Annotated in this window: 56 protein-coding genes (1 of these 56 cut by a window edge); 38 read left to right on the top strand and 18 right to left on the bottom strand. The window is 68.8% G+C overall.

What is annotated here, in order from left to right:
* Together E6J58_04630 and E6J58_04625 are read right to left on the bottom strand one after the other, a co-directional pair.
* Positions 1 to 2,420 carry the 5' portion of a tetratricopeptide repeat protein gene (locus tag E6J58_04630; protein ID TMB40989.1) on the bottom strand. Its footprint begins 112 nt before the window's first position, so 2,420 of the gene's 2,532 nt are visible here — the first part of the coding sequence; its start codon is at positions 2,418 to 2,420; its stop codon lies off the left edge, out of view.
* A 448-nt stretch (positions 2,421 to 2,868) separates the two neighbouring features.
* On the bottom strand, positions 2,869 to 3,789 hold the full coding sequence (locus E6J58_04625; GenBank protein ID TMB40988.1) for a histone deacetylase family protein: 921 nt from the start codon (positions 3,787 to 3,789) through the stop codon (positions 2,869 to 2,871).
* A 176-nt stretch (positions 3,790 to 3,965) separates the two neighbouring features.
* On the opposite strand from E6J58_04625, the gene E6J58_04620 reads away from it, so the two are divergent.
* Entirely contained in the window at positions 3,966 to 4,547 is a 582-nt protein-coding gene (locus tag E6J58_04620; protein ID TMB40987.1) for a porin family protein, read from the top strand.
* A gap of 43 nt (positions 4,548 to 4,590) precedes the next feature.
* On the opposite strand, the gene E6J58_04615 is transcribed toward E6J58_04620, so the two are convergent.
* Positions 4,591 to 5,739: a DNA/RNA non-specific endonuclease gene (locus tag E6J58_04615; protein ID TMB40986.1), complete on the bottom strand. Its 1,149-nt coding sequence runs from the start codon at positions 5,737 to 5,739 to the stop codon at positions 4,591 to 4,593.
* Positions 5,740 to 5,854: 115 nt separating this feature from the next.
* Here E6J58_04615 and E6J58_04610 point away from each other — a divergent pair, with 115 nt between their 5' ends.
* The 11 genes from E6J58_04610 (at position 5,855) to E6J58_04560 (ending at position 16,179) form a co-directional block, all read left to right on the top strand.
* On the top strand, positions 5,855 to 6,538 hold the full coding sequence (locus tag E6J58_04610) for a DUF2807 domain-containing protein (protein ID TMB40985.1): 684 nt from the start codon (positions 5,855 to 5,857) through the stop codon (positions 6,536 to 6,538).
* A gap of 165 nt (positions 6,539 to 6,703) precedes the next feature.
* Positions 6,704 to 7,636, top strand: coding sequence for a hypothetical protein (locus tag E6J58_04605; GenBank protein ID TMB40984.1), 933 nt, complete (start codon positions 6,704 to 6,706; stop codon positions 7,634 to 7,636).
* Positions 7,633 to 8,211, top strand: a complete 579-nt coding sequence (locus E6J58_04600; protein ID TMB40983.1) for a hypothetical protein — start codon at positions 7,633 to 7,635, stop codon at positions 8,209 to 8,211. Before E6J58_04605 ends, E6J58_04600 begins: the two co-directional genes overlap by 4 nt.
* Positions 8,208 to 9,716, top strand: a complete 1,509-nt coding sequence (locus E6J58_04595; protein TMB40982.1) for a hypothetical protein — start codon at positions 8,208 to 8,210, stop codon at positions 9,714 to 9,716. Before E6J58_04600 ends, E6J58_04595 begins: the two co-directional genes overlap by 4 nt.
* Positions 9,713 to 10,825, top strand: a complete 1,113-nt coding sequence (locus tag E6J58_04590) for a hypothetical protein (protein TMB40981.1) — start codon at positions 9,713 to 9,715, stop codon at positions 10,823 to 10,825. Before E6J58_04595 ends, E6J58_04590 begins: the two co-directional genes overlap by 4 nt.
* A 47-nt stretch (positions 10,826 to 10,872) precedes the next feature.
* A complete protein-coding gene (locus E6J58_04585; GenBank protein ID TMB40980.1) occupies positions 10,873 to 11,550 on the top strand; it encodes a hypothetical protein in 678 nt (225 codons plus the stop codon).
* Complete coding sequence (locus E6J58_04580) at positions 11,550 to 12,326, top strand: hypothetical protein (protein ID TMB40979.1); 777 nt, start codon at positions 11,550 to 11,552, stop codon at positions 12,324 to 12,326. The genes E6J58_04585 and E6J58_04580 overlap by 1 nt, the downstream gene beginning before the upstream one ends.
* 3 nt (positions 12,327 to 12,329) lie before the next feature.
* Positions 12,330 to 12,962, top strand: a complete 633-nt coding sequence (locus E6J58_04575) for a hypothetical protein (protein TMB40978.1) — start codon at positions 12,330 to 12,332, stop codon at positions 12,960 to 12,962.
* A gap of 3 nt (positions 12,963 to 12,965) precedes the next feature.
* The gene (locus E6J58_04570) at positions 12,966 to 14,612 is read left to right on the top strand and encodes a hypothetical protein (protein TMB40977.1); all 1,647 of its coding nucleotides are present in this window, start codon (positions 12,966 to 12,968) and stop codon (positions 14,610 to 14,612) included.
* Positions 14,613 to 14,848: 236 nt separating this feature from the next.
* Complete coding sequence (locus E6J58_04565; GenBank protein ID TMB40976.1) at positions 14,849 to 15,580, top strand: hypothetical protein; 732 nt, start codon at positions 14,849 to 14,851, stop codon at positions 15,578 to 15,580.
* Between the two features lie 419 nt (positions 15,581 to 15,999).
* A complete protein-coding gene (locus E6J58_04560; GenBank protein ID TMB40975.1) occupies positions 16,000 to 16,179 on the top strand; it encodes a hypothetical protein in 180 nt (59 codons plus the stop codon).
* An 18-nt stretch (positions 16,180 to 16,197) separates the two neighbouring features.
* On the opposite strand, the gene E6J58_04555 is transcribed toward E6J58_04560, so the two are convergent.
* The 7 genes from E6J58_04555 to E6J58_04525 all read right to left on the bottom strand — a co-directional run bounded on the left by E6J58_04555 (position 16,198) and on the right by E6J58_04525 (position 24,670).
* Positions 16,198 to 17,319, bottom strand: a complete 1,122-nt coding sequence (locus E6J58_04555; GenBank protein ID TMB40974.1) for an efflux RND transporter periplasmic adaptor subunit — start codon at positions 17,317 to 17,319, stop codon at positions 16,198 to 16,200.
* Entirely contained in the window at positions 17,312 to 20,563 is a 3,252-nt protein-coding gene (locus E6J58_04550; GenBank protein ID TMB40973.1) for an efflux RND transporter permease subunit, read from the bottom strand. Before E6J58_04550 ends, E6J58_04555 begins: the two co-directional genes overlap by 8 nt.
* A 70-nt stretch (positions 20,564 to 20,633) precedes the next feature.
* The gene (locus E6J58_04545; GenBank protein TMB40972.1) at positions 20,634 to 21,560 is read right to left on the bottom strand and encodes an ornithine cyclodeaminase family protein; all 927 of its coding nucleotides are present in this window, start codon (positions 21,558 to 21,560) and stop codon (positions 20,634 to 20,636) included.
* Positions 21,557 to 22,525: a quinone oxidoreductase gene (locus E6J58_04540; protein ID TMB40971.1), complete on the bottom strand. Its 969-nt coding sequence runs from the start codon at positions 22,523 to 22,525 to the stop codon at positions 21,557 to 21,559. The genes E6J58_04545 and E6J58_04540 overlap by 4 nt, the downstream gene beginning before the upstream one ends.
* Before the next feature lie 112 nt (positions 22,526 to 22,637).
* A complete protein-coding gene (locus E6J58_04535) occupies positions 22,638 to 22,907 on the bottom strand; it encodes a hypothetical protein (protein ID TMB40970.1) in 270 nt (89 codons plus the stop codon).
* Positions 22,908 to 22,955: 48 nt separating this feature from the next.
* A complete protein-coding gene (locus E6J58_04530) occupies positions 22,956 to 24,155 on the bottom strand; it encodes a PLP-dependent aminotransferase family protein (GenBank protein TMB41074.1) in 1,200 nt (399 codons plus the stop codon).
* Between the two features lie 17 nt (positions 24,156 to 24,172).
* Positions 24,173 to 24,670, bottom strand: a complete 498-nt coding sequence (locus E6J58_04525) for an Lrp/AsnC family transcriptional regulator (GenBank protein TMB40969.1) — start codon at positions 24,668 to 24,670, stop codon at positions 24,173 to 24,175.
* Between the two features lie 14 nt (positions 24,671 to 24,684).
* Here E6J58_04525 and E6J58_04520 point away from each other — a divergent pair, with 14 nt between their 5' ends.
* Positions 24,685 to 25,245 (top strand): ATP-binding protein, encoded by a 561-nt coding sequence (locus E6J58_04520; GenBank protein ID TMB40968.1) that lies wholly within the window; start codon positions 24,685 to 24,687, stop codon positions 25,243 to 25,245.
* Here E6J58_04520 and E6J58_04515 read toward each other — a convergent pair.
* Entirely contained in the window at positions 25,220 to 26,455 is a 1,236-nt protein-coding gene (locus E6J58_04515) for a TIGR04013 family B12-binding domain/radical SAM domain-containing protein (GenBank protein TMB40967.1), read from the bottom strand. The genes E6J58_04520 and E6J58_04515 overlap by 26 nt on opposite strands.
* On the opposite strand from E6J58_04515, the gene E6J58_04510 reads away from it, so the two are divergent.
* The 7 genes from E6J58_04510 (at position 26,429) to E6J58_04480 (ending at position 34,339) form a co-directional block, all read left to right on the top strand.
* Positions 26,429 to 27,403 carry an alpha/beta fold hydrolase gene (locus tag E6J58_04510; protein ID TMB40966.1) on the top strand — a complete coding sequence of 325 codons (975 nt, stop codon included), beginning with the start codon at positions 26,429 to 26,431 and terminating at the stop codon, positions 27,401 to 27,403. The two genes, E6J58_04515 and E6J58_04510, sit on opposite strands and share 27 nt — an antisense overlap.
* Positions 27,385 to 28,293 carry an SAM-dependent methyltransferase gene (locus tag E6J58_04505; protein ID TMB40965.1) on the top strand — a complete coding sequence of 303 codons (909 nt, stop codon included), beginning with the start codon at positions 27,385 to 27,387 and terminating at the stop codon, positions 28,291 to 28,293. The genes E6J58_04510 and E6J58_04505 overlap by 19 nt, the downstream gene beginning before the upstream one ends.
* 210 nt (positions 28,294 to 28,503) lie before the next feature.
* Positions 28,504 to 31,122 (top strand): response regulator, encoded by a 2,619-nt coding sequence (locus tag E6J58_04500; GenBank protein TMB40964.1) that lies wholly within the window; start codon positions 28,504 to 28,506, stop codon positions 31,120 to 31,122.
* A gap of 42 nt (positions 31,123 to 31,164) precedes the next feature.
* On the top strand, positions 31,165 to 32,139 hold the full coding sequence (locus E6J58_04495) for a chromosome partitioning protein ParB (protein ID TMB40963.1): 975 nt from the start codon (positions 31,165 to 31,167) through the stop codon (positions 32,137 to 32,139).
* A 47-nt stretch (positions 32,140 to 32,186) separates the two neighbouring features.
* Positions 32,187 to 32,564 (top strand): thioredoxin, encoded by a 378-nt coding sequence (gene trxA / locus E6J58_04490; GenBank protein ID TMB40962.1) that lies wholly within the window; start codon positions 32,187 to 32,189, stop codon positions 32,562 to 32,564.
* Positions 32,565 to 32,860: 296 nt separating this feature from the next.
* Positions 32,861 to 33,559 carry a pirin family protein gene (locus E6J58_04485; protein ID TMB40961.1) on the top strand — a complete coding sequence of 233 codons (699 nt, stop codon included), beginning with the start codon at positions 32,861 to 32,863 and terminating at the stop codon, positions 33,557 to 33,559.
* Between the two features lie 18 nt (positions 33,560 to 33,577).
* The gene (locus E6J58_04480; protein ID TMB40960.1) at positions 33,578 to 34,339 is read left to right on the top strand and encodes a hypothetical protein; all 762 of its coding nucleotides are present in this window, start codon (positions 33,578 to 33,580) and stop codon (positions 34,337 to 34,339) included.
* 4 nt (positions 34,340 to 34,343) lie between these two features.
* On the opposite strand, the gene E6J58_04475 is transcribed toward E6J58_04480, so the two are convergent.
* Together E6J58_04475 and E6J58_04470 are read right to left on the bottom strand one after the other, a co-directional pair.
* Positions 34,344 to 35,465, bottom strand: a complete 1,122-nt coding sequence (locus E6J58_04475) for a methylated-DNA--[protein]-cysteine S-methyltransferase (GenBank protein ID TMB40959.1) — start codon at positions 35,463 to 35,465, stop codon at positions 34,344 to 34,346.
* Positions 35,419 to 36,192 carry a DUF72 domain-containing protein gene (locus E6J58_04470; GenBank protein TMB40958.1) on the bottom strand — a complete coding sequence of 258 codons (774 nt, stop codon included), beginning with the start codon at positions 36,190 to 36,192 and terminating at the stop codon, positions 35,419 to 35,421. The genes E6J58_04475 and E6J58_04470 overlap by 47 nt, the downstream gene beginning before the upstream one ends.
* 26 nt (positions 36,193 to 36,218) lie before the next feature.
* Here E6J58_04470 and E6J58_04465 point away from each other — a divergent pair, with 26 nt between their 5' ends.
* Positions 36,219 to 36,854 carry a UdgX family uracil-DNA binding protein gene (locus E6J58_04465; GenBank protein ID TMB40957.1) on the top strand — a complete coding sequence of 212 codons (636 nt, stop codon included), beginning with the start codon at positions 36,219 to 36,221 and terminating at the stop codon, positions 36,852 to 36,854.
* 74 nt (positions 36,855 to 36,928) lie between these two features.
* Here E6J58_04465 and E6J58_04460 read toward each other — a convergent pair whose 3' ends face one another.
* Complete coding sequence (locus E6J58_04460; protein TMB40956.1) at positions 36,929 to 37,351, bottom strand: low affinity iron permease family protein; 423 nt, start codon at positions 37,349 to 37,351, stop codon at positions 36,929 to 36,931.
* A gap of 36 nt (positions 37,352 to 37,387) precedes the next feature.
* Positions 37,388 to 38,083 (bottom strand): DUF2071 domain-containing protein, encoded by a 696-nt coding sequence (locus E6J58_04455; protein ID TMB40955.1) that lies wholly within the window; start codon positions 38,081 to 38,083, stop codon positions 37,388 to 37,390.
* 132 nt (positions 38,084 to 38,215) lie between these two features.
* Between E6J58_04455 and E6J58_04450 the strand changes: the two genes are divergently transcribed.
* Genes E6J58_04450 through E6J58_04400 form a run of 11 tightly spaced genes read left to right on the top strand, consistent with a single transcriptional unit; the run spans position 38,216 to position 46,533 of the window.
* On the top strand, positions 38,216 to 38,557 hold the full coding sequence (locus E6J58_04450; protein ID TMB40954.1) for a gas vesicle protein: 342 nt from the start codon (positions 38,216 to 38,218) through the stop codon (positions 38,555 to 38,557).
* An 18-nt stretch (positions 38,558 to 38,575) separates the two neighbouring features.
* Positions 38,576 to 38,896, top strand: coding sequence for a gas vesicle structural protein GvpA (gene gvpA, locus E6J58_04445; GenBank protein ID TMB40953.1), 321 nt, complete (start codon positions 38,576 to 38,578; stop codon positions 38,894 to 38,896).
* Between the two features lie 3 nt (positions 38,897 to 38,899).
* On the top strand, positions 38,900 to 41,044 hold the full coding sequence (locus tag E6J58_04440; protein ID TMB40952.1) for a PAS domain-containing sensor histidine kinase: 2,145 nt from the start codon (positions 38,900 to 38,902) through the stop codon (positions 41,042 to 41,044).
* Entirely contained in the window at positions 41,041 to 41,469 is a 429-nt protein-coding gene (locus tag E6J58_04435; protein TMB40951.1) for a response regulator, read from the top strand. The genes E6J58_04440 and E6J58_04435 overlap by 4 nt, the downstream gene beginning before the upstream one ends.
* A 3-nt stretch (positions 41,470 to 41,472) precedes the next feature.
* Positions 41,473 to 42,381 (top strand): GvpL/GvpF family gas vesicle protein, encoded by a 909-nt coding sequence (locus E6J58_04430; GenBank protein ID TMB40950.1) that lies wholly within the window; start codon positions 41,473 to 41,475, stop codon positions 42,379 to 42,381.
* Positions 42,382 to 42,386: 5 nt separating this feature from the next.
* Entirely contained in the window at positions 42,387 to 42,686 is a 300-nt protein-coding gene (locus E6J58_04425; GenBank protein ID TMB40949.1) for a hypothetical protein, read from the top strand.
* Positions 42,686 to 44,584 (top strand): ArsA family ATPase, encoded by a 1,899-nt coding sequence (locus tag E6J58_04420; GenBank protein TMB40948.1) that lies wholly within the window; start codon positions 42,686 to 42,688, stop codon positions 44,582 to 44,584. Before E6J58_04425 ends, E6J58_04420 begins: the two co-directional genes overlap by 1 nt.
* The gene (locus E6J58_04415; GenBank protein TMB40947.1) at positions 44,581 to 45,366 is read left to right on the top strand and encodes a GvpL/GvpF family gas vesicle protein; all 786 of its coding nucleotides are present in this window, start codon (positions 44,581 to 44,583) and stop codon (positions 45,364 to 45,366) included. Before E6J58_04420 ends, E6J58_04415 begins: the two co-directional genes overlap by 4 nt.
* A complete protein-coding gene (locus tag E6J58_04410) occupies positions 45,363 to 45,572 on the top strand; it encodes a gas vesicle protein (GenBank protein TMB40946.1) in 210 nt (69 codons plus the stop codon). Before E6J58_04415 ends, E6J58_04410 begins: the two co-directional genes overlap by 4 nt.
* The gene (locus E6J58_04405) at positions 45,569 to 46,195 is read left to right on the top strand and encodes a hypothetical protein (protein ID TMB40945.1); all 627 of its coding nucleotides are present in this window, start codon (positions 45,569 to 45,571) and stop codon (positions 46,193 to 46,195) included. The genes E6J58_04410 and E6J58_04405 overlap by 4 nt, the downstream gene beginning before the upstream one ends.
* A gap of 17 nt (positions 46,196 to 46,212) precedes the next feature.
* Positions 46,213 to 46,533 (top strand): gas vesicle protein K, encoded by a 321-nt coding sequence (locus E6J58_04400; protein TMB41073.1) that lies wholly within the window; start codon positions 46,213 to 46,215, stop codon positions 46,531 to 46,533.
* Between the two features lie 3 nt (positions 46,534 to 46,536).
* Here the strand turns inward: E6J58_04400 and E6J58_04395 are convergent, their stop codons facing one another.
* From E6J58_04395 to E6J58_04385, 3 genes are read right to left on the bottom strand one after another with little or no spacing between them, the layout of a single operon-like run.
* Positions 46,537 to 48,141, bottom strand: a complete 1,605-nt coding sequence (locus E6J58_04395; GenBank protein ID TMB40944.1) for an ATP-dependent DNA ligase — start codon at positions 48,139 to 48,141, stop codon at positions 46,537 to 46,539.
* A 5-nt stretch (positions 48,142 to 48,146) separates the two neighbouring features.
* Positions 48,147 to 49,121 carry a ligase-associated DNA damage response exonuclease gene (locus tag E6J58_04390; GenBank protein TMB41072.1) on the bottom strand — a complete coding sequence of 325 codons (975 nt, stop codon included), beginning with the start codon at positions 49,119 to 49,121 and terminating at the stop codon, positions 48,147 to 48,149.
* 15 nt (positions 49,122 to 49,136) lie between these two features.
* Complete coding sequence (locus E6J58_04385; protein TMB40943.1) at positions 49,137 to 49,622, bottom strand: hemerythrin domain-containing protein; 486 nt, start codon at positions 49,620 to 49,622, stop codon at positions 49,137 to 49,139.
* A 129-nt stretch (positions 49,623 to 49,751) separates the two neighbouring features.
* Between E6J58_04385 and E6J58_04380 the strand changes: the two genes are divergently transcribed.
* The 6 genes from E6J58_04380 to E6J58_04355 all read left to right on the top strand — a co-directional run.
* Entirely contained in the window at positions 49,752 to 52,124 is a 2,373-nt protein-coding gene (locus tag E6J58_04380; protein ID TMB40942.1) for a DUF3536 domain-containing protein, read from the top strand.
* Positions 52,121 to 53,965, top strand: a complete 1,845-nt coding sequence (locus E6J58_04375) for a glycoside hydrolase family 15 protein (protein ID TMB40941.1) — start codon at positions 52,121 to 52,123, stop codon at positions 53,963 to 53,965. Before E6J58_04380 ends, E6J58_04375 begins: the two co-directional genes overlap by 4 nt.
* Positions 53,962 to 54,435, top strand: a complete 474-nt coding sequence (locus E6J58_04370; protein ID TMB40940.1) for a hypothetical protein — start codon at positions 53,962 to 53,964, stop codon at positions 54,433 to 54,435. The genes E6J58_04375 and E6J58_04370 overlap by 4 nt, the downstream gene beginning before the upstream one ends.
* A gap of 51 nt (positions 54,436 to 54,486) precedes the next feature.
* Entirely contained in the window at positions 54,487 to 55,473 is a 987-nt protein-coding gene (locus E6J58_04365) for a YihY/virulence factor BrkB family protein (protein TMB40939.1), read from the top strand.
* 176 nt (positions 55,474 to 55,649) lie between these two features.
* Positions 55,650 to 55,979, top strand: coding sequence for a hypothetical protein (locus tag E6J58_04360; protein TMB40938.1), 330 nt, complete (start codon positions 55,650 to 55,652; stop codon positions 55,977 to 55,979).
* A gap of 2 nt (positions 55,980 to 55,981) precedes the next feature.
* Positions 55,982 to 56,739: Ku protein (locus E6J58_04355; GenBank protein ID TMB41071.1), on the top strand; the 758-nt coding region annotated here is incomplete at its 3' end.

The raw sequence follows: 56,739 nt of genomic DNA, 5'->3' as shown, positions 1-56,739 counted from the left end.
ACGGACTGCAGGGCCCTTTCGCGCATTCCGTTCTCCTCGAAGACGAGCGCCGACCGGAACAACACCAATCCTTCCTCGCGTCCGTCCCGCAGTGCCTCCTCGATCTCTGCGAGCGCCTCTTTCTTCTCACCCGCGAAGACCTCGTACATTGCGAGCCGCGAACGGAGCTCGGCGTCGCGCGAGTTGACGCCCAGTTGCCTGCGAGCGTGTGCCGCGGCCTCGCGATAGCCGCGAGCCGCGTCGGCGGCCTTGCCAGGCACGTAGCGCAGCGCGTCCGCATAGTTTCCCCAGACGCGGTCATCCGCGGGATCGAGCTCCACCGCCTTGAGGAACATCTCCGCGGCGTCGCCGTATCGCTTCTGGAAATAATACGTCATTCCCAGATTGGAATACGCAGGAGCGGTGCGGTTCAGCGCAAGCGATCGCTCGAGGAGGGCCGCGGCATCGGAGTAGTGCCCAAGCCGCAAGTGCATGGCGGCAAGGTTGGCGTAGCCGTTGTAGTTGTCCGGCGTCAGCTCGATGACGTGTCGAAGGGGCGGAATGGCGTCCGCGATGCGGCCATGGCGGTTGTAGAAGAGTCCCAGGTCCTTGTATGCCGCCCAGTAATCCGGCCGGACCTCGATCGCGCGCTTGAACGTCGCCTCGGCATCCTGCACGCGGCCGGCGTCGTCGTAGGCTCGCGCAAGCTCGCGGGTTGCATCCGGACTGCGCGGCTCCAGGTCGAGCGCGCGCTGGAAACTGGCGATCGCCTGAGGGCGTTCGCCGGCGACGCGGTGAAGCAGACCCATGGTCACGTGCGCCACCGCCAGGCGATCGTCGAGCTCCACCGCGCGGCTGGCGCTGAAGCGCGCGGTTGGAATGAGGGTGGAATCCTTCAAGCGCTCGAACTTGCGCAGGAGCGCCTCGGCGCGACCTGCCCAGGCTGCCGCGTAGCGTTCGTCGCGCGCCAATGCCTTGTCGAACAGTGCGAGGGCCGCTTCTACGCTGTCCATCCGATCGAAGCGCTGCAGGTACCCCCTTCCCTGAAGATAGAATTCAAAGGCGCCGGGAACCGGGTCGCCACCTGGGCCGATCGCGCGGTTCGCCTCCGGCCGCAGCTCCAGCTCCAGCATCTCCGAAGCGCGCCGGAGGAGGATTGTCGCGAGGGCTCCGGCCTCCTTCCGTTCGACGTCGGCGTCACGCGCCGACAGAACCAGCTGCGTGCCCGTGTCCACCAGCTCCGACGTCACCGTCAGCCGCTCGCCCGACCAGCGCAGCGTGCCGGTGAGCGCGAGAGTGGCGCCAAAGACCCGCCGCGCTTCGCGCGCAGTCGAGATCCCTTCTCTTACGACCTCATTCCCGGAAACTACGCGTAGGGTTCCCTGGAACTGCTCCAGCTGGCGGAGTTTGTTGTTCAGCACCTCTGCCATTCCTGCTGCGAAGGCTTCGCCGTCCGGTCCGCCGCCGACGGATCGGAAGGGGAGCACCGCAAGCTGCTTCAGCGGCCGCTCCGCCGCGGCACTTCCGCGCAGGCGCGCGACCGAGTCGCGCAGCGCGGGAGAGGTGGAAAGCGCGAGCGTGATCCCGATCGCGAGCAGGAGCAAGCCGACGTCCAGCAACAGACGCCGGCGGCGACGAGGCACTGCGGCCACCAGCGCCCCTTCCAGCTCGGCACCGGACGCGTATCGCGCCGCGGGATCCTTCGCGAGGCAACGCCGGACGATCCTTTCGATCGACCTGGGAACTGCCGGCGGGAGCGGCGCGGGCTCCTCGTTGAGGACGGCGAACGCGGTCTCAATCCGCGAGGCGCGCGAGAACGCGCGCTGGCCCGAGAGCATCTCGTAGAGAATGGCGCCAAATGCGAACACGTCCGCGCGGGGGTCCGCTTCGCGCCCGCGCACCTGCTCGGGCGCCATGTATCCGATGGTGCCGATGACGGCTCCGGTCTCGGTGATTCCCTGCTTCGGCTCGGGACGGACGGCGAGCTTGGCGATGCCGAAGTCGAGAATCTTCAACACGCCCTGCCCCGTGATGAAGAGGTTCTCCGGCTTCAGGTCGCGGTGGATCACCCCCTTGGCGTGAGCGGCCGCGAGTCCGTGCGCGAGCTGGCGGGCGTGGTCGAGCGCGACCTCGGCGGGAAGAGGTCCGCTGCCGAGCGCGTCCCGCAGGGTCCGGCCGTCGAGCAGCTCGGAGATGATGTACGGGGCCCCGTCGTGCGTGCCGATGTCATGGACCGCGACGACGTTGGGATGATCCAGGGCTCCGGCGGCGCGCGCCTCCTGCTCGAAGCGGAGCACGTCGCGGGCGTCGTGGTCGCCCGGCGGCAGCACCTTGAGCGCGACGTCCCGATCGAGCTTCAGGTCGTGCGCCACGAAGACGCGGCCCATTCCGCCGCGACCCAACTCGCGCTCGACCCGGTACCGATCGCCGAGCAGCTGCATCGTTGCTCCCGCCGGCAGGCTGCTCCGGCGGAAGGCGTGCGTCAATGGGCTCGTCCAAAGTCGGAAGGCGCGGACCAGGTCTCCTTCCGCGCCCCCCAGGCCCCCCTTGAGCTCCGCGGACACGGCGCCGCCGGATGTCCGCGAGGAGAACGGCGCGAGCGGCTCAGGAGACAGGCTTCGCGGTTTCCGCGACCGCGGGTCCGTTCCCGTCGATGGGCGTCGCCTTGTCGGGCGGTGCGATCAAAAGCGAAACCGTATACGCGGCCGCGACCATCCAGGCAGCGATCAACATGACCGGGAACCCCCACTCGCGCAGCTTCTGCATTTTCGTACCCTCCTTGCGCGCTTCCTGGAGCACCGAACGTGCCAATGCGGGTTGGGCGCTGGACGGCCGGAGGGCCATTTGCGCCGGCGAAACACGGTGGCGCCACAGAGGCGCCACGCCGGCCTACCCGATCAATTCCTGAAGGTGCACGGCGACGCACCGGCCGAGCACGTCGAGATCGTACCCGCCTTCCAGCAGCGAGACGATCCGCCCGCCGGCGCAAGCCTCGGCGACACGCCTGAGATGGGCGGTGACCCAGGAGTAGTCCGGCTCGACGAAGCGCAAGAACGCCATACCGTCGTCGCGATGCGCGTCGAAGCCGGCCGAGACGAACAGCATCTGCGGCTGGAAGCTTTCCAGCGCAGGAAGCCACTCCTGCTCGACGGCGGCGCGAAACTCGCGGCTGCCGGCGCCCGCCGGCAACGGCACGTTGACCATCCGCTCCGAGCGGCCCTCGAGTCCGCTCCCTGGATAGAACGGGTGCTCGAAGGTCGAGACCATGAGCACGCGCGGATCGTCGCGGAACATGTCCTCGGTGCCGTTGCCGTGATGGACGTCGAAGTCGGCGATGGCGACGCGGGAGAGACCGTGCGATTCCAGCGCGTGCGCCGCGCCGACGGCCACGTTGTTGAAGAAGCAGAACCCCATCGCACGGGCGCGCTCCGCGTGGTGACCCGGAGGGCGCACCGCACAGAAGGCGGCTTCCGCTGCGCCGGAGATCACCAGGTCCGTGGCCAGGACGGCGGCTCCCGCGGCGCGCAGCGCAGCTCGCAGCGTGTGCGGATTCATTGCGGTGTCGGGATCGATCTGCACCATTCCCGCGAACGGAGCGATCTGCTCGAGCGAATCCAGATAGGCGCGGTCGTGCACGCGCAGGAGCTGCTCGCGCGTCGCGAGCGGCGCCTCGTGGCGCGAGATGACGTAATCCAGACGTGACGTAATCAGTTTGTCCTCGATCGCCGCGAGACGCTCCGGCCGCTCGGGGTGTCCCTCGCCCATCTCGTGCAGGAGACAGTCGGAATGCGTGACGAACGCGAGGGCCACCGCGAAGACGATATCGCGACGCGCGGATCAGGTGTGAGAGCAGGCGAAAAACGCTCCGCGCGGAGCACTTGCACGCGTTGAAACCCCCTATCCATGTGCCCGTACTCTCTCGACAACCAACCGAGCGATCGCACGGGCGCACGGTGCGCCGGGTCTCGCTCCAGGAGAGCATGGAAATGAAGAAACTGATCACGATTGCAGCAGCCCTCGTTCTTTGTCTGTCCGTCTCGGCGCGTGCGGAGAGCTCGCGTCGCTCGACGTCCGTCTCCGGCAGCCACGCCGACAAGTTGCTCCTCGGCATCGATGGTTCGTTTGGTCTTCCCATCGGCAACTACGCTGACGTGAACGGCGTTGGCGGCGGCGTGCTGCTGACCGCGGAGTACCCGATCATCGAGCAACTGGCCGCCACGGCCCGCATCGGGTTCAACTACCAGCTCGACAAGAGCCCGGTTGCTGGCACGGACGTGCACGTGCACTCGGTCCCCGTCCTGCTCGGGGCGAAGTACTACCTGATGCCGGATCACCAGGGCATCTTCGGGGCCGCCGAGATTGGCATGTTCGACCTGATGTCGAGCGTCTCCAGCGGCGGCACGTCCGGCAGCTCGAACGACGTCAAGTTCGGCGGCGGCATCGGCCTCGGCTGGCAGATGAAGCAGTGGAACGCGCGCGTGAACCTGCACTCGCACGACTTCGGCAACTTCGGCGACCTGATGATGGTCTCCGCTGGTGTCGGGTACCAGTTCGCGGGCCTGTTCTAAATGCATTGCCCGCGCAGGGGCACGCCGCGGTGGCGTGCCCCTGCTAGGGTTCCCGGTCGATCCGATCGAGCAGCACCTCGCGGACCTCGTGCGGCACGTCCGCGAACAGCGTGAACCCGGTGGCGTTCTCCACGTCCCGGGCGCTCACGCGGAAGGAACGCCAGTCGGCTGACCTCGAGACTGTCGCGTCGTTCGGAACCAGCACGGAGATCACGCGCGTCTGCTCGCTCACCTCGGCGATGCCCTGCCCCGGTCTGTCCAGCACCACCGCCACCTTGAACGTCGCCGATGGAACGGCGACGGCGCCGGCGCCGATGGTCCTCTGCGGCTGGCCGAACAGCCCGCCGGCCACGACGGCGATCTCCTTTCCCGACTCCGCGAGCTGACGCAGGTACGCTTCGAGGCGCGCCCAGGGCCCTCCGTTCGCGGCGTCGGCCTGTGGGACGACGTTCGTCAGATAGAACGTGCTGCGGTTGTCGGACACCGTGGCCGTCCGGTCTTCCGACGGACAGACATGGCCGCGGTCCCACCCGCTTCCTGCATAGTCCCAGAGCTGCGCCTGCGGAATCTCTTCCGGAAACGTATCGTCCGTTCGGAAGTCGTTCTGCCGCGCGACCGATCCGAGCCACTGCGCGTTCAGCTCCCAGCTCACCCAGTTCGGGACCCTGCGTGAGCCGTCGTAGGAGACGACGTACTGCGGCTTGACCGAGAGATAAGCGGTTACGCTCTCCACGCTGCTGGACGCGGCGCCGGGAAGGCCGAGCGCGGTATGGGCGCTGACGGAGGCACCCACCGCGTTGAGGACGGTGATTGCGACGGGAGCCGAGGCGCCCGAGTTGCCCTCCCCGTCGTAGGCAATGGCCGTAAGCGTGTGCGCGCCGTTATCGGCGGCGAAGGAGCTCCAGGTCACGCTCCAGGGCGGCTGCCGGGCCGTGGCGAAGGCCCGGCCGTCGACCGCGAAATCGACGGAGACGACTCCGACGTCGTCGTCCGCGTCCGCGCTCAGCGCGATGGTGCCGCCGATGCGTCCGCCGGGCGCCACGCCGTGCAAGGCGGCCGTCGGTGACGCGGCGCCGCGGTGGGGTCCGCCGCAAGCATCGTTCCGGCATCCCGGATCGCAGCGGAGACTTGGAAGACCGGCAGCGAAGGCGGCGATGGCCAGGATGGGGCGCACGAGATCGGCAGATATCAGCGCGTCCCGCTCGCCGGCATCGGCCGCGTGACCGAATCAGGGCGACGAAATACGGTCTTGGAGGTGCCGTTGAAACCGGATCGCGCCCAGGATCACCACTGCGACGGAGGCCCCCATGCCGCGCTGCGCTCTCGCTCTCGCTGTCGTCTCGCTCTCTTCCACCGCCGCTCTCGCCCGCGCGGAGGAACGCAATGTCCCCGATTTCAACGCCGTCAACGTGGCTTCGGGAATCCGGGCGACCGTCGAGATCGGTCCGCGCAGGCCGGTCCGCGTCGAGGCCAAGGACGACGTCCTCGACCTGGTGGAGACGCGCGTGGAGGACGGGGCGCTGCACATCGGATTCAAGCCGCACTCCCGCTGGAAGGGTGAGAGCCGGGTGACCGTGACCATCCAGACGCCGGACCTCCGCGCCATCGGCGCCAGCGGCGGCGCGATCGTCCGCGCCACCTTCACCCGTGCCGACGAGAGCGCGATCGAGGTCAGCGGCGGAAGCGAGATCCGCGCGCGCGGAATCGACACAGCCCGTCTGTCGGTGCACGGATCCGGCGGCGCGCAGCTGGACGTCCAGGGCCGCGCGGACAGCCTGGATTTGCAGATATCCGGCGGCACGCGTCTGCATGGACGGGATCTCTCCGTGAAGGACGTCGACCTGCAGGCCAGCGGCGGTTCGGAGGGCGACCTGCGGGCGAACGGCCGCATCCGCGGGAGCCTCTCCGGCGGATCGGAGCTGCACGTGCGTGGCGGAGCGAAGGCAAGGGTCGCGACGTCGGGGGGCTCGTCGGTCGAGATCGAGGATTGACGGAGGCGGTCGAAATCGCGCAATGCGTGATGATTTGATTTGATATCGTTCGCGGCATTCGCTGATAAGTATTGAACAGGACAGCCGCGCGGAACAGTCGAGCCGTGGTCGATCGTAGTCCTGTGGCCGGCAATGGGGGGCCGACGTCCGACTAGCGTGTTCGGCATGCGCGCCGCTTTCTTCGCGCTCCTGCTTGCAGGATGCGGCGAGGTTCATTTCGTCGACCCGAATCCGCCACGACTGTTCACGACGTCGGCGACGTACACATCCGCGGCCATCGAAGAACCCGTGGTCTGGATCGCCATTCTCGATCTCTTCTTCGAGGACACTACCGGCTGCGATTGGGCCAGGCAGGCGACGCTGCTGGCGGTGCGGCAAGGATTCGCTTCCTCCGGAACGCGCCAGCTCGAGCTGGCGGGGCAGGATCTCTCACCCGATTGCCGGGAGCGGGGGCGGGTGCCTCTCGATCTCGATCGGGTGCGGGCGGGATTCGATTCGGCGTTGACCACTTTTCCCGGCGCGCACGTCCGTCCGGTGATCGTCTACGTCGATGACGTCGACCTGCCGACTTCCGCAGAGACGTTGGCCGCGCTGCACGCGGCGCGGTCGCTGTCCGATCCACCCGCCCTGATCTGGACGATTTCGCATCCGCCGGTGGCGGGCCAGCTCGCCGCCGACCGCGCAGTGGCCTGGAGTTACGCGGGCGACGCCGACCTGGTGAAGCGGGTCGGCACGGCGGTGAGGACGGATCTGCCGCTGCAGACCACCGCGGCGCTCAGCAGCGGGCCGGTCCCGCTCTTGACTGCTTCCCAGCTGGAGAGCACGCGGGAGTTCAAGCTGTGCAAGAACCCTGACCCAGCAGCTTCCAATTATCCGCCGGTGGGACCGGCGCACGTCCTCGATCGCGCCCATCCTCCCACGATCACGTTTACCGTTCCGCAGCTGGTCGCAACGCCGAAGTCGCTCTTCGAGACTTCCACCTTTGACATGACCGTCGAGGGCTGCACGGCGAACTGCGATCGCTACTATGTCGACGAACCGGGCGCGGATCCCGCCCGGTGGGACGAAGCCCGGCGCTGCCTGGTGAGGAACGGATGAAAGCCTTTCTCCTTGCAGCGCTGATCGCGCCTGCGGCATTCGCGCAGCAGATCCGCATCGAGCCGCGGCTGTTCGTCAAGGACCACCACTACTTCCTTTCCGGCGGCCTGACCTGGCTCGAGCGCGGCGATTACTACAACAGCCCGGGCGCGGTCTTCTCGGGCGCCTACTATCTGCGGGAGAGCGACGCCATCGAGATTCGCGCCGCCCTGTTCGCCTCCTGGCTCGGGTCTTCGGGGTCGCAAGTCGTGAACAGTACCGGGCTCGTCCCTGACGCCCACAAGCCGGTGTCGCTGGTCGCAGCGGGCTGGCGGCACTCGTTCACCTACGGAAAGGTCGCCCTGGGCGGCTCCGTCGTGCACTTCGACGTGCAGGGCGGCGGCGATCTGGGAACGCTTCTCACCGACCGGGCCCTCACCCCGGCCGCTTGCGGGTTCGTCGGATTGGTCGCGCGCCTGCGCGACCGCCTCTACGGCCAGCTCGATCTGACCGTGGTCGGCTCGCTCGAGCATCGCAGCTCGTCGGTGTTCGCGGTTGGATTCTTGCCGGTACTCACGGTCGGAGGTTGGCTGTGATCGCGGTCCTCCTCCTTCTCACCCCATTTCTCGACGCCTTCTGGGAACGGGACCTCGGCGCGCTCCACCGCGAGCTGCAGGAGAACCGGACCGGCGAGCAGCGCGAGCTCTTCGCGGACCTCCTGCGGCTCGTCAGCTGCGATCCGCTGGACAAGCTCGCCGAGCCGGACCCGCTCCGCGCGATGGTGCGCGTGGAAGAGGCGCGCCGCGGAGCGCCCGACACGATCTGGTCGGACGTGCTCCGTGACGACTTCTTCCGGCGGACGGTCTGGAATCCGGACGCACGGAACGCGCTGCTCTGGCCCGACGAGGAAGAGCGCTGGCCCGGCGAAGTGCTGCGCGTCGGTCCCGTGCCATCGAACTGCAGGAAGGCCGCCAAGGGCGCAGGGCCCTTGCCCCTGCTCACTCCGGAGCTGGTCAAGGCGCTGCCTCCCGAGCCCGCCGCGCGGGCTGCCTACGAGCGCGCAATCCTGCTCTGGCGCAAGGGGTCGACGGAGGGTGCCGCCGCCGTCGAGGTCCAGCGGCTGCACCCGAGCTTGCGGCGCGCGACGCAATTCCTGCGCCTGGAAGCGAAGCTCGATCCACCGGAGGGCTGGCTCCCGCTCGTTGCGGAGTGGCCGCAATTGGCGGTGGTGACGCGGGCATCGGCGGAGCTCTTGCGACAGCGTCGATACGAGGAAGTCGTCGACCTCACCGCATCCATCGAGCTCCCGGCGGACGCCACCCGCGCGGAGATGGTCCGCGCAATCCTCTGGGCGCGGGCCGTCGCGCTGCAAAGCATGGGGCGCGACAAGGAGATGCTGGAGGTGCTCGCCCGCGCCCGATCGCTGCCCGGCAAGGGCAAGGGGCAGGAGGCGATCCGCGCGCTGGCGATGTCCGCCCTCGCCCGTCAGCCGGCGGATCCGGCGCGGCTCGAGCCCTTCATCGGCGTCGCCGGGCGGGACGCCGCCTGGACGGAGCTGGCCCAACGAGCGCTCGCCGCCGGAAACCTCCAGACCGCGCGCGATGCGGCGCTCCAGCTGCAAACGGCAAGCGACCCGCGCTGGCGCGCGCAAGGATTGGCGCTCGCCGGCGAGATCGGCTGGGCCTCCGGAGAGGTGAAGGAAACGCAGGCGGCGCTCGAGCGGCTCTTCACGCAGCGGCTGCGGGTCGCCGAGCGCGAGTCGCGCGACTCGGCCGCGCTGCAGCTGGCGCACGCGATCGTGCTGAGGGAAGCCGAGGGCGGTACCCACCGCGACGCGCTGAAGTCGCAGCTCGCCTGGCTGCGCGAGCGGCTGCCCACGAGGGATGCGGCGCAGATCGAAGCGCTCGTCACCTCGCTGCAGCCGGCGCCGGACGAGGGCGAGCAAAGGCTCGCGCTCGGCCGGATCGACGTCGTGCGCACACCCGAGCCTCCGCCGGAGCCCGCCGTGCTCCTCGATCTCCCGGAGCCGGCCTCGCTGCTTGCCATTCCCGGTCCGGATGGAGCTCTCCACGACTGGTTCGAAGCCCGAGGTCCACCATGATCGCGCTCGCATTTCTCTTCGCGCAGGCGGTGGCGCCATCGCAGGAACCGCAGGGCGAATTGCCCGCGGCGGCGGCGATCCATGCGCGCAAGAAGGCAGAAGCGGCCCACCCGAACCGCGTCGAGGGGACGATGGTCACTCCCGGCCACGACGTGAGGGCCGACGACATCGTCGACGAGATGCTCGACGAGTTCTCCGTCGACATCGCGCGTCTGGGAGCGGCGAAGATCAGTCCGGTACTGCTCGATCGCGTGCGCGTCTCCGCCAACATGAACCCGGAATATGCGCACATCTTCGAGGCCCGGCTGGCCGCGGCCGTGTTCAAGGCCGCGAACCTGGCGCTGGTGCGCTGCGCGGAATGCGATGCGACGCGCAGCCGCGTGGAGGGGGGCGAATGGGTGGTGAGCCGCGGCGTCACCACGCGCGAGCAGGCGCGCGACGTCGCGAAGAAGTATGGCGCGCGCACGTTCCTCGACGTCGCCCTGACCATGCGCGAGGAGCCCGCGTCCCTTTCCATGGACGTGGAGGTGGTGCGCGCCGAGGACTCGTCGATTGCGTTCGCCGAGGGATACCGCATGGATGCGGATCGGGCGATGCTCTACCGGGGCGCCGACCGCGCGCAAACGCGCGAGGAACGGCTGAAGGAGCTGGAGGACAAGCTCAACCAGCGACCGCGCTACACGGCTGCCATCGAGCTCGGAATGATGATGGTCGACGCGAAGAGCGGCGCATTCTGGGGCGGCATCGGCCGGTACCGCCTGACGGAGCGATTCGGCGGCGACAAGGAATGGGAAGCCGGCCTGACGGCGGCGGGTTTCTTCAGTCCCAACCACCTCGGAGCGGGCATCCTCGGGATGATGTTCCAGGGCCGTGCCGGGCGGGGCAACGTGTATCTGTCCGAGTTCTGGTTTGGCGTCGACGGGGGCGTCTTCGTGACCGGCAACGGGGCGAATACCGCCCTGCTCGGCGCAACCATGCGCTGGCAGGTCGGGACGCGGATCGGGCTGCACGGGGCGCTCCGCTACATGGTGCCGTTCACGGTCGGCAGTGCGGCCGAGCAGTACGGCGGCTTCAGCCCCGAAGTGGGATTGGGGTTCCTATGGAACTGAGACTCGCCGCGTCCGCCTGTCTTCTGCTCGGCTGCGCTTCGGAGCCGATGAAGCGGCTCGTGATTCCGGAGGAGATGCGGCGGCCGCTCGCCACCGGGCAATCCGTCGGCGAAGCGTCTGCCGGCAATGCCCAGGGATCGAAGATCACCGGCGTGGATCGCTATGCCGTCGGCTCCGACGACCCGGCGAAGGTCGCCCCGCGGCCTGCGGCGGCAGCGCCCACCACCGTCGCCGGCGCCGCCACACCGAAGCCCGTGCCGCCGCCGCAGAAGCTCGTTTCCCCTGCCGTGCCGACCCAGTCCTCCCAGCGCTACATGCTGCGGCTGGTGGACCGTGGCCGCGTCTGGGAAGTCGAGCTGCCCGAGAGCACCGGTGGCTACGAGGTCCGCATTCCGCTCGGCCAGGGAATCGAGACGCCGACCGCTGCGGACCAGGAGATGCTCGCGGGCAAGACGCCGCCCGAGGGCCGATCGAGGAGCTATCTGGCGACTCTCGCCAAGCTCTCCGAGATGTATTCCGCCCACCGCTACGAGCTGGCGCTGATCGAGGTGGTCGATCTCGAGCAGCAATACCCGAAGGACGCGCGCCTGTTGGCGATGAAGGGATCGCTCTACCAGAAACTGGGGAAGGCGGCCCTCGCGCGCGAGGCCTGGAAGAAGTCGCTGGAGATCGATCCGTCCGACACCACGGTTGCCGAAGCGCTCCGCGCGCTGAAGGAGGAGTGATGCACGTCGCGGTCGGAATGTTGGGGTTTGCCGCGGTGCTCGCCGCCACGGTCCTTCTGGAGCAGCGGGAGGCGGCCTTCTCGGGACTGATCTACCGTCCCGCGCTCCTCCTGCTCTGCGTCGGTCCGCTGTTCATCTCGCTCATCTCGCACAAGCTGGAGGAGATGGCGGTCTGCACGCGCACGATCTGGAAGGCGATGCGCTTTTCCGCGGTCCGCTCCCGGGCCATCCTCCACGACGAGCTCTCACGGTTCGCGGCGGGAGTGCGGCGTGGCCGGCCGGCGGAGGCGCTGGCCATCGCCGAGGGCGCACAGCACGAGCTCTTGCGTCAGCTCGCGCCGCTCGTCGTCAAGCAATACTCGCCCGACGACATCGAGCGCACCGCGGCGACGGCCAGCACGGTACTTGCTTCGGTGATGAAGCGGAGCGAGGACGTGCTGACTTCCCTGGCCCGCGTCTCCCCTGCGGTCGGCCTCGTCGGTACCACCCTGGGGCTGATCACGCTGCTCAAGGATCTGCGCAACTTCGACCATCTCGGTCCTTCGATGGCTCTCGCCCTGCTCTGCACCTTGTACGGGTTGGTGCTGGCGAATGGCGTGTATCAGCCTCTCGCGCGGCTCGTGCACGTGCACGCGGTGGTCACGCTGGAGGAGGCACGGCTGCTGTCGCGCGCGCTGATTCTCGTCGGAGAAGGAAAGCCATTGGCTGACGTGCGGGCCCTGTTCGGCGACGACGGCTCCGGCAGCGCCCCGCGCGTCGAAGTGGCCCTCGGGTAGCGCATGGCAATCGATACCCGCGAGCTGCAGGAAGAGAGCGCGCAGGACGAGCTGTGGCTGATCAGCTACGCCGACATGCTCACCCTCCTGGTCGGATTCTTCGTCCTCATCATTGCCTCCGTTCCGATGAAGCGGGCGCAGTTCGAGCGGATTGCCGCGGCGCTCACCGGAACCCACCAGGCGCCGCTCGAGGACCTGCGCGACAAGGTCGATGCGCTCATTGCCCGGACCCCGGAGCTGAAAGACAAGGTGCGAACCCGCGACGACGCGGAAGGCCTCGGGATCGAGTTCCGCGACGCGCTGTTCTTCGACTCCGGCAGCGCCAGGCTGCGCGAAGAGGCGCAGCCGGCGATCGGCGAGATTGCGCGTCTCTTGCGCGAGCTGCCCGGACGGCCAGTCACCATCGAGGGCCACACCGACGACGTGCCGATCAACACCTCGTCGTTCCATTCGAACTGGGAGCTGTCGTCGCAGCGCGCGATCAACGTGCTGCAGGCGCTGCAAACGAGCGGAGTCGCGCGCGACCGGATGAGCGCGCGCGCTTACGCCGACACGCGGCCGCTCTCCCCGGCGGCCGAGCAGGACGTGGAGCAGCGCAGGGCCTCGAACCGGCGTGTCCTCATCCGGGTGGAGTAGATCATGTTCCTCCTGATTGCAGCGGCGATCGCGGCTGCGCCCCTTGCTGGCGCGACACTGCAGCACGAGGCCGAGGAGCGCGCTCGGGCGGACGCCACCGACCTGCTCCGGACGCTCTGTCCGGAGCAATGCGTGGTGCTGTCCGTCGCCGCGCGCGTCGACGAAGAGGACGCGGGCGGTGAGCGCACTCCCGGATTCGACACCCCGGGCGCGCGGACGGTCCCGGTTCTGCGCTCGGTGAGCGCGAACATCCTCGTCGACCAGCGGCTCCCCTCCGCCTTCCGGTCGCGCATGCGCGCGCTGATCGGGCAGAAGCTGTCGGCCGCGGGGGTGCCGGCGACGGTGCAGGTCTCGCAGGTGAGCTTCCCGCCGCGGAACCCGCCACCCTACGTGGACCCGCAGCCGCAGACCCCGCCGGAGAAGGCGTCCGAGCCGGAGCAGAAGCCAGAGCTCGCCGCGGCGGCGCCGACATCCTCGCGCATTCTCGACAAGTTGATCGACTCGGCGCCCGTCCTCGCCATCGCGATCTTGCTCGGCGGCGTGCTGCTGGTGCTGGGTGGCCTCTTCTACTTCGCCGCGCGCAGGCCGCCGGAGCCGGCGTATGCGGATCTGCCCCTCCTCGAGGGGGCGCCGGAATCCTCGCCCGAGGCGCAACGCGACGACGCATTCCCCGCCATGCGGGCGCGGAAGCTGGAGAAGCAGCTCGTCGACGATCGAGCGCTCCGCAACGCCGTGGTCCGGGAAGCGTTGGGCAAGGGAGAGCACGCCCTGGTCGCGCGCTGGGTCCGCGAGCTGGGCGAGTTCCTGCTCGAGGACCTCCGCGGCGACGGCGCCCTCGCGCCGGCGCTGAAGGCGCTCGCATCCGAGGTCGCAAAGCCGCTGGATCCCGCCCTGCGCGCCACCACCTTGCAGGCGCTGGAAGGACGCACGCTCGCCACGCGGCTTTCGCGAGCCGGCGAAGCGGACGCGTTCGCGTTCCTCGAGGGCGTGCGCCCCGAGGCATTCCTGGCGGCCTGGCGAGGATTGTCGCCCGGCGCGCAGGAGGTCGCGCTCAGGCTCGCGCCGGCGCACCTGCGGGCCGCTGCGCTGCGGGAGCTTCCCGCCGCGCAGCGGCAGGAGATCGCGCTCACCTGGGCACGAAAGCCGGAGGTCAGCGCCGGGTACGCGCTCGCGGCGGCCGACGAGCTGCGTGCACGGATCGCCGACCTGCACGCCGGACCGAGCGCCGCGGATCGCGCTCTCGCGGACATGCTGGATTCGCTCTCGCGCGAGGAGCAGGACGCCTTGTTGGAGAAGCTGCGCCGGGAAGGCGACAGCCGCGCGTTGCCGGGCCTGATGACCGAGTCCTCCCTGGCTTCGGCGCCGCTCGATCTGCTCTCCACGGCGGCGCTGGCCATCGGGCCGGCGAACCTCGTCGCCTATCTCGCCGGCGCAGACGAGACCGTGCGGACACATGTGCTCAAGGCCTGCCCGCAGCGGTTGCGCGCGGAAGTGGAGGAGGAGCTGTCGATGCGCAATGGCGTCTCGCGAGAGGCGTTCCTCGGCGCCCGCCGCGACATCCTGCGCAAGCTCCGCGAAGAAGCGGACCGCATCGGGCTGCAGCCCGCCGACGTGCGCTCATGGCGTCCGCGCGTGGTGGCCGCGCCATGAACCGCTGCCTCCTGGCAGCGCTGGTTCTGGCGTGCACCTGCGCGTGCATGTACCAGATCGATCTTCCTTTGGTGCCCGACGGCGGGGGCGGGGGTGGAGGTGGTGAAGGCGGAGGCGGAGGCGGAGGCGGTGGCGGAGGCGGTGGCGGTGGCGGAGGAGGAGGCGGTATCGACGCAGGTCCGGGACCTATTCCGGGAACGGGGAAGAACGGCGACACCGGCACCGCGGTCCTGGTGATGCTCCGCATCGACCAGGGCACCGCGAATCTCGCTACGCCCCTGCAGGTCCTCTTGAAACAGATTACGACCTCGCTGACGCAGCAGGGACTGCTCGTGACCTCGGTTGCGGTTTCCGAACTGTACGCCGAGGAGACGGTCTGGGCTTTGAGGGATGTCCCGAACAATCCGGTTCCCGATACGCTCGCCGTAGTGTTGCGCGACGTGTCCGCTTCGCGGGCCGGTACCCTGCCGACGACCTGCCCGACGGATGCGCTGCTGAATGAGGGCGCCGCGCTCTGGGCGTGGACCTACGCAGGCAGAGTGCGGCCTTTCACGCCGGGGCCTGGGGCGCTGATGGTCATCCTGATCGACGCCGGCGCCCGGCCGCACCCCCTGAGCGACTGTCGCGCGGACGATTTCTCGAATGCGGACCCCGTCCGATGGGCCCGTCTCGATCGCATCCTGCGAATCAGGCAGACGCTGTTCCTGATGCTGGCCACTTCCGAGAATGGCGACCTGACCGCGCTGCGGCAGCGGTGCGCCGCGATTCCCGGTTTCCCGCTCGCTGCGCTCGACGTCCTGGCGCCTTCGTCGATGGGGTTCTTCGACCCGTGGGCCGCGCAGATGAATGCGCGAAAGCCCGACCTGGCAAGCCGCATCGATCTTTGCGATGCGCTCGGCTCCGGCGCGTCCGCCTTGTGGGGAGACATCGCCAAGCGCTGGTACCAGGTGCTGGAGACGCTGCGGTGACGGCGGTCGCCGCAAGAACGCTGTCGGCGCGACGCCGCGGGCGGCGATTGGCGCGGCCGGTGCGCCAGGTGCGTCGGCCTCTGGCGGGTGCGCGGCGAACGAAGAGGCGTTGGCGCCTCGTACTCCTCGCTGTCGCGGCCGTCCTGGTCGTGTGGGCGTTGTGGCCCGGGGCGCCAGAGCAGGATCAGCCGTCCGCCTCGGGGCCTTCGAAGGCGGCTGAGAAGACGCCCGGCGCGGCGAGGCCCGATGACGCGCCGACGTCGACGCCGGCGTCGACGGCGCCGTCCCAGCGCCTCAGGCCTGCACAGCGGCCACCGCTACAGCGCGCCCCTCGGGATCTCCTGCTCGCCGCCGTCCGGGCCCGCGCCGCGTCGCTGAGCCCGTGCGTTCCGGGCGACGCAGCGACGCTATCTGTACCGGTGCGCCTGCGCGTCGCGCGGACGGGCGCGGTAAAGGGCCTCGAGTTCACGGGTGGCGGACCGACACCGCTCGTAGCTCAATGCCTCCGCAAGGTAGCGACCGGCTGGAACTTCCGGGACGTCGAGTTGCCCTCGGACGTCGAGCTGTTCGCTACGCTGGCGCTCAGCCCGGGCGCTTGATCCCGCTCGCTGGACGCGCTACCGGCCTTCGCGGCGAGGCTCCTGCTGCACGCGCACTGGCGAGCCGTCGGGCACTTCCGGCCCGAGATTCAGCGCGACCACTTCTCCGCCGCGCAAGCCGTCGAGAACCTCGACCTTGGCGCCGTCGTCGACGCCGAGGCGCACGTGCTGGAAATGGAGCTTTCCGTCTTCCACCAGCGCGACGAGGAGCTGCCCGCCCCGGCCGAGGAGCGCCTCGGTCGGAAGCAGCGGCCGTGGCGGACCGTGGAGCGGCAGCCGGGACTGAACGAAGGCGCCCGGATAAAGACCCTGGGGCGGCTGCGCCAGATCGATCTCGCAGAGCATGGTTCGCGTCCGGGGATCCAGGCTCTGCGAGATCCGCGAGATGCGCGCCTCGAAGGGCGGCTGATCGGGAGAGGTCTGCAGCTGGACCTTGTCGCCGACGTGCACCCGGGCAGCGTCGTCCTGACCGAGCTGGAGGGCGACGCGCAGCCGATCGAGCTGCGCCACCTCCAGGAGCGGCTGCGCGGAAGAGGTGCTTCCGGTCGCCGCGGGCAGCAGCGTCCCGGGGTCTGCAAAGCGCGCCGTCACCGTGCCGTCGAACGGAGCCCGCAGCACCTGATACTCCTTCTGCACCTGGGCACGAACCAGCGCGGCCCGCGCCACCTTCACGCCTTCGTCGGCCGCCTCGCGATCCTGTACCGACACGCGCCCCGAGGAAGCCAGGCGCTCGACGCGCGCGAGCTGCTGGCGCCGGAACGTCAGCTCCGCCTGCGCCGACGCCACCTGCGCGTCGAGATCGGGAGACTCGAGCACCGCCAGCTCCTGCCCTCTGCGCACCTTGTCGCCGCGCTCGACCCGCACCTCTTTCACGTAGCCGCTCACCTTGGCGTAGAGCGTCGCCCGCTGCTCGGCGCGGACTTCGGCGGGAAGCGAAACCAGGCGATCCGCCGCCGCCAGCTCGATGCGCGCGACCTGCACCACCGGTCCTTCCGCCAGCTCCTTCCGCAACGCTTCGGACTGGCGCGCCTGCGCGCTGCGCTCGCGGGCGAAGAGCGCGATGGTGCCCGCAGCCGCGGCAATGACGGCGACGATGCTGCCGGCCGCGATCAAGCGGCTGCGGGGAGAGGTCTCAGGCATGGGAAGCCTCGGAAGCGCCGCGGCTCTCGGCCGTGAACTTCGCGTCCAGCTCGTGCGCGCTGGGAGGCGCCTTGCGCAGGAGCGTGTACACGGCCGGCACCACGAACAGGGTGACGAAGGTCGCCACGATCAGACCGCCGATGACGGCGCGGCCCAGCGGCGCGTTCTGCTCTCCGCCCTCGCCGATCGCGAGCGCCATCGGCACCATGCCGAGGAGCATGGCGAGCGCCGTCATCAGGACCGGCCGCAGGCGCGTCCTTCCGGCCTCGACGGCCGCCTCGAGTACACCCAACCCCTGCTCGACCCGCGCGCCGTTGGCGGCGCTGACCAGCAGGATGGAGTTCGAGGTGGCGATCCCGACGGCCATGATTGCGCCCATGAAGGACTCGACGTTCAACGTGGTGCCGGTGGCGGCCAGCATCCAGAGGATGCCGATCAGCGCTCCGGGTACGGCGACGAGGATGATGAACGGGTCGAGGAACGACTGGAAGAGCACGACCAGCAGCAGGTACACCAGTGCAATCGCCAGGATCAGGCCCACGCCGAGCCGGCTGAAGGCGGTGAACATGCTTTCGCTCTGCCCGCGCAGCGTGATGCGGGTCGCCTTCGGAAGCTCGCGGATGCTCCGGATGGCCTTCTCGATGTCGAGGGTGACGCCACCGAGATCGCGACCGGTGGCGCTCGCCTGGACGTCGACGACGCGCTGGACGGAAACGTGATTGATCATCGAGAGACCGGTGGTGGGACGGAGGCTGGCCACGGCACCGAGGTAGGAGCCACTGCCGGGCGGCTCGCCCGGCGCGGGTGGTGACGCCGGCATAGGCGCAGGAGCCGTCGAAGAGATCAGCGCCGTTCCGCGGCCCAGAGGCATTCCCAGCAACGAAGGAATGGAATCGATCTGCCGCAGCGGCGTCTGGACCACGACGGGGTAGTTCACGTTGTTCTTCGGATTGATCCAGAACGAGGGCGCCACGAGCGAGCTGGAGGCGAGCGATACGAGCAGGTTGTTGGCGACGTCGCGCTGGCTAATCCCGACCTGCGCCGCGCGCGCGCGGTCGACGTCGACGCGGAGCGTGGGGTACGCGAGCACCTGGGGAATGCGGACATCGGAGGCGCCGGGGATGGCGCGGATCTTCGCCAGCAGCTCGCGCGCGACCGCATAGCTCGCCTCCACGTCGGGACCGTCGATCTGCACGTCGATGGGCGCGCTCAGGCCGAAGTTCAGCACCTGCGAGACGATGTCGGCAGGCTGGAAGTACATGGTGGACCCGGGGAACTCGTCCGGGAGCTCGCGCCGGATCCGCTCCATGTACCGTTCCGTCGGGGCGTGCGTCGGCTTGAGCGCGATGAGGACGTCGGCATCCTGGCTGCCGGTGTTGTCGGTCTGCACGAACGCCAGGTTGTAGGAGATCGGCATCCCGATGTTCGAGTTGATCGTGTCCAGCTCCGCCGGCGGGATCATCTCCTGGATGCGCTGCTCCAGCTTGGCCACCTGGCGCTCCGTCTCTTCCAGGCGGGTGCCGATGGGCGCGCGGTAGTGCAGACGCATTTGACCGGCGTCCACCGTCGGGAAGAAATCGAGGCCAACGACGAAGGGAAGGAATGCGGTGCAGGCGAGCACCAGGCCTGCGGAGACGAGAACGAGAGCGCGGTGGTGGAGCACGGCCGACAGCGTGCGGCCATACGCATCCCGGAAACGGCCGAACATCGCGTCGCGCCACCGGTTGAAGCGGGCCCCGATGCTTTCGCCCTCCGGATGGAGGGCTTCCTTCTCCATCAGGATCCGCGCGAGCGTCGGGACCAGGGTGCGCGAGAGCAGGTACGAAGCCATCATCGAGATGACGACGCCGAGCGCGAGCGGCGTGAAGAGGAAGCGCGCGGGCCCCTCGAGGAGCACGACCGGGAAGAACACCACGCAGATGGTGAGCGTCGCCGCCAGTGCCGGAACGGCAATCTGCTGAGCGCCGTCGAGGATTGCCACGGTGAGCGGTTTCCCCATGTGCCGGTTGCGGTGGATGTTCTCCACCTCGACGGTCGCGTCGTCGACCAGCATGCCGATGGCGAGCGCCAGCCCTCCCATGGTCATGAGGTTGAGCGTCTGTCCGAAGAGGAACAACCCGACGAGCCCCACCAGGATCGCCAGGGGAATGCTGGTCATCACCAGGACGGCGCCCCGCCAGCTTCCGAGGAAGAAGAGGATCATCAGCGAGACGAGGATCGACGCGAGCGCCGCCTCGTGCAGCACGTTCTGGATCGCCGCCCGCACGAACACCGACTGATCGAAATCGATCTTCAGCTCGATGCCCTGTGGAGCCGCCGCCCGGATGATGGGAAGCTGATCGCGCGCCCCGTCCACCACCGCCAGCGTCGAGGCGTCCGCCTTCTTGAGGATGGCGAGGTAGGTGGCGCGGCGGCCGTTGAGGCGAACGACGTTCTCCTGCACCGCGTAGCCGTCGCGCACACGCGCGACGTCGCCCAGGAGCACGGTGGCCCCATCCATGGCCTTGACCGGCAGCTCGTTGAAGCCCTGCACCGTGTCCGGGCTGGAGTTGAGCTGGACGTCGAATCGGGTCCCGCCGATCTGGGCGGAACCCGCCGGCACGAGGACGTTGCTCTGCAGGACGGTCTGCACCACGTCGTTGGGCGACAATCCCTTGGCGGCAACCCGTGCGGGATCGATGTCGACCATGATCTGCCGCAACTTCCCGCCGAACGGAGCCGGCGTGGCGAGACCCGGGATCGTGAACAGCCTCAGGCGGATGAAGTTGAGGCCATAGTCGAAGATCTCCTGCTCGGAGAGCGTCTTCGACCCGATGGTCATCTGCGCCACCGGAACGTTGGAGGCGTTGTAGCGGATGATGCTCGGCGGAGTGATCCCCGGGGGCATGATCCGGCTCGCGGTCAGGGAGACGGAGACGATCTGCGCGATGGCGCCGCCGATGTCGCTGCCCGGCTCGAAGTACACCTTGAGGATGCCGAGGCTGCTCATCGACTGCGAGTCGATGCGGGTAATCCCGCTGACCGTCGTCGACATGGCGCGCTCGCTGATGAACACGACGCGCCGTTCCATGTCCTCGGCGGAAAGCCCCGGATAGTTCCAGACTACGATGACCACGGGGATGTCGATTGCGGGAAGGATGTCCGTCTTCATCCGGCCGGCCGAGAGGACGCCGAAGATGGCGATCAGCGCGCAGAGCACCGCGATCGTGTAGGGACGCCGCAGCGCGAGACGAACGATCCACATGAAGTCTGCCTTGGATGCCTGCCGGGCAGCCGCGGTGCGCTCGACTCCGATCCGTCGAACGTCCCGGGGATCACATCTCGATCGGGGTTCCGACTCCGGTTTCCCGCGCGCGGCGAAGGACCAGCGCCGCCGCGGCCGCGTCTTCGGCGGCGATTCCGACGGACTTGTAGGCGGTCACCTGCTCCCTGGACGTCCGGCCGGGACTGGAGCCCGAAACCAGCGCGCCCAGCTCGACGGCGGTCTCCGGGGCGATGCCGCGCAGCTCGTTGGCGCCGGCGGGCGGAGCAGCGAAGGCGGACGCGCGGGACTCCACGGCCAGCAGCGCTCCGCCGATTCCGTCCAGCTCCTGACCCTGTGGGTTGAGTCCCACCGAGTTCACGTGCGTCCCCGGGCGGACCCAGCGCATCCGGACGACGGGCTCGCGCGCATGCGTGGTGGCGCAGATCACGTCCGCGGAGCGTACGGCCTCCTCGATCGCTGCGGCCTGTCCGCCGATCTCGGCCGCCAGCTTCGCCGCCTTGGCAGGATCGCGACCGGCGACGAGAACCGTGCGGAAGCGGCGGACGCGCGCCACGTACCGCGCGTGCGACGCAGCCTGCACACCCGTGCCGACGAGGGCAAGAACCGCGGCCTCCTCGCGCGCCAGCAGCCGCGTCGCGAGCGCCGACGCGGCCGCGGTGCGCTGCGCGGTGATCTCCTCGCCGTCGAGCACCGCCACCGGCGTCCCCGTTCGCGGATCGAAGACTGCGATCAGCGCCCGGTGCGTCGGCATTCCCGCGTTCTGCGGAAAGACGGCGACGAGCTTCGCCGCGAGGACGCCGAGCGACGGCACGTAACCGACCATCGCTCCGAGGAGGCCGAGCGGCGTGAGCGCCGCGATCCGCGGAGGGACGGAAGCGGTGCCGGCGGAGACGTCCACCAGGGCCGTCGCGACGGCGTCGATCAGCGCCTCGGGGTCGAGGAGCGCCCGGACTTCCTCGCGGCGGAGGAGGATCACGGAAGGAGCAGCAGCTTTCCGCTGGTCTTGCGCGAAGTGAGCAGCTCGTGCGCCTTCGCCGCGTTGGCGAGCGGCAGCGTCTCCTCGATGCTCAGCTTCAGGTCGCCCCGCTCGACCGCGCCGAGGACTGCGCCTGCGCGATTGAGCAGCTCGTCCCGGGTGAGCACGTAGGAGGCAAGCGTCGGCCGGGTGAGGAAGAGCGAGCCCCCTGTAGCGAGGAGCTGGGGATCGAACGGCGGAACGCTGCCGCTCGATTGGCCGAAGAGGACGAGCATGCCGCGCGGCCGCAGACAGCGCAGCGACTTCTCCCAGGTATCCTTGCCCACCGAATCGTAGACCACGTGCACGCCGGCGCCCCCGGTGATCCGCTTCACCTCCGCTTCGAAATCCTGCGTGCGGTAGTCGATGGTCTCGTGCGCTCCCGCCTGCTTCGCCAGCCGCGTCTTCTCCGGGGCGCCGGCGGTGCCGATCACGTGCGCGCCGGCGCGCGAGGCGAGCTGGCAGAAGAGCTGGCCCACTCCGCCGGCGGCGGCTTGAATGAGGCACATGTGCCCCGGGCGGAGCGGGAACGTATCGGTGACGAGGTAATGCGCGGTCATTCCCTGGAGCATGACGGCCGCCGCGCTTCGGCTGTCGACGCCGCGGGGAATCGGGACCAGCCGCGAGGCGGCGGCGAGCACGTGCGTCGCGTAGGAGCCGAGTGGACCGGCCCAGGCCACCCGATCGCCGACGCGCACTTCCCGCACGCCGTCGGCCACCGCCTCGACGACCCCCGCTCCCTCCTGCCCAGGGGTGAACGGCAGGGGAAGCTTGTAGACGCCGCTGCGCTGGTAGATGTCGATGAAGTTCACGCCCGCGGCTTCGACCCGCACCAAGGCCTGCCCACTCCCGGGAGCGGGAGTGGGCATCTCGACCAGCTTCATCACTTCCGGTCCGCCGACGGATTCGATCCGGATGGCTCGCATGCGGCCTTCACGCCACTTCCGGAGCGGGTCGTCAAGAGGCAGCGGCTTAGTCCCACGGCAGCGCGCGGACCACCGCGGCGCTGCGGGACAGCCGGCGCGACCTCGCGCCGGGCTAGCCGCGCCAGTTCCGCAACTCGGCGCAGCGGCGGCCGTACCACCGTTCGAACCTGGCGCGCTGCCAAGGATTGCCGTTCCAGTGGGCGTAGAACTGCCGGCGGGTCCGATAGAGCTCGCGCCACTCGCGCTCACGCCGTTCCTGCAACGCGTAGCGGTATCGGGTGTCCCGCTGCTGGTATTCGAAGCGTGGCTCGGCGCGAGCGGGTGAGGCGGCGGCGAGCGCAGCGGCGCCCGCCGCAAGAAGGCTGCAGACGATTTTGTTCATGGGTTCCTCCTGCCCTGTCCGACCGGAGGAACCGTCCGGATATTCGCGTCAGCTCGCGACGCGCCGCCGTGGAGGGCGGCTCACCCGCGCTTCGCGGAGCCTCGCGACGACGCAGGCGCCGAGCCGCGCCATCCCGTCGGCGATCGCGGGCGGCGCCCGGTTCGAGAAGTTCAGTCGCAGCGTCTCGAGGCACGGCTCCGCGGGATAGAACGGCGCGCCGGGGACGAAGGCCACGCGCGCCAGCATCGCGTCGCCGAACAACTCGCGGGCGTCGACCCCGGAGGGCAGACGCACCCAGACGAAGAGACCTCCCTCTGGACGCGTCCACACTGTTCCTTCCGGGAACGATCGCTCGAGCGAAGCGAGCATGGCGTCGAGGCGCTCGCCGTAGAGCCGTCGCAGGCCGGCGAGGTGCGCCTCGTAGTCGAACGTCTCGAACATGCGCGCGACCGCGCGCTGCGTCAGCGATCCGGTGTGCAGGTCCGCAGCCTGCTTCGCAATGGTGAGGGCGCGGATGGTGCGCGCGTCGGCCACCGCGTAGCCGAGCCGAAGGCCCGGCGCGAGCGTCTTCGAGAAACTGCCGAGATGGATCACCGGCGCGTCTCGCTCGATTCCGGCGACGGGCGGCAGCGCCGCGCCGCGATAGCGCAGCTCGCCGTAGGGATCGTCCTCGAGCACGGTGACGCCACACTCCGCTGAAAGCCGGGCGATGCGCGCGCGCCGCTCCAGCGACAGCGTGGTCCCGCGCGGGTTCTGGAAGGTGGGCACGAGGTACACCAGCTTGGCCCGCTTGCGCCGGAGCACGCGCTCGAGGGCGTCGACCTGCATCCCTTCGTCGTCGGACGCCACGGTCTCGAATCGGGCCTCGTAGGTGGAGAAGCTCTGCAGGGCCGCAAGGTACGAGGGCGCTTCCACTACGACGGTGTCCCCGGGATCGATCAGCGCCTTTCCCACCAGGTCGATCCCCTGCTGCGACCCGGCGGTGATCAGCACCTCCTCGGGCGTGGCCGGCAGGCCCCGACGCGTCATCCGCTCCGCCACCCATGCCCGCAACGGGCCGAATCCCTCGGTGGCGCCGTACTGCAGGGCCGCCGCCGCATCGTGCGAGAGGACGTCCGCGTGCGCCCGGGCGAGCGCTTCCGCGGGAAATGCTTCCGGAGCGGGAAGGCCGCCGGCAAACGAGAGGACGTCGGGCCGCTCCGCCACCTTGAGGATCTCGCGGATCGCCGAGGCCTGCACGCGCGACATCCGCTTCGCGAACTGCATCACGGGACTGCCTCCTTGCGCCGCCGCGGCGCTCCGAGCGCTTCCTGAAGCGGAACGACGGTGGTCTCCTTCACCGTCGCCAGAACGATGGTGGTGGTGGTGCGGATGACGCCGGGAATCCGCCGCAGCGTGCCGGAGATGAGATGGTCGAGGGTCTCGGTGTTTTTCGAAACCACCTTGAGGAGGTACGAGTCGAGTCCCGCGACGCGATGGCACTCGAGGACGTCTGCAATCTGATCGATCCGCCGCGTGAACGCCTCGTGGTGGCGCGGATGCGAGATGCGAACGCCGACGAACGCCCGGATGTCGTTGCCCATCAGCCTCGGATCGAGGCGCGCCACGTAGCCGAGGACCACGCCGCTCGCGTCCAGCTTGCGGATGCGGTCGGCGACGGAGGGCTGCGACAACCGCACCGCCTCGGCGATCTGCACCTGGGTCGTGCGGGCGTCGTGCTGAAGCAGGTCCAGGATCTTATAATCTATAGGATCTAGCGTCATGTGCTTGAGATATTATGTGCATTGCCTCCAAGTTACCTTCTTCATATAGGACCTGGTGCCGTCGCCGTCAATGGGCCTCGAACGGCTTTGCGGCGATTGCTTTTGGCAGTACAGGTCGGGAGATCGAGCTGATCATCTTCATCGGGCTGCCCGCGGCGGGCAAGACGAGCTTCTTTCGCGAGCGCTTCGCCGCCACGCACGCGCATGTGAGCAAGGACCTGATGCCCCGTGCCGCGCGCGACAAGCAGGCGCAGCAGATGGCGCAGCTTGAGCGCGCGCTCGCCGCTGGAACCCCGGTGGTCGTCGACAACACCAATCCGCGCTCCGCGGACCGCGCCGTGCTCGTCGAGATTGGCCACCGGCACGGGGCGCGGGTGGTGGCGTACTTCTTCGAGCCGCGCATCGCCGATTCGATCAAGCGCAACGCGGAGCGCACCCCCCAGGTGCCGAAGGTCGCCATCTTCACCGCCGCGAAGAGGCTGCAGCCGCCAGCGTTCGAGGAAGGATTCGACGAGATCCACGACGTGCGGATCGCGACCGGAGGCGGATTCAGCGTGGTGCAGCGCGCAAGGTGACGAGCTGGTCGGCCACCTGACGGTGCCGGCGCCATTGCCCGTACATCGAACCGGCGGACTCCATCCGCTCCATCTCGCGCACGGTCTCGCCGTCGATGGCCGAGGGCGCCGCGCCTCGCAGGGGCGTCCCCGGCAGCGGCATGAAGGCGTGGCTGTGGATTCGCGCGCCGAGCTCCACCAGGCGCCGGGCGAGCGACAGCGACTGCGCGCGATCGCCGTCCGTTTCCCCGGGAAGGCCAAGCAGGAAGTCGACGTCCGGGCGAAAGCCTGAGGCGATCGCGAGGCGCACCGCCGTGACGACGTCGTCGACGCCATGACCGCGGTGCGTCTCGCGGAGCAGGCGCTCCGACCCGGACTGGCCGCCGATCACGAGCGTATCGTTGTCGACATACTTGCGGAGCACTCGCAAGGACGCCTCGGTGACGTGCTCGGGCCGGCATTCGGACGGGAACGTCCCGAAATAGATCCGTCCGCCCGGCATCTCCTCGCGCACTGCGGCGAGGAGATCTTCCACCGCATCGAGGTTCACCGAAGTGTCGCTCGAGCCATAGCTCAGGCAGGTGGGCGTGAGGAAACGCATGTAGCGGACGCCGTCGCGCTTCATCCGGCGGATGTGCTCGCGCACGTTGGAAACGCTGCGGTGGCGAAACCGCGCCTTGAACATGAACGGCGTCTGGCAGAACGAGCACGCGTACACGCAGCCGCGCGTGATCTCGATGGCGTTCCACTTCCCGGCCGGCGCATTGAAGGCGGGGAAGTCGTCGAGGGGCCGGCGCTCCCCCGGACCGTTCGATTGCAGGCGACTGCCTTCGAGCCAGGCGAGGCCGGGGATGGTCGCCGGATCCTGACCCTCGACCAGGAGCCGCACCGCCGTCGTCTCGCCCTCGCCGATGGCGGCGAGGTCGAAGCCCGCCCGCAGCGTCTGCAGCGGCTCCGCGCTCGCGTGCACCCCGCCGGCGACGTGCGTGACCGCGGCGACGCGTTCCTGCACGAAACGAAGATCCTCCGCCGTGCCCGGGAAGTCCGGGGAGTAGAAGCTCGATCCGGCGATGGGCTGCTCGCCCCGGCGTTTCGCCTCTGTCAGCTCGCGGACGAGCTCGTCGCGGCCGCGCGCGAAGACGACGCGCACCCGGCCCTGCACCGCGGCGGTGACGACGTTCAGGGCGACGACCCCGCTCCTGGCATGATGTACGACGAACGCGCGCCGCATCGCCGCGATGATATCTTGCGCGCGCCCATGCGCGTCTATACCGGCCTCGACGTGTGGTCCGACTTTGGCGGCCGCTTCCCCTGGAAGAGTCGCCTCATCGAAGTGGACCACGGAGCCCGGATGGCGCTGGTGGATGAGGGCCCGCGCCAGGCGCCGCTCACCTTCCTCCTGCTGCACGGCAACCCCACCTGGAGCTATCTGTACAGGGAATTCATCCGGCGCCTCTCGCCGCGATACCGCGTCATCGCACCGGATCACGTCGGATTCGGCCGCAGCGACAAGCCGCGCGATCCGCGCTGGTACACGCTGGAGCGCCACATCGACAACCTCGGCCGCGTGCTCCGCGAGTTGCAGCCCTCCCGCGTAGTGCCCGTGATCCAGGACTGGGGCGGCCCCATCGGCATGGGATGGGCCACCCGGCAGCCCGACCGCATCGCGGGAATCGTGGTGCTGAACACCTGGGCCTTCGTCCGGCAGCCACGGATGAAGCTTCCCTGGCTGTTCAAGTTCCTGGTCCTTGGCCGCGGAGGGTGGAAGCGGAGCACCCGGTCCAATATCTTCGTCGAGACCTTCCTCGCGAAGGGTGGCCCTCGGCACCTGGCCGCCGAGGACCTCGACCCCTACCGCGCGCCGTTCCCCACGCCAGACGACCGCGTCGGCATTGCGCGTTTCCCCCAGCTCATCCCGGAGACGAAGAACCCGTTTCACGAGTCCTACGCGGCCATGGCATTCATCGAGGACCACCTCTCGCGGCTGCGGGAGAAGCCGGCGCTGATCTGCTGGGCGCTGAAGGATCCCGGGTTCCGCAAAGCGCATCTCGAACGGTGGCAACACGCCTTCACGCGCGTCGACGGGCCGCATCGGCTGGAAGGCGCGGGGCACTTCCTCCAGGAAGACGCGCCCGGCGCGATCCTCGATCAGATGGAGCGATGGGCCGCCGGCCTGTGAAGCTCGACGAGCAGGCGGCGATGCTGGCCAATCGGCTGCGGAAGAACTTCCGCCGGCTGCACCCGCGTTTCGAGCGGCAGGGCATCGGCGCTTTCCGGCTCTACGACCGCGACATCCCGGAGATCCGCGCCGCGGTGGACTGGTACGAGGGGCACGTCGTCCTTGCGGAATACGCACGGGAGCAAACCAGCGGTCTGCCGTGGCTGCAGACGATGGCCCGGGCGGCCGCCGAAGCGCTCTCGGTGCCGCCGGATCGCATCCATCTGAAGTCGCGCCACAGCGGCGAGAAGTATGGGCGCCTCGCCCGCATCGGCGAACGGATCGAGGTGCGCGAGCGCGATCTCCGGTTCCTCGTCAACCTCGACGACTACATCGATACCGGGTTGTTCGCCGATCACCGCGAGACGCGCGCGCGGGTCAAGGCGGAGGCCCGGGGCGCAATCTTCCTCAACCTCTTCGCGTACACCGGCAGCTTCACCTGCGCCGCGGCGGCCGGCGGCGCGAAGCAGACGACCAGTGTGGATGCCTCGCGGGCGTACCTGGACTGGGCGGCGGACAATCTGGCGCTGAATCATCTCTCGGGAGAGCTGGTGCGCTCGGGCGTGGACGAGTTCCTGAACGGCTTCGGGTCACGCAGATGGACGCTCTGCGTTCTCGATCCGCCCTCGTTTTCCGACTTCGGCGGCAAGAGCCTCGAAGTGCAGCGCGACCACCGCTCCCTCATCGAGCGGACCCTCGCCGCGCTCGCCCCCGGCGGAATCCTCTGGTTCGCGACCAATCACCAGCGGTTCAAGCCGGCGCTCGAGGGACTGCGCTACACGGAGGAAGACACGATCCCGGAGGACTACCGGAACCGCGCCGTCCACCAGGCTTTCCGGATCGCGAAGTGAGATGCGCCCCCGCCAGAGCCACGCCGGCGTTTCCGGGATCCGGTCGCCAAACCGTGCGCGAGCCGCGCGAATTTGTTCCAGCGCCGGCGGAATTGCTTTCACCGGCGCAGGGAGCATCCGCAAAGGACGGTATCGCGAAGGGTTCTGAACCGCGCTTACGGCCCTTGCAGGGGGTTCCGCGGCCCTTTCCTCTCTGCAAACTTCACTTCCGTGAGGAAGTCGGCTGCACCGATTTCGGCGTTGGCGGGGTCTCTCGCCCTGACCGTCGCCGCCACGGCTTTTCTCTTTGTGAACGCGCGCATGGGCGATCGCGTCCGATTCGCGCGCGCCATCGGCACCGCCGTCGACCGCATCGAGGCGCGGCTGCATGCGTACGAGGGTCTGCTCCGCGGCTGCGCCGGACTGCTCGCGGCGCGCCCCGAGGTCACCGCGGACGAGTTCCATGCCTACGCCGATCGCGTGGAGATCGAGCAGTGGTACCCAGGTGTCCAGGGCGTCGGTTTCGCCCAGCGCGTGCGGCCGGGCCAGACGACGGCGGTCGAGAACGGGCTCCGCGCACGAGGCTTCGCGGGGCTCCGGCTCTGGCCCGAGCGGACCGGGGATGAACGCACGGCCATCGTCCTCCTCGAGCCGCTCGACCGCCGGAACCGCGCGGCGATCGGTTACGACATGTACACCGATCCCGTCGGTCGCGACGCCATGGAGCGGGCCCGCGACGGAGGAAGCGCCGCCATCTCCGGGCGGGTCGCGCTCGTGCAGGAGATCGATCCGCGCCGGCAGGTGGGGTTCCTCATGTACGTTCCGGTCTATCGAGGCAGCGACGTGCCGCAGACGCTGGAGGCGCGGCGCTCCTCCCTGATCGGCTGGACGTACGCGCCGTTCCGCGCCGACGACCTGTTCGTCGCCATCTTCGGGATGGAGGCGGAGCCGCAACTGGAGTTCCGCGTCTACGACGGGCCGGCCGAGGATCCGGAGCGGCTGCTGCATGACCGTGGCCTGACTGCGCTGAGTGGCGAGACGCTCCGCGAGACCGAGCACATCGAGTTCGGCGGGCGGGAGTGGACGCTGGCCTTCATCGCTTTGCCGCCGCTGCGTGGAGGATCGCTCGTCCCCGCCTTCGCCACGCTGCTGGCCGGCGCAGCCATCTCGATGGTGATCTACGTGCTCTCCCGGCGGGAAGTGGCGGCACGCCGCCGCGCCGAAGACGCGCTCGCCGGCCTGCAGCATTCGCTCGACGAGCAACGCCGGTACGAAGTGCGTTTGCGCGAGGAAGGCCGGGTCAACTCCATCCTCCGCCGGCTGGGGATCTCGCTCGCTTCCGAGCTCGACCCCGACCGGCTGGCGCAGCTCATCATCGACGAAGCGACCGCGCTGACGGGAGCGGAGTTCGGCGCCATGTTCGACGCTTCCGCCGAGCCACGCATGCTCGCGTCCGCCGGACGGAGCAGCGACGAGTTCCGCGATCTGGCGCTGCACAAGCTGGCACGGGTTCGCGGCAGCGCCGGCCCGGTCCGGATCGAGTCGGTGAAGCCCGGCGATTTCGAAGGCGCACGGGTGGGCAGTGTCCTCGCAGCCCCGATCACGCTGCGCACCGGGCAACTCCTCGGCGGGCTCGCTTTCGTGCACCGCGCGCCAGGGCACTTCACGGCCCAGCACGAGCGGCTCCTCGCCGGCATCGCCGCCCAGGCATCCATCGCCCTCGACAACGCGCGGCTGCTGCGCGACCTGCAGGACGCCGACCGGCGCAAGGACGAGTTCCTCGCCGTGCTCGGGCACGAGCTGCGCAATCCGCTCGCGCCGGTGGTGACTGCCCTCGAGGTGATGAAGCGGGATCGCAGCGCCGCCGAGCGCCAGCTGGCCATCATCGAGCGTCAGGCCCGCCACATGGTGCGGATCGTCGACGAGCTGCTCGACGTCTCGCGCATCAGCCGCGGCAAGATCGAGCTGCGCAAGCGTCGCCTCTCCGTGCGGGAGGCGATCGCGAAAGCGGCGGACTCGGTGTCGCCGATGGCGCGCGCCCGCGGCCAGAAGCTGACGGTCTCCTTTCCGCAGAATCCGCTGGTGATCGACGCCGATCCGGTCCGGCTGGAGCAGATCCTCGGCAACCTGCTCTCGAACGCGATCAAGTACACGCCGGACGGCGGAAGCGTGGAGCTGTCGGCGCGCCAGCGGGACGGCCAGCTCGAGGTCCGCGTGCGCGACAGCGGCATCGGCATCCCGGCCGAGTCGCTGGAGACCCTCTTCCACGCGTTCGTACAGGTGCCGGGCGCCAAGGACTACGCCAAGGGCGGCCTCGGGATCGGCCTCGCGCTCGTGCGCGGGCTGGTCGAGCTGCACGGAGGAACGGTCCGCGCGGAGAGCGCCGGCCTCGGGAAGGGGGCGACGTTCACCGTCGTGCTTCCCGGCGCGATGGAGGGCGTCACACCGCTCGAGGTGCGGCCGATGGCCGCCGCCGCCCATCGCGGTCGCGTCCTGGTGGTCGATGACAACGTCGATGCGGCCGTCACGCTGGCGGAAGGCGTGGCGCTGGACGGGCACGACGTGCGCATCGCCCACGATGGACCGTCGGCGCTGGACCAGGCGCGAGCGTTCTCGCCGGAGGTGGTCCTCCTCGACATCGGGCTCCCGGCGATGGACGGATACGAAGTGGTCCGCAGGCTGCGCGAGCTCCCGCAGGCGCGGGGAGCCCTGATCGTGGCGCTGACCGGATTCGGCCAGCAGAGCGACCGCCAGCGCGCGCTGGCAGCGGGCTTCGACGAGCACCTGGTGAAGCCGGTCGAGCTGGACACGGTTACGGCGGTGCTCAAGAGGCGTCTCGGCGCGGCGTAGGCGCTGGCACACGTCGGCGGCAGGCGCTACCCTGCGCGCGCCATGGCTGCCCCCCGCAAGCGCCCAGTGACGAAGTCTGGAAAGCCGCGCGCCCGCAAGGGCGTGAAGCTGAAGCCGACGGAGCTCATCCCGCCGCAGCTCCGCCTCGAAGCAATCCCGGAGGAGCTCAAGGCGCTCGCCGGCCACGTCGAGTCCGAAGGAGGCTCGGTGCTCGCGGCGTACCGGGAGCCGCTGGGCGGAAACGCGCTGCTCTTCGCCGCGCTGCCCGTCGACAAGGTGGAACCGACGAGCTTCCAGCGGGACGTCTCCGACGCCCACGTCCTCAAGCTGACGCGCGCGATGGACAAGACGCGCCGCTACCTCGACCCGATCATCGCGGTCCACGAGCCCGACGGGTTCCGGACGCCCAACGGCGGCCACCGCCTGACGGCGCTGAAGGAGCTGGGAGCGAAGGCGATCCTCGCGCTGGTCGTGCCGGAGCGGGAGGTCGCCTACCAGATCCTCGCGCTGAACATCGAGAAAGCGCACAACCTGCGGGAGAAGGCGCTGGAAGTGGTGCGGATGTACCGCGACCTCGCCCGGCTGGACGGAGGCCGCAAGGAGAGCGACTTCGGACTGGAGTTCGAGGAGCCCTCTCTGATCACGCTGGGATTCGCCTACGAGAAGAAGGGCCGCTTCTCCGGGGGCGCTTATGCGCCGGCGCTGAAGAAGGTGGAGCAGTATTTCGACAAGCCCCTGCGCGACACGCTCTCCGAACGCGAGGCGCGAGCGCAGAAGCTGCTCGAGCTGGACGACGCGGTCGGCGCTGCGGTGGAGAAGCTGAAGGAGCGCGGCCTCACCTCTCCGTATCTGAAGGCGTTCGTGGTCGCCCGGATCAACCCGCTGCGGTTCATCAAGGGCACGCCGCCTTCGTTCGACGAGCTGATGGAGACGATGACGAAGCGCGCCCGCGGAATGGACCCGGCACGAATCAAGACCGAGGACCTGGCGCGCAGCGGTGGCCCGCCCGAAGATTGAACCTTCCCGCTGACGCCCTGCATCATATCCGGGCGAGGAGGAGCGGCATGGGCGCAGTGGCCATCGGCAAGGACGATTTCCAAGGGACCATCGGGAAGGGCGGCATCGTGTTGATCGACTGGTGGGCGCCCTGGTGTGGGCCCTGCCGGGCGTTCGCTCCGGTGTACGAGAAGGTGGCGGAAGCAAATCCCGATGTCGTCTTCGCGAAGATCAACACCGACGAAGAGCAGGAGCTGTCTGCGGCGTTCAACATCCGCAGCATTCCGACGCTGATGGTCTTCCGCGACAAGGTGCTGCTCTTCGCGCAGCCCGGCTCCCTTCCGCAGAACCTGCTCGAGGAAATCCTGCGCAAGGTGCGCGATCTGGACATGGAACAGGTCCGCGCGGAAATCGCGAAGCAGGGACAATCGCCCGTCGAGGCTTAAAGGGCGATTTTCTTTCTCACGGCCGCGACGATCTCGTCCTCACTTGGGAATCCGAGGGATTGCTTCTCCGCGACCGGCTCGCCGTCGACCAATACGATGAACGAGCCTGGAGCGCCTACCTCCAACTCCGCGTCGACCCCCAATTCCTTCTGCAGCGCAGCCGCCGCCCGGACGGCTCGAGGCTTGTAGCCTCAGGAGCTGCAGTACTGGATCTTGATCATCCGCGAAAAGATAACCCGCGTCCCTGCACCCGCCAGCTTTCGAATCGGAGAGGGTAGTCGGGCATCCCACCACTCGTGATCAACCTACGCAAAGCCACAGATCGCTTCCATACTCAGATCGACTGGCTCGACTCCTGGCACACCTTTTCTTTCGGCGACCACTACGACCCCGACCAGATGGGCTTCCGCGCGCTGCGCGTGATCAACGACGATACCGTCCAGCCCGGCCAGGGCTTCGGGACGCATCCGCACAAGGACATGGAGATCCTCAGCTACGTGCTCGAGGGCGGCCTCTCGCACCGGGACTCCTCGGGCGGAGGAGGCGTCATCCGGCCTGGCGATGTCCAGCGGATGAGCGCGGGCACCGGCGTCGTGCACAGCGAGTTCAACGCGTCGGACAAGGAGCCGGTGCACTTTCTCCAGATCTGGATCGTGCCGGAGCGGCGCGGCGTGAAGCCGGGATACGAACAGAAGACGTTCGCGTCGAAGGACCGCAGCGGCAAGCTGCGCCTGCTCGCGTCGCGCGACGGGCGCGAGGGTTCGGTCACCATCCACCAGGACGCGGCCGTCTATGGGTCGCTCCTGGGTAAAGGCGAGCGGGTCGCATTCGAGCCTTCCGCATCGAGGCATGTGTGGGTGCAGGTGGCGCGCGGATCGATCGAGCTGAACGGGCAGAAGCTGTCCGCGGGGGATGGCGCCTCCGCGAGCGGCGAGCGGGTGCTCACGCTGCAGGGGCTCGATCCCGCCGAGGTGCTGCTGTTCGATCTGGCGTAGCGTGCGCAGCTTACCGGCATGACGGGCACGTGGCTCGCCGTGCTGCTGGCCGTCGCTCCTCACGCTCAGGAGGGCGACGCGCAGGCGGTCACCGCTCTCGTCGACGTCGAATCGGGCGCGACCATCGCGGACGGCCGGTATGCGCAGCGCGTCGAAGGCGGCGTGCTCCACATCGAGTCGCGCAACGACTTCCCCGACGGGCGCGTCATCGTCGAGCGGGCAGTGCTCCGCCTCGAGCCCGAGCTGCGGCAGGAGAGCTGGGACTGGACGGAGCGAAAGAACGGCGCTCTGGTCCGGCAGTACGAGGTCGATTTCCGCACCGGGCACGCGGTTGCGACGCGCGTCGATCAACACAAGCGGTGGAAGGAAGATCTCGATCTCGTGCCGGGCAAGACGTTCGCGGGCATCGCGTTCGTGGCGGTGATCAAGGCGCTGCGCACGGAGCTCGCACCGGGCGGGAAGATCGATTTGAAGGCCGTCGCATTCACGCCGAAGCCGCGCCTCGCGCCGGTGAGCGTGACGCGAGGGCGTCCCGAACGGGTGAGCATGGCGGGCCGGACGATCGCCGCGGACCCCTACACGATCCATCCGGAGATCCCGGCCATCGCCAAGCTCTTCGTCACCGCCCCGGACCAGCGGGTCTGGCTCTACGGCGAGGGTCCCGCGGCCTTCCTCCGCTACGAAGGACCGCTGGTCGAGCCCAAGGATCCCCGCATTCGGGTCGACACGATCCCGTCCCGCGCCGCCAACGCCGCGCGCGCGCCGGCGCGTCGCCGGTAGACTCTCAGAGGTCGAGCACGCGCCAGAGGTACCAGCTCGCGACGCTGCGGTAAGGGCGCCAGCGTTCTCCATAGGCGAGGAGCTCCTTGGGAGCGGGAAGCTCGCTCGCCCCGCGCACGCGGGCAAAACCCTTCCGCACTCCGTAGTCCGTCGCCGGGAGCACGTCCGGCCGTGCCAGCCGGAAGATGAGCAGCATTTCCACCGTCCACGGCCCGATCCCCCGCACCGCCGTGAGCCGCTCCACGATCTCCGCGTCCGAAAGCTTCTCCAGCGCCCGCGCCGTGCCGGGCACCGTGCCGTCGAGCGTCTTCGCTGCGAGGTCCTTCAGGGCCGCCGCCTTCGATCGCGAGAGGCCAGCGCTGCGCAGCTTCTCTTCGGAGATCTCCGCGACGTCCTGCGCGCGCGGGTAGCGCCGCGGGTGGAAGAGCGCGAGCACACGGGCGAGGATGGTCGACGCCGCCTTGCCCGTGAGCTGCTGGTACACGATCGATTCGAGGAGGGCCTCGAAGGGGCTCTGGAGCTCGGCAGGTCGCAGCCGGAAGGGGCCGATCTTTTCGACGAACTTCGCCAGGCGCCGATCGCGGGCGCGCAGGTGCTCCACCGCTGCGAGCGGGTCGAACGGCAATCCGTGATCGACGGCCAGCGTCACGCCTTCGAGCGCGAGCAGACGCTGCTTGGCGAACAGGCCTCCCTCGGCGGAGAAACCTCCGGGCGCGCCGCCGGCGGCGAGGACCCGGTGGCAAGGAACGGCAACGAGGAACGGGTTGCGCCCCAGGGCCTGTCCGACGGCGCGGGATGCGCCCGGTTTTCCCAGCATGGCGGCGATCTCGCCGTAGCTTGCCGTGCGCCCGGGCGGCAGCGCGCGGACCTTTTCGTAGACGGAGCGCTGGAAGGGAGCGAGCACGGAAAGATCGAGCGGCAGGGCGGCGAGGTCCTGCGACTCGCCCGCGAGATGCCGCTTCAGCAGGCGCACAGCGTCCTGCACGAATTCCGGCGCGTCCTTCCCGTTCTGGCGGCCGAGCTGGGCGCGGAGCTCGCGCGGCGGCAACTCGGGCATCTCGATGGCGGTGAGGCCGCGGTCATTCCACCGCAGCCGGACGGCTCCTGCGCGGGTCTCGAACAGCATCGCCGCAGTGTAGCGGGTCGCCGAGCAGATCGCTGAGGTCCAGCGCGTCGCGGATGGCGTGACCGAAATGGTCGTTGTTGAAGTAGACGTAGGCGTCGCCGCGCCACGCCAGCAGGTCGCGGGCAAACGGCCGCAGGGCCCGCTTGCCGTATCGGCCGCGATACTTGCCGGTGGCGCCGTGAAATCTCAGGTAGCGGAACCCGCCGGTGATCCGCGGCGGGCGCAGCCGAACGAGATCGTGCTCGCAGAACGCGGCCCGGTGCGCCTCGAGCACCTCGCAGACGTCGCCGACGTACCAGGCCGGACTGCGAAACTCCACGGCGTGGCGGAGGCTGCCCTGCGGCAGCTTCTCGAGGAATTGCTCCAGGCGATCGGGGTCCGCCTTGTTCATCTGCGGCGGCAGCTGCCAGAGGACGACGGAGAGCTTCTTTCCGAGCCCGAGGATGAGATCGAAATACCTCTTGATGCCGGGGCCCGGATCCGTCAGGCGCTTCATGTGCGTGAGGTACCGGCTTCCCTTGGCCGCGAAGCGGAATCCGCGCGGCGTTCCTTGGCGCCAGCCGTCCACGGTGCTCGCGGTCGGCAGCCGGTAGAAGGTCGCGTTCAGCTCGACCGTGGAGAAGACCCGCGAATAGTGGTCGAGCCATTGCCTGGTCGGTAGTCCCTTCGGATAGAAGAGGTTGCGCCAGTCGTCGTAGACGAAGCCGCTGGTGCCGAGATGGATCACGTCCCGAAGGTGCGTAGCTTTCCGGCATGGCGCACGCCGTCCTCGAGACCGCCGCCCCGCTCGTGCCAGAACGCCCGACCCTCGACAAGCTGCGGGCGGCCGCCGCCGGCTGTACCGCCTGTCCGCTCTATCGGACCGGCACCCAGACCGTGTTCGGTGAGGGTCTTTCCGAGGCGCGCGCAATCTTCCTCGGCGAGCAGCCCGGGGACAGCGAGGACAAGATCGGGCGCCCGTTCGTCGGCCCGGCAGGCAAGCTCCTCGATCGCGCCCTCGAGGAAGCTGGAATCGATCGCAAGCTGGTGTACGTCACGAACGTCGTGAAGCACTTCAAGTGGACGCCGCGAGGGAAGCGGCGGCTGCACGAGAAGCCCAACGCCCGCGAGATCGCCGCCTGCCGCCCATGGCTCGAGGCGGAGCTGGCGGTGTTGAAACCGGACGTGCTGGTCTGTCTCGGCGCGACGGCGGCGCAGGCGCTGCTGGGGAAGTCGTTCAAGGTCACGCAGATGCGCGGCGAGATCCTGCAACACGAGCTGGTGCGCGCCATCATGGCCACCGTTCATCCCTCGTCGATTCTGCGAGCGCCGGATGAAGAGACTCGCCATCGCGAAATGGACCTCCTCATCCGCGACCTCCGACATATTGCGCCGCTCCTCCAGCACTGACTCTTTGAGTGTTTACCCGTTCTCTGTGACGCCGTCGGCGGCGGGAGAACGCAGGTACACAAAACGCACGTGCGTCAGTCTTGCGTTGCCTTGGCCGCGGCGGCGCGGGCGGCTTTCTTCTGGGTAAGGCCTCGCGCGCGAAGCGCCTTGAACTCCGCCTCGAATTCGCGCAGCTCGTCCTCGGTCGCATGCTCGAGATCGGCGAAGACGTTCCGCGCGGACTGCTGCGCCCGGATCAGCTCGTCGAGCTTGAGCTGGATCGCCTTGCCGTCGCGGTTCTGCGTGGCCTGGATGAGGAACACCATCAGGAACGTGACGATGGTCGTGCCCGTGTTGATGACGAGCTGCCAGGAGTCGGAGAAGTTGAACAGAGGCCCTGTCACCAACCAGACGAGAACGACGGCGAACGCGGTCAAGAACGCCCAGTGCGTGCCGACGGCGTTCGCCACGGCGCAGGCGAATGCACGGAACCAGCTCTCGCGTGGCACGTCCTCCATCTATCGAAAATGGATGCCGCCCGTACATTCGCAAGGCTATACGGGTCGGAAGTGCTCGAACGCCACCGAGACGCCAGGGGACCATTGGCAGGAGTGAGGGCGACCGAGCGGGCGCATCCCCGCGGCGGCCGAAAGATCCTCGTTCAGCTCTGCGACGTCCGCGTCGGCGAGGGACCACGGCTCGTGGCGCACCGGGCCATGCCAGAGCACGGGCCCTAGGGCGCGCGAGTACAGCCGGTATCGCTCGACCAGGAATGCCTCCAATGAGCCCGGCGCCGCGCGTCCGCGACCCGGTCCGATCGAGAAGCGTGCTTCGAATCGGCCGCGGCCCATGGTCCGCTCGCTGCGATACCAGCCCTCGCCCCGCTCCATACGCGCTGGAAAATAGGGCAACCGCACCGAGAGCCGCGCTGCGGCGACGGCGAGCCCGTTCGCGGCATCCAGGCTGAAGAACCAGATCCCCGGCCCGTGCCGTGGATGCGTCACGTAGGTACGGAAGTTCAGCTCGTGGAAATCGGGCAACGGTGGCAACCCCCGCAGTCGCCCGTTGCGCAGCGTGAACGGCGTCATGGAGACCCAGCCGGTGCCGTCCCGTTCGTCGACGGAGAGGCGCGGGTGCACGAGCGGCGCGATCTCCGCCGCCGGGACGCGCCAATGGATGAAGAGCAGATCGCGCCAGTCCTGGTAGCCGACGATCACCGATCCTGCCCGTGTCGGTGCATGTAAGACCATGCGCTACAGCCGCCTGGAACGGACGGAATTGCCGAAGTGTTCACGAACAAACGCAGGGCTGTCCATTTTACTGTCGGTATTGTTGACGGCTTGCTCCAAGGCCCGGTCATCGATCTACAAGGGAATGCGCCCATGGGATCCGAACTTCAGCCTGTACGAAGCAGCAGCGGCCTCGTCGACGTCCTCGACCGCGTCCTGGACAAAGGGCTGGTGATCGCCGGCGACATCAAGGTGTCGCTCGCGGAAGTCGAATTGCTGACGATCCGCGTGCGGCTGATCATCTGTTCCATCGACAAGGCGCAGCAGATCGGCCTCGACTGGTGGCGTTACGACCAGCACCTCGCTCCCGGGCGCAAGCAAGTCGAGCTGGAGCGAGAGCAGCTTCGCGAGCAGGTGCGGCTGCTCGAGCGCAAGGTCGAATCCCTGACGCGCTCGACCCCAGCGGCGAAGCGCGCCGCGCGCAACAGGACGTAGACGAGAAGGAGCGAGACAATGCCGGTTGAAAGAGCTTCGGGCGGTACCAGTCTCATCGACGTCCTCGATCGCGTACTGGACAAGGGCATCGTCATCGACGCCTGGGTTCGCGTCTCGCTCGTCGGCATCGACCTGATCACCGTGGAAGCGCGCGTGGTCGTCGCGTCGATCGACACCTACCTCAAGTACTCCGAGGCGGTAGGCCAGGCGCCTGCCATCGCCCCGAAGGGGATCGACAGCAAGACGCACGAAGCGCTGCTCGCCGAGAACGCATCGCTCAAGGCACAGCTTGCCTCCGCGTCCGGCGTCACCGAGCGGCGGCGGCGGCGCACCGAGTAATCGATGGGGGCAGCGGTCCCGACGCAGTCACGCTCCGGCACCGAGACGCCGCGCGAGGCGGCGTCGGCGGCGAGGCTTGCGTTGGCGGAGCTTCTGCTCTTCAGCGAGGAGCCGGTGGAATGCGCGCGCGCGACGGTCGACTGGCTGGCGGAGCGCATCGGCGCCCGCAAAGCCGTCTGCGCGCTGATCGAGGCCGGGTCGGGGACCGTGCAGCACGTCGCGGCGAGCGGCGTCCCCGCGGGACAGATCGAGACCCTGCATCTCGCGATGGAGAACCCCGAGCATCCCCTCGTATTCGCGCTCGCGGGCCGCGAGGCGGTGATGATCGGCAAGGAAGGCCGGCGCAACGGGGCTGATCCATGGCGGGGCGACTTCGTCGCCATCCCGCTTCCGCTCTCCGAGAAACGGGAAGCGCGGCAGGGCCTTTTGCTCGTGAGTCCCGCTCGCTGCGAGCCGGAAGCGAAGTGGGCGGCCGAGCTGCTCGGACAGAAGATCGCTCGCCTGCGCGCCACCGCGGCCATCCTCGAAAGCGAGCACCGGCTGCAGCGCGAGCGCGAGCTCTTGCTGAACATCATCAACGCCTCGCCGGATCCCATCCTGCTCACCGAGCCGGAAGGCCGGATGATCATCTCGAACGCGCGGGCGGACGCGCTCTTCTCCACCAAGGAGGGAGAGAGCGAGGGCCGGCATCGCGCGGTGGCGCTGAACAACATGCTCTTCTCTGCGGCGCTCTCGCAGCAGGCGATCGAGTCGGGCGCGACCCGGCGCGAGCTGCTGCTGGTTTCACCCTCCGAGGGATCCGACCTCCTCTTCGAGCTGCTTTCGTCGGTGGTGCAGCACCCGCGCGAGGGGACCTGCGTGGTCTCCATCCTGCGGAACGTCACGGACCTGCGCGCCGCCACCGAGCAGATCGAGGAGAACTACCGGCGTCTGAAGGTGGCGGAAGCGGACGTGCGCGCCGAGCGCGACCGGCTGGACCTGATCATCGATTCGGTCGCCGACCCCATCCTCGTCACCGATCCGTCGGGAAAGATCCTGCTGATGAACTCGCCCGCCGAGCGCCTGTTCACGGCCCCGGAATCGGACGAGACCGCGGAGGCGGAGCGCGCCGTGCGCAGCAACGACGCCCACTTCTCCTCCTTCGTCTCCAACCTGTTCCTCACCGGCAAGGGGCTGCGTTGGCGCGGCGAGATCTCCCTCATCGATCCCTCCACGTTGCAGGCGCTGCCGGTGGAAGCGGTGGCGGGCAAGGTGCTCAGCGAGCACGGGGAGGTCACGGCCGTGGTCACCATCCTCCACGATCGCACCGAGGCGCTGGAGAAGGCCCGCCTGTACGAGCAGGTCAAGGCCGCCAGCGAGCAGCTGGAAGAGAAGGTCCGCGAGGCCACCGGCGAGCTGGTGCGGCGCAACGAGCTGTTGCAGCGGCAGCATTTCGAGCTGGAGCAGGCCTCCCAGCTCAAGAGCCAGTTCCTCGCCAACATGTCGCACGAGTTCCGCACGCCCCTCAATGCCATCCTCGGTTACACCAGCATGCTGCTTCAGGGTGTCTCGGGCGACATGTCTCCCCCGCAGAAGAACAAGATGTTGCGGGTGGACTCCAACGCCCGCCACCTGCTCTCCATCATCAACGACATCCTCGACATCAGCCGCATCGAGGCAGGAAAGATGCCGCTCCACCTCGAGGAGGTCGAGATGGCCGCCCTGGTCGGAGAGCTTCTCGCCGAGGTCGAGCCTCTGATCCAGAAGGCGCGGCTGCAGGTGCTCACGGACTTGCAGCCCGGGCTCCAGCCGGCCTGGTCCGATCGGCAGAAGGTGAAGCAGATCGTCCTCAACCTGCTCACCAACGCCATCAAGTTCACTCCGCTCGGGCACGTCAAGGTGATCGTGCGCGGCGACGAGGAGCGGCGCGAGGTGCGCATCGCGGTGGAGGACACCGGCATCGGCATTGCGCCGCAAGATCACGACAGGGTATTCGAGGACTTCCGGCAGGCGGACAATTCGGTGACCCGCGAATACGGGGGCGCGGGCCTCGGGCTTGCCATCTGCCGCCGCCTGGCGAAGATGCTGGATGGACGCATCGAGCTCGTCTCGAACGTCGGCGCGGGCTCCAGCTTCACGCTCGTGATCCCGCGCAGGGGGAAGCGATGACCGCGGCTGGCGCATCCCGGCGCAAGTCGATCGTGCTGGTGGTCGACGACTTTGCCGACAACCGCGAGATGTACTCCGAGTACCTCGCGTTCTCGGGATATGAAGTCATCGAGGCGAAGAACGGAATCGAGGCCGTCGAGGCCGCGCACGAGCGGCTGCCGGACATCATCATCATGGACCTTTCCCTGCCGGTGATGGACGGCTGGGAAGCGACCCGGCAGCTGAAGGCCGACGAGCGAACCCGCCGGATCCCGATCGTGGCGCTGACGGGACACGCGCTTGCCGGGCATTCCAAGGGCGCGAAGGAAGCGGGTTGCGACTCGTTCCTCGCCAAGCCGTGCCTGCCGGACCAGTTGGTCGCCGAGATCCGCAGGATGCTGGAGGGTGGGAAGTCAGCACCCGGAAAGGCGAAGGGAGCCAGGTAAGTCATGCCGTCAGTCGAGAAGACGAAGAGGGCCGCAAAGAAGGCGCTGCCTGCCGCGAAGAAGGCAGGAAAGGCGCCCGCCGCGGCGCGAGCGAAGAGCACTCCGCCGCGCGCGGAGCCGCAGAACGGCAACGGCAACCTGCGGCAGCAGTCCGACGGCCGCGGCAAGTATGTCTACTGCATCATCCAGGCGACCGAACCGCTTCGCTTCGGCCCCCTGGGGATCGGCGCCGACCCTGCCGAAGTGCACACCGTGAACTACCGCGACATCGCCGCGGTGGTGAGCGACACGCCCATCGAGGTGCACGACCCCACCCGGGAGAACGTGCTCGCCCACGAGCGGGTCAACGAGACGGTGATGCGCAAGCACACAGTGATCCCGATGAGCTTCGGCACCGTGTTCAAGACGCGCGACGACATCGTCGAGCTGCTCCGCTCCGCCTACGATGCCTTCCACGACGTGCTCGACAAGATGCAGGACAAGCTCGAGTTCGGCCTCAAGATCCTCTGGGACCGCGACGTGATGGTGCGCGAGATCGAGAACCAGGACGAGGACGTGCGGCGCCTGAAGCAGGAGATCTCGGCTCAGAAGGGCTCCACCTACTTCGCGCGCATGCAGTACGGGCGGCTGGTGGATGCCGCGCTGCAGGCGCACTCGGAGAAGTACGTGGCGGAGATCTTCGAGGCCCTGCGCGACGTCGCCGTCGCCTCCCGCGCCAACAAGCCCATCGGCGACAAGATGATCATGAACGCCGCCTTCCTGGTCTCGCGCGACAAGGAGCAGGCGTTCGACCAGCGGGTGAAGGAGATCGGCGCCCGCTTCGACAAGCTGACCTTCAAGTACACGGGACCGTGGCCGCCGTACAACTTCGTCAACATCCGCCTGAAGCTCGAGCGGGCGAAGGAGAAGTAGCCGGTTTGCTGATCGTCGACCGCATGCTGGTCGGGGGAATCCGTTTCGTGCTCGGCAAGATCGCCGCGGCGGTCGATGCCGAGCTGAACGACGATTCCCGCCTGCGCGAAGAGCTACTCGCTGCCCAGATGCGGCTCGAGTTGGGCGAGCTGACGCAGGAGGAGTTCGCCCGCTTCGAAGCCGACGTGCTGGCGCGGCTGCGCGAGATCCGCGCGCGCCAGCTCGGCGAGGCGGGCCAGCCCATGAAGCCCGGCGACTTCAAGGTCACCGGGGTCGAGGCGACGGCGGACTTCGAGCACGAGTGATGTTCCGCTTCTACGCGGGCAAGGGCGGCGTGGGGAAGACGACCTGCGCCTCCGCCGCCGCGATCGCGCTGTCGCGGCGAAGGGCGCGCACCCTCGTGGTGTCGACCGATCCTGCCCATTCCCTCGCCGACGCGCTGGACGCGCGACTCTCCGCGTCGCCGCGCCGGATGCGCGGCAATCTGTTCGCGGTCCAGCTGGACGCGGACCGGGCGCTGTCGCGCTGGCTCCGCGCCCGCGCGCGGTCGTTCCGGGTGATCGCGTCGCGCGGCACGTATCTCGACGACGAAGACATCGATTCCCTGTTCCGCCTTTCGCTGCCCGGCGTCGACGAGCTGGTGGGGTTGGTGGAGCTGCGCCGGCTGGCGCGTGGATTCGAGGAAGTCGTGGTGGATACGGCGCCGACGGGCCACACCCTCCGGCTGCTGGCCATGCCCGCGACCTTGGCGAAGCTCGCCGAGGTGCTCGACGATCTGCAGGGCAAGCACCGCGCGATGGCGCGATCGCTGCGCGGCAGCGTCCGGCGCGACGCTGAAGACACCGTGATCGACGAGCTGCGGGAGGAAGCGGCGTCGCTTCGGGCCCTGCTCGAGTCGGACGACGCGGAGGTCCATTGGATCACCGTCGCGGAACCGCTCTCGCTGGCCGAGTCGCGGGATGGCGTTTCCGCTCTTCACGAGGCCGGCATGCGGGTCGCGCGGGTCATCGTCAACCGACTCACGCCGCGGCCCGACCGGCGCTGCCGGCTCTGCGCCGCGCGCCGCGCAGAGGAGGCCCGAATGGTCGAAGCGGCGCGCGGCCTCGGAGGCCCTTTGTACGGCGTCCCGGAAGAGGATCACGAGCCGCGCGGGCTGCACGATCTCGCTCGCCTGGGCCGGGCGCTGGAAAAGCCCCTGCGGCGCGATGCGATCCGGTCGGATCCCCTGAAGAGTGACGGCAGGAAGGCTCCCGAAGCGCAAGAGCCGTTCCTCGCAGCGCTCGACGAGCTGGCGCCGGCCGGGATCCGGCTCCTGTTCTTCGGCGGCAAGGGCGGGGTGGGGAAGACCACGGTGGCCTCCGCGGCTGCCATTTCCATCGCCCGGCGCGGCGGTCCCGTGCTGCTGCTGTCCACCGATCCCGCACATTCCCTCGCCGACGTGTTGCAGATGCCGGTGGGCGACGCCGAGCTCGAAGTCGAGCCGGGTCTCCGGGCGCGCGAGCTCGACGCCGGGCGCATGTTCGAACGGCGGCGGGGACAGTATCGGGCCGCCGTCGAGGAGCTGTTTGCGACGCTTCGCGGCGGCTCATCCTTCGACGCGCCGTATGACCGGGCGGTGATGGAGGACCTGATCGATCTGAGCCCGCCGGGCCTCGACGAAGTGCTCGCGCTTCTCGCCGTCATCGAGGCGCTGCAGGGCTACCGCCTGGTGGTGGTGGACACAGCCCCCACCGGACATGCGTTGCGGCTGCTCGAGCTCTCGGCGAAGGCGCGCGAATGGGTCCAGGTTCTGCTCCAGATCCAGCTCAAGTACCGCCGTGTCACCGGCCTCGGCGATCTGGCACGCGACCTGACCGACACCGCGCGCGAGCTTCGCGAGCTGCAGGAGCTCTTGCAGGATCCGGCCCGCTGCCGGTTCGTTCCGGTGACCCGGGGCGCGGCACTTCCCCGCCTGGAGACAGCCCGCCTTCTGACAAATCTCAAGAAGCTGCGCATTGCCGCGCCCGCCTTGCTGGTGAATGCGCGGACCCCACAGGGCTGCTCCCGCTGCAACCGGGCAGCGGCCGACGAAGAGCGGGAAATCGAGAGGCTTCGTCGGATCTGCCGGGGCTGCGCTATGCTGGCGGCCCCGCGGATCGCACCCGCGCCGCAGGGCGCCGCTGCGCTGGCGCGCTTCGCACGGACCTGGAAGAGAATGGAATGAGCACCGCCACCTATCTCTACTGCCTCGTGCACTCGCCCAGGGAGCCATCCTTGCGCGATGCTCCGGCAGGGCTGCCGGGCGCCGGGCGCCCGCGTGCGATCGACGCCGGAGACGGCCTCTGGCTGGTTGCGGCGGACGCTCCGCTCGGGCAATACGGCGAGAAGGCGATCGAGCGCGGCCTGAAGGACCTCGCCTGGGTGTCGTCCGTAGCCGTTCCCCACGAGGCCATCGTCGAGCACCTGGCGAAGAACGGAACCGCCGTGGTCCCGATGAAGCTCTTCACGCTCTTTCGCACCGACGAGCGGGCGCTGGAGCACGTCAAAGGTCAGCGCAAGCGCATCGATCGGCTGATCGAGCGAATCGGCGGGCGCGAGGAGTGGGGGCTGCGGGTGCTGCTCGACGAGGTGGCCGCCCTGCGCCGCGCGCGCGAAGACGCGCAGACGGTCGCCTCCGACGCCCCGGGGACCGCGTTCCTGCTGCGGAGGAAGAAGGAGCACGATGCTGCGCGCGAGGTGATCGAGCATGCCCGGAACCGCGCCGACGAAGTCTTCGAACGCGTCGCGGCGAAGGCGGAGGACGCTCGCCGCCGGCCGCCGCCCCCGGGCGAGATCGGCAAGCGGGTGCTGCTCGACGCCGCCTTCCTGGTCCCGCGGACGAAGACGAAAGCTTTCCAGGCCGCGGTCCGCACCGAGACCAGGAAGCTCGCCGGGCGCGACTACCAGCTCACGCTCACCGGGCCTTGGCCCGCATATACCTTCGTGACCGACCCGGAGCCGAAATGAAGAAGCGGGAGCGCTCCGCGGCGGAGGACATCGTCGACGGCGCGGACGCATCGCTCTTGGAGATCATCGATCACGTGCTGAACAAAGGCGTGATGCTGCGGGGAGAGGTGATCCTGGGCGTCGCCGGAGTGGACCTGGTCTACCTTCGACTGAACGCCCTGCTCTGCGCAGCGGATCGGCTGCTGCCCGCACGGGCGGGAAAGTGATCGGGGTATACGCGATCGCGCTGGGAGCAGCTCGCGGCCTGTCGGGAGCGCGCGGAGAGCCGCTGCGCGTGATCGCAAGGGACGACCTCGAGTTGGTGTGCGGCGATGCTCCTCCGGACCTGTCCGCCGACGCGCTGCGCGCGCATGAAGCCGCGGTGCGCCGGATCGCCGAGACGGCGCAGGCCTGTCTGCCCGCGCGGTTCGGCGCAACGGCCCTCGACGAGGCATCTCTCGTCGAGGCGATCGCGGGGCGGGAGACCGAGCTCGCGGAGGCCCTCCGGCTGGTGCGCGGGCGCGAGCAGATGACGCTGCGCGTGTACGGGACGTTGCCGACCCTTCGCGCGCCGGGTGGTCCGGGGACCAGATACCTCCACGAGCGCCGTCGGGCAAAAGCGCTGCCGGAGCTCGAGCCGCTGCGGACGGCGCTGGGGGATCTCATCCGGGCCGAGCGGGTCGAGGCGCATGCGGAGCCCCGTCTGGTCGCGAGCGTCTACCACTTGATCGACCGCGGCTGCTCCGCGCAGTACCTGCGCGCCGTCGAAACCGCCCGGATCGAGCCGCTGCGAATCAGCGCGACCGGGCCTTGGCCCGCGTGGTCGTTCGCGCCGGAGCTTCTCCCGTGAAGAAGGACGTCGTCGCCATGCAGGTGCGCGAGCTGGAAGCGCTGCGCAAGGAAGTGGAGCGCAGGGCGGAAAAGGCGCCCCGCTGGAACGCCGACCCGAAGGACGTACAGAAGTCGGTCGCCCGTCTCGTGCTCGCGCTGATCGAGTTCTTGCGCAAGCTTCTGGAGAAGCAGGCCATCCGAAGGATGGAAGCGGGGACCCTCACTGCGGAAGAGACCGAAGCCATCGGCCTGGCGCTGATGCGGCTGGAGGAGACCGTGCACGACCTGGCGCGCCGGTTCGGGCTGAAGCCGGAGGACCTGAACCTCGATCTCGGCCCGCTCGGCCGGCTGATCTGACGGCTATTTTGGAGCCCGGATCATCGCTCGCAGGGTCTGCAGTGTGTCGGCGTCCGCCGGCTTCTTGTCGGTCCGCCAGCGGGCGATGCGGGGGAAACGGACGGCGACTCCGCTGCGGTGGCGGGTGCTCTCGGCGATTCCCTCGAAGTGCAGCTCGAACACGTGCACCGGCTCGACCGCGCGCACAGGTCCGAACCGCTCGAGGGCGTGCTGGCGGATCCAGCGGTCGAGGCGATCGATTTCCTCGTCGGTAAGGCCGGAGTACGCCTTGGCCACCGGCACCAGCTCGCCGCCGTCCCAGAGCGCGAACGTGAGGTCGGTCATCAGCGTTGCCCGGCGGCCGTGGCCGGGCTGCGCGTAGACCAGCACCGCGTCGATCGCGTACGGCTCGATCTTCCACTTCCACCAGTCGCCCCGCGGGCGGCCGTGCCGGTACGGAGAGATCCAGCGCTTGAGCATGAGTCCTTCCACGCCGCGCTCCCGCGCCTGTTTGCGAAGCTCGCGCAGCTCCGCCCAGCTTCGTCCTTCCACCGCGGCGGAGAGCGACAGACGGTCACTGCGCCCCTGGACGAGGCTGGCGAGCTGCTCGCGCCGCTCGCGCAGGGCCCGGCTGCGCACGTCGGAGCCACCGACCTCGAGCACGTCGTACGCCATGAACGCCGCGGGAGCCTCGGCGAGGATTTTCGGCGACAGCTTCTGCCGGCCGATGCGGCGTTGGAGGACGGAAAACGGCATCGGTGCACCGCCGGAGAATGCAAGCACTTCGCCGTCCAGGACGGTGCCTTCCGGCAGCGTCGCCCAGACGCCGGAGAGGTCGGGGAAGCGATCGGTGATCAGCTCCTCGCCTCGCGACCAGAGGAAGACGCCTCCCGATCGGCGGACGATCTGGGCGCGGATGCCGTCCCACTTCCATTCCACCAGCCATTCGGCGGGATCGCCGAGCGTCTCGGGATCGTCCTCGAGCTGGGAGGCGAGAAAGAATGGATAGGGCCGCGAGACGTCCACCGAACCCGTCTCCGGCGCAATCAGCGCGGCGAATGCATCGGCGGACGGCTGCCAGGCACCCATCAGCCGGTGGGCGACGGTGGCGGGCGGCAGTCCCGCATGCTGGGCGAGAGCGCGGATGGCGAGCGTGCCGGAAACCCCGACCCGCAGCTCCCCGGTGAGCAGCTTGTCGAGAAGGAAGATCTCCCGGCGGTCCAGGGCCTCCCACAGCTCCAGCACAGCGTGTCGCTTCTCATCTTCCGTCGCTTCGCGGAGCGGGAGGAGCCGGTCCTCGATCAGGCGCGAGAGCGCCGGCGGCTCGCGGCTCGCCGTCCGGCCGCCGCGCTCGGTGTCGACGAGCAACGCGATCGTTTCCGCGAGATCTCCGGCGACGCCGAATGATTCCTCGAACAGCCAACCGGGGACGCGCGCGCGCTCGCAGCCCCAGGCAGCCAGAAGCCTGGGCGCGATCAGCCGCTTCAGGCGTCCGCCGGTGAGAAAATACAGCGCCCAGGCGGCGTCGGCGGCGGGGGCCTGCGCAAAGTAGGCCTGCATCGCCACCACCTTCGCGTTGGTCGAAGTAGTCGAGTCGAGGGCGTCGTAGAGGGCGGCGAAGTTGCGCAAGGGGATCAGTCCCCCTCCGGATCGGCGGGCTGCGCGACGCCGATGGGAGCGGCTTCGATCGCCGCGAGCTCCCGCAGGTAACGCACCAGCGCCTCCCGATGCCCATGCATGGCGTAGACCCGTTCCGCGCCGGTTTCGCGGATGGTGCGGAGCAGGCCCGGCCAGTCCGCATGATCGGAAAGGACGAACCCGCGATCGAAGCCCCGTCGCCGCCGGGTGCCGCGAATCCGCAGCAGGCCGGAGGCGAACGCCTGCTCGAAGCTGCGGAACCGCTTCATCCAGGGCGTTCCCCGTGCAGTGATTGGCGCGAGGACCAGCTCTCCCAACAGGCCGCGCTCATCGCCGACGTGCCGCGTCTCCGCCAGCCGGACGCCTTGCTCGCGATAGACCTGTGCGAACGGCTCGACCATCCCGTGCACCCAGACCGGCCGATCGTCGATGCGCGCGATCTCCGCCAACAGACGCTGCGCCTTGCCCAGCGCGTAGCAGAACAGGATCGACGTCTTCTTCGCGTTGCCCTGCCACCAGGCCACGATCTCGCGCGCGACGGAGGTGGGCTCGTCCCAGCGGAACAGGGGGAGCGCGTACGTCGCCTCGGTGATGAAGACGTCGCAGCGCAACGGCTCGAACGCAGCGCAGGTCGGATCCGGCTCCCGCTTGTAATCTCCGGAAAGGACCCAGATGCCCGAGTGGCCCTCGATTCGCGCCTGCGCGCTTCCCAGCATGTGCCCGGCGGGATGCAGCGAAAGCGTCACCCCACCGATCGTCCGCCGCTCGCCGTAGCGCAGCGTCTCGACGCGGGCACCCTCCAGCCGGCGGCGCAGCAGGGCGGCGGTCTCGGGAGTACAGAGATAGGAGGCGGACCCCGCGCGCGCGTGGTCGCCGTGCGCATGCGTGAGCACCGCGCGCTCCACTGGCAGGAGCGGATCGAGGTGGAACCCGCCTTCAGGGCAGTAGAGGCCCTGCTCCGATTCGACGATCACTCACCGGGCAGACTACTCCAGGGGCGCCGCCGATCCGGTCTCCGCGGGCACGGACTCGCGCGGGGCGCCGGCAGCCTTGAGGTCTTCGGCCATGTCCTCCATCACGACGCCGAGATCCTCGAGCTCCTCCTCCTTCAGCATCTTCTTCACCTTGGGGAAGAGCTCCTCCTCCTCTTCCTCGATGTGGTGCTCGACGTTCTCCTTCAGCACCGCCACCTTGGCGTCGAACTGCGGGTCGTCGACGGACATCTCGAGCAGGTCCGCGATCAGCCGCTTCGCGGCGAGGTGCTCTTCCACCGCCTCCTGCAGCAGCTCCTCCGTGCGCGCGTTCTTCGTCGCTGGATAGAACTGCTTCTCCTCGATGGTCGCGTGCACCGCGAGCGCGTCCGCGAGCTGTTCGAAGAGGTCCAGCTTCTCGTCGTCCTCTGCCTTCTCGATCTTCTTGAACAACCCCTTCGCTTCTTCGTGCTGCGTCCTCAAGAGCTCAATCGCGTTCACGGCGCGCCTCCTCTTTGGTCCGTCGCGGAAAGTTGAGGACTGCACATGCGGTACGCAAATTCCCGCGCGACTGAACGCTTCCTCGCCGCCCTGCTCGTCCGTTGAGCGCCTAGTGTCTACGTTCGCACCATGAAACGAGCCGTATGCCTGCACGGACATTTCTATCAGCCGCCGCGGGAGAACCCCTGGATCGAGGAAGTGGAGGTCCAGGACTCCGCCGCTCCCTTCCATGACTGGAACGAGCGCATCGCGGCGGAATGTTACGGCCCGAATGGCGCCGCCCGGCTGAAGGCACAGGGCGGCCGCATCTGCGACATCGTCAACAACTACGTCCATCTGTCCTTCAACTTCGGGCCCACCCTGCTCGCCTGGCTCGAGCGGCAGGCTCCGGAGGTCTACCGCGCCGTCCTCGACGCCGACGTCCGCAGCGTCCAGGAACGGGGGCACGGCAACGCCATTGCCCAAGGATACAACCACGCCATCCTCCCGCTCTGCAACGAGCGCGACCTGCGCACGCAGATCCGCTGGGGCGTCGGCGACTTCCGCCACCGGTTTCGACGCCAGCCGGAAGGGATGTGGCTGCCGGAAACGGCTGCCGACCTGCGCACGCTGCAGGCGCTCCACGAGGAGGGCATCCGGTTCACCGTGCTGTCGCCGTACCAGTGCCGCAGGGTGCGGGCCCCGGGCGACGAGTGGCTGGAAGCCGCCGGGGCGCGATTCGATCCGACGCGGCCATACCTCATCCCTCTCCCTTCCGGGGCGCATTTTCCGGTGTTCTTCTACGACGGGCCCATCGCGCGCGCGGTGGCGTTCGGCGAGGCGCTGGGCAGCGGCGAGGACCTCATGGCGAGGGTCGAGGCCGGCTTCTCCGAAGGTCGCAAGCACGACGAGGTGCTACCGATCGCCGTCGACGGTGAGACGTTCGGCCACCACCGCAAGGGCGGCGACGAGGTGGTCGCTGCGGCGATCCGCAAGCTCTCCAAGCGCGGGGACATCCAGCTGGTGAACCTGGCGCAGGCGCTGGAGCTGTTCCCCCCCGCTCACGAGGCGGAGATCTTCGACGGGTCCTCCTGGAGCTGCGCGCACGGAATCGAGCGCTGGCGCAGCGACTGCGGCTGCTCGACAAGCGGAAGATCCGGATGGCGGCAGCACTGGCGCGCCCCGCTCCGCGCCGCGCTCGACATCCTCCGCGACGAGCTCGCGGTGCTCTACGAGCGCGAAGCGGGACGGCTCCTGCGCGACCCCTGGCTCGCGCGCGACGAGTTCATCGAGGTGATCCTCGATCCAGAGCGCAAGAACGCAGCGGCTTTCGTCGCCCGACATGCGGCCCGGGACCTGGGCGCTCTGGAGCGGATCAAGGCGCTCCAGCTGCTGGAGATGCAGCGGCAGGCGATGCTCATGTACACGAGCTGCGGCTGGTTCTTCGCCGAAGTGTCGGGGCTGGAGACGGTGCAGATCCTGAAGTACGCTGCCCGTGCGCTGCAGCTTGCCCGGGAAGCCTGCGGCGCGGAGCTGGAGGCGTCCTTCAAAGCGTCGCTCGAGCAGGCGCCGTCCAACATTCCGGAGCGCGGCGACGCCCGCCGCGTCTACGAGCAGGAGGTGCAGCCTTCCATCGCCAGCCTGGACACGGTGGCGGCTCACTACGCCATCGCCGGCCTGGTGGAGGACTTTCCTCGCAGGGCCCGCATCTTCTGCCACGAGGTCCAGACCAGCTTCCGCCGCCGCGAGGACGCCGGGACGGCGGCGCTTTCCGTCGCGCGCATCGAGGTACGGAGCTTGATCACGCAAGAGCAGATCGATCTCAGTACCTGCGTCCTGCACTTCTCCGGCGCCGACTTCCGCTGCGGCGTCCGTCCCTACGACCCCGAGAAGTTCACGCGCTCCGAGCACCGCCTGTTCGAGTCGTTCGACCGGCTTTCGCTGGCGCAGGTGTCGCGCGAGATCGACCGCGAGTTCCCTGGCCGCGAGTACACCCTGCGCGACCTCTTCCTCGACGAGCGCCGCGAGGTTGCAGGGCGGCTGTTGCGGGAAACGATGGCGCGGTACGAGAGCGACTACCTCCAGATCTACGAGGCGAACCGGCGGCTGATCGACTTCCTCCGCGAGATCGATTCGCCGGTGCCCCGTCCCCTGCAGGTGGCTGCCGACGTGGCGGTCACGCACGAAGCCGTGGACGCCGCCCGGCGCCTGGCGGCGGGCAAGCTCGAACCGTCCCAGGCCCAGGAAGAGCTCGACGGCCTGTCGCAGCTGGCGCGCCGGCTCGGAGCGCGCATCGACCTCGAGGCCGTTCGCCCGCCGTTCCTCGCCGCCGTCCGCGGTCTCTTCGAACGGGCGTTGGCGGGACGGCGCGAGGCGGCCCTGCAGATGGCCGACCTGATCGGGCTGGCGGTGCGGCTCGGAATTCACGCGGAGGCGCTCGCCCGCCTCGGTCACGCGCTCTGGTTCGACGAGGCCGTCCTGCTCGCTCGCGGCGATGCGCGGCGGGCGCGGGCGTCGGCGTGACGACGCCGATCGCCGACTATGCCATCGTCGGCGACGGCCGTTCCGCGGCGTTGATTTCGCGGGCGGGCTCTCTGGACTGGCTGTGCTGGCCGCGCTTCGACAGCCCGTCGATCTTCGCCGCCATCCTCGACGAGGAGCGCGGCGGCCGGTTCTCCGTCGCGCCGGGGGTGCCCTTTCGTTCCACCCGGGCGTACCTCGGAGAGACCAATGTGCTCGAGACGCGCTTTCAGACCGCTTCGGGCGAGCTCGCGCTCACCGATTTCATGCCGGTGCTGTCGCGGTTCGACTCGGCACGGAGCATGCACCCCGGCCACGAAGTGGTCCGGATCGCCCGCTGCGAGCGCGGCGAGGTCGAGGTCGAGATCGTGTTCGATCCGCGCCCGGACTACGGCAGGCGCAAGGCGCCCATCCGCTCGATGGGAAAGCTCGGCTTGCACGTCGATTGCGGTGGCGACGCGATCGTCACTCTGCTCACCGACGCTCCGCTCGGAGCGGAAGGCCGCGCGCGCGTCAGGCTTCGCGGAGGCGAACAGATCCATTTCTCGCTCACCTATGCCTGCGGTGCCCCGGCCGTGCTCCCGCCGCCCACTCGCCACCGGAGCGTGGCAGTGCTCGAGCGCGCGCTGCGACTTTGGCAAGAGTGGGCGGCGCGCACGAAGTACGACGGGCCCGCCCGGGACCTGGTGGTCCGAAGCGCCCTGGTGCTCAAGCTGCTGCAGTATTCACCCTCCGGCGCCATCGTCGCGGCGCCAACCACTTCGCTCCCGGAGCGCCCCGGCGGCGACCTCAACTGGGACTATCGCTTCTGCTGGCTGCGCGACGCGGCGCTCACCGCCCGCGCCCTGTTCGGCCTCGGGCACAGCGAGGAGGCGGAGAACTTCATGAGCTGGCTGCTGACGGCGACCAGCTTGTCGCTGCCGGAGCTGCACGTGCTCTACGACCTGTATGGGCGGCGCCCCGGCCGGGAGACGGCGCTCGAGCACCTCAGGGGGTACGGAGGCGCAAGGCCGGTGCGGATCGGCAATGCCGCCACGGGGCAGGTCCAGCTCGACACGTACGGCGAAGTCATCGAAGCGGCCGCGCATTTCGTCCGCAGCGGAGGCGAGATCGATCGGCCCACCGCGAACATGCTCTGCGCCTTCGGCCGCGAAGTTGCGCGCTCCTTCGACCGGCCCGACGAGGGGATCTGGGAAGTCCGCGACGTGCCGCGCAGGTTCACGCACTCGCGGGTCCTCTGCTGGTCAGCCCTCGACCGCCTCTGCGAGCTGGCGGACAAAGGGCATGTGCCGAAGGCGGATGTGGACGTCTTCGCCGCTGCGCGCAACCGCATCCGCGAAGAGGTCGAGACGCTCGGCTGGAGCGAACAGCTCCACAGCTACACGCGCACGCTCGCCGGCGCGGACGTCGACGCCAGCCTGCTGCTCCTTTCCTGGTATCGGTATTGCCCTGCGGATGCCCCTCGCATGCGGTCCACCTGGGGCAGGATCCGGGAACGCCTCGAGATCGCTCCGGGCCTCTTCCGGCGCTACTACGGCGGGCTCACCGCCGGGGAAGGCGCATTCGGGATCTGCAGCTTCTGGGCGGCGGAATACCTCGCGCTCGGCGGCGGAACGCCGGCCGAGGCGGAGGAGCAGCTCGACACGCTGCTCGGGTACGCGAACGACGTCGGCCTCTTTGCCGAAGAGATCGACCCTGCCAGCGGCGCCGCGCTGGGAAACTTTCCACAGGCGTACACGCACGTCGGCCTGATCAATGCCGCATTATCCCTGCGCGACCGCCTGGAGCGCGGCAAGCGGGAAGCCGAGCGCGCGCGGGCCCAATTGCCGGAGGCGCGTCCGTGAACTGGACGAGCTCGCTGTTGGCTGGATTCGTGGGGACCGTGCTGTTGACCACGCTGGAGGCAGGCGCGCAGCAGCTTCATCTTTCCCGGATGAGCATCCCGTATCTGCTCGGAGCGGCGTTCACGAAGGGGCGCGATCGGGCGAAGGTCATCGGCTTCTTCACCCACCTCCTCAACGGCCAGCTCTTCGCGCTCTTGTACGTGGCAATCTTCCGGGCCACGGGCGAGGCCAGCGCGCTGCGCGGAGCGATCATCGGCCTTGTGCATGCCGTCGTCGTCCTGCTGGTGGTCGTTCCACTCCTGCCCTTCATCCACCCGCGCATGGCGAGCCTGCACCAGGGCCCGACAGAGCTGCGGCAGATCGAGCCGCCCGGGCCGATGGCGCTGCACTATGGCGTGACCACGCCGCTGTCCGTGGTGATCGCGCACATCGTCTTTGGAGTCGCCGTCGGCGGGCTGTATCGGATGTGACCAAGCCCCTGCCTGCCGCCCGGAAAGTATCCGCGACTTAAGTTCCCCGCGATGATCCTGCCGGAAACGGGCCTTTGGCAGTTCGCCAAGACGGTCGGCAAGCGCGTCTCCGACAACGCTGTCACCGACCGCGCTGCGCAGCTCTCGTACTACTTCGTCTTTGCCCTCTTCCCCTTCCTCTTCACGCTGGTCACGCTCGCCGCGTACCTGCCGGTGAAGGACGCCGTCGACCAGCTGATGACGCGGCTCGATCCGCTGATGCCCGAGGCGGCCATGCAGATCATCCGCGGTCAGCTCACCGACCTCGCCACCCGCCAGCGGCCACACCTGCTCACGTTCGGTCTCGTGCTCGCGCTCTGGAGCGCATCGCGCGGCGTGGATGCGCTGCGCACCGCGCTCAATCTCTCCTACGACGTCAAGGAATCGCGCCCGTGGTGGAAGGTGCAGGTCATCGCTCTCGCCGTGACGATCGCCACCTCCGCCCTGATGCTGATCGCCATCGTCGTGCTGGCGTTGGGCGGCAGCATCGGCCTCTGGCTCGCCGCGAAGCTCCACGTCGACCAGTTCTGGGCGCTGCTCTGGGGTTGGCTGCGCTGGCCCATCACCGCCGCCGGCGTGATGCTGGTGCTTGCGCTGCTCTATTACTGCCTGCCCGACGTGAAGCAGGAGTGGCGGTACATCACGCCCGGGTCGCTGCTCGGGACGGTGCTCTGGCTGCTGCTCACCTGGGGCTTCTCGATATACGCCGAGAACTTTGCAAGCTACGACAAGACCTACGGCGCAATCGGCGGGGTCATCGTGCTGATGACCTGGTTCTACATCAGCGGCTTCGTGTTCATCCTCGGCGGCGAGGTGAACGCGGTGATCGAGCACGCCTCCGCGGAGGGAAAGGCGCGCGGAGCGCGCGCCGCGGGCGAAGCGCCTCCGCCGCCGGTCGAGCGCCCCAGCATCGCGGCGCCGGGCGCCGCCAAGAACGCCGAGACCGCGCAGAGGACGCGCCGCCGGCTCTGGTCGCGCTGGCGCAAGTCGCCCGCCTGAATCGGCAATCCCGGCCGCGCGCAACCTGCCTGAAATCGGACATCGCTCGGGGTGTCGGAAAGCGCTCGCCCGCTTGCTGGCGTGCCTTCCCGTCCCCATGCATTGCCGGCTACGCCACCGATGAGCAGATGAAGCGGAGCCCCTTCCCCATGCCAGCCTGCAGCCTGGAGCGAGAAGTGATCGGCAGTACCGCCTTCTACAGGATGAACGGCAGGTTCGAAGCGTCGTGCGCGTGGGAGCTGTCCGGGCGCCTCGAGCAGGAACCCTTGGGAGACATGGTGGTCGACTTCTCGCAGGTGAGCGAGTTCGTCGACTACGGCGTCGCGATCATCGCCGGCGCCCTGGTCGGTTCGCGAAAGCGCATCGAGCTCCGGGGACTGCGCCAGCACCAGGAGCGCCTCTTCGGATACTTCGGCGTCGATCCCGCGGAGCTGGCCCGGCCGCGTCGCCCGGCATCCAGCGCGCTCGAGCCTTTGCCCCAGAGCGCGACGAAGGAGGTCGCCTAGAGATGGCCCGGCCCATCTGGAGCGGATCGATCAGCTTCGGATTGGTCAGCGTGCCGGTGAAGCTGTTCTCCGCCACTTCCCCGAAAGAAGTGCGCTTCCACATGCTCCACGACAAGGACGGCGGCCGGATCCAGCAAAAACGCGTCTGCAGCATCGACGGCGAAGAAGTCGCCTGGGAGCACATCGTCAAGGGCTTCGAGATCAGCAAGGGGCGCTACGTCACCGTCGCCCGCGAGGAGCTCGAAGCGTTCAATCCGCGCGCGAACAAGGCCATCGAGATCGAGGACTTCGTCGAGCTGGCGCAGATCGATCCCATCTACTACGAGAGCACTTACTACCTGGTGCCCGACCGCGGCGCGGCGAAGCCTTATGCTCTGCTCGTCGAGGCGATGAAGCGGACGCACAAGGTCGGAATCGCCCGCTTCGTCCTGCGCACCAAGCAGTACCTCGCCGCCGTGCGCCCACTCGAGCACGCTTTGGCGATCTCCACCATGCTCTACGCCGACGAGGTGGTCTCCCAGGACGAGCTCGAAGCGCTTCCCGACGCCCACACGAAGCCCGGCGAGCGGGAGCTGAAGATGGCCGAGCAGCTCATCGGATCGCTCGCCGCCGACTTCGACATCCGCAAGTACAAGGACGACTACCGCGAGCAGGTCCTCGCCCTGCTCGAGCGCAAGGCGGAGGGCGAGGAGATCGTCGCCCAGGAGCCCGCGGAGGAGCCGCGCGGCAAGATCGTCAATCTGATGGACGCGCTGCAGAA

The organism is Deltaproteobacteria bacterium (assembly GCA_005879535.1).
Lineage (GTDB): Bacteria > Myxococcota > Myxococcia > Myxococcales > 40CM-4-68-19 > 40CM-4-68-19.
This window is presented reverse-complemented; position numbering and strand designations above follow the sequence as displayed.

Coding starts and splice junctions, on each gene's coding strand:
- E6J58_04620 (TMB40987.1), top strand. CDS start 3,966: ATGAAGAAACTGATCACGATTGCAGCAGCCCTCGTTCTTTGTCTGTCC.
- E6J58_04610 (TMB40985.1), top strand. CDS start 5,855: ATGCCGCGCTGCGCTCTCGCTCTCGCTGTCGTCTCGCTCTCTTCCACC.
- E6J58_04605 (TMB40984.1), top strand. CDS start 6,704: ATGCGCGCCGCTTTCTTCGCGCTCCTGCTTGCAGGATGCGGCGAGGTT.
- E6J58_04600 (TMB40983.1), top strand. CDS start 7,633: ATGAAAGCCTTTCTCCTTGCAGCGCTGATCGCGCCTGCGGCATTCGCG.
- E6J58_04590 (TMB40981.1), top strand. CDS start 9,713: ATGATCGCGCTCGCATTTCTCTTCGCGCAGGCGGTGGCGCCATCGCAG.
- E6J58_04585 (TMB40980.1), top strand. CDS start 10,873: ATGAAGCGGCTCGTGATTCCGGAGGAGATGCGGCGGCCGCTCGCCACC.
- E6J58_04580 (TMB40979.1), top strand. CDS start 11,550: ATGCACGTCGCGGTCGGAATGTTGGGGTTTGCCGCGGTGCTCGCCGCC.
- E6J58_04575 (TMB40978.1), top strand. CDS start 12,330: ATGGCAATCGATACCCGCGAGCTGCAGGAAGAGAGCGCGCAGGACGAG.
- E6J58_04570 (TMB40977.1), top strand. CDS start 12,966: ATGTTCCTCCTGATTGCAGCGGCGATCGCGGCTGCGCCCCTTGCTGGC.
- E6J58_04565 (TMB40976.1), top strand. CDS start 14,849: ATGCTCCGCATCGACCAGGGCACCGCGAATCTCGCTACGCCCCTGCAG.
- E6J58_04555 (TMB40974.1), bottom strand. CDS start 17,319: ATGCCTGAGACCTCTCCCCGCAGCCGCTTGATCGCGGCCGGCAGCATC.
- E6J58_04550 (TMB40973.1), bottom strand. CDS start 20,563: ATGTGGATCGTTCGTCTCGCGCTGCGGCGTCCCTACACGATCGCGGTG.
- E6J58_04540 (TMB40971.1), bottom strand. CDS start 22,525: ATGCGAGCCATCCGGATCGAATCCGTCGGCGGACCGGAAGTGATGAAG.
- E6J58_04535 (TMB40970.1), bottom strand. CDS start 22,907: ATGAACAAAATCGTCTGCAGCCTTCTTGCGGCGGGCGCCGCTGCGCTC.
- E6J58_04530 (TMB41074.1), bottom strand. CDS start 24,155: ATGTCGCGCGTGCAGGCCTCGGCGATCCGCGAGATCCTCAAGGTGGCG.
- E6J58_04525 (TMB40969.1), bottom strand. CDS start 24,670: ATGACGCTAGATCCTATAGATTATAAGATCCTGGACCTGCTTCAGCAC.
- E6J58_04520 (TMB40968.1), top strand. CDS start 24,685: ATGTGCATTGCCTCCAAGTTACCTTCTTCATATAGGACCTGGTGCCGT.
- E6J58_04510 (TMB40966.1), top strand. CDS start 26,429: ATGATGTACGACGAACGCGCGCCGCATCGCCGCGATGATATCTTGCGC.
- E6J58_04515 (TMB40967.1), bottom strand. CDS start 26,455: ATGCGGCGCGCGTTCGTCGTACATCATGCCAGGAGCGGGGTCGTCGCC.
- E6J58_04505 (TMB40965.1), top strand. CDS start 27,385: ATGGGCCGCCGGCCTGTGAAGCTCGACGAGCAGGCGGCGATGCTGGCC.
- E6J58_04495 (TMB40963.1), top strand. CDS start 31,165: ATGGCTGCCCCCCGCAAGCGCCCAGTGACGAAGTCTGGAAAGCCGCGC.
- trxA (TMB40962.1), top strand. CDS start 32,187: ATGGGCGCAGTGGCCATCGGCAAGGACGATTTCCAAGGGACCATCGGG.
- E6J58_04480 (TMB40960.1), top strand. CDS start 33,578: ATGACGGGCACGTGGCTCGCCGTGCTGCTGGCCGTCGCTCCTCACGCT.
- E6J58_04475 (TMB40959.1), bottom strand. CDS start 35,465: ATGCTGTTCGAGACCCGCGCAGGAGCCGTCCGGCTGCGGTGGAATGAC.
- E6J58_04465 (TMB40957.1), top strand. CDS start 36,219: ATGGCGCACGCCGTCCTCGAGACCGCCGCCCCGCTCGTGCCAGAACGC.
- E6J58_04460 (TMB40956.1), bottom strand. CDS start 37,351: ATGGAGGACGTGCCACGCGAGAGCTGGTTCCGTGCATTCGCCTGCGCC.
- E6J58_04455 (TMB40955.1), bottom strand. CDS start 38,083: ATGGTCTTACATGCACCGACACGGGCAGGATCGGTGATCGTCGGCTAC.
- E6J58_04450 (TMB40954.1), top strand. CDS start 38,216: ATGGGATCCGAACTTCAGCCTGTACGAAGCAGCAGCGGCCTCGTCGAC.
- gvpA (TMB40953.1), top strand. CDS start 38,576: ATGCCGGTTGAAAGAGCTTCGGGCGGTACCAGTCTCATCGACGTCCTC.
- E6J58_04440 (TMB40952.1), top strand. CDS start 38,900: ATGGGGGCAGCGGTCCCGACGCAGTCACGCTCCGGCACCGAGACGCCG.
- E6J58_04435 (TMB40951.1), top strand. CDS start 41,041: ATGACCGCGGCTGGCGCATCCCGGCGCAAGTCGATCGTGCTGGTGGTC.
- E6J58_04430 (TMB40950.1), top strand. CDS start 41,473: ATGCCGTCAGTCGAGAAGACGAAGAGGGCCGCAAAGAAGGCGCTGCCT.
- E6J58_04420 (TMB40948.1), top strand. CDS start 42,686: ATGTTCCGCTTCTACGCGGGCAAGGGCGGCGTGGGGAAGACGACCTGC.
- E6J58_04415 (TMB40947.1), top strand. CDS start 44,581: ATGAGCACCGCCACCTATCTCTACTGCCTCGTGCACTCGCCCAGGGAG.
- E6J58_04410 (TMB40946.1), top strand. CDS start 45,363: ATGAAGAAGCGGGAGCGCTCCGCGGCGGAGGACATCGTCGACGGCGCG.
- E6J58_04400 (TMB41073.1), top strand. CDS start 46,213: ATGCAGGTGCGCGAGCTGGAAGCGCTGCGCAAGGAAGTGGAGCGCAGG.
- E6J58_04380 (TMB40942.1), top strand. CDS start 49,752: ATGAAACGAGCCGTATGCCTGCACGGACATTTCTATCAGCCGCCGCGG.
- E6J58_04365 (TMB40939.1), top strand. CDS start 54,487: ATGATCCTGCCGGAAACGGGCCTTTGGCAGTTCGCCAAGACGGTCGGC.